Here is a 57,671-nt window from a genome sequence, read left to right on the forward strand (position 1 = left end):
AAATATATTTCATAATCAAGGCGCGAAGCGCACATTTTTCGATGAATATGTCAATGGTTTTTGACAAAAAAGTGGGGGTTTTTAATAAAAAGGAATCTAGAAGCGTTGAATTTACTGGCTTAGAGATTCCGAGAGAATATATAGTTATATAGGAGGTTTTTTAATGAACAGAAAAATTATACTGCCAATATTAATAGTTTCATTAATATTATTTGGGTGTCAAAACAAATATAGTGATAATAATACATCAGAGAACGACTTATTAGAATTCAACTATGATTTCCAAAATGGAACAGATGGATGGATAGGAGGATTAGCAGGAATTGATGATGATTCTTTTACAAACGGATTTGATATCAATTTTGCCCATGCTGATTATTCATTGGATGATAATTCCAATAAAGGCATCTATCTAACAAGCAGCACTAAGAATAATAATATGTTTATGTATACAACTAAAAAATTAACTTCTAGAGATGGGTTATCACCTCTTTCCAACTATGAAGTTGATTTGAGATTTGATATACTGCCTGCAAATAATAATAACGAATCCACACCAATGGATAGATTGTTTATAAAAGCGGCTGTAGTTAATATTCAGCCTTCAATAGAGATGATAGAGAAAGGTAATAATAATTATTTATTCGTAAATCCTAATACAGAAGACGCTAGTAAGAAGATTAACTTAACCACTCTTGGTAATGCAAGTACATTAAGGAGTGATAGTATCAAAACTTTTCAAGAATCCTTTAATACGACAACTAACAGCAATGGTGAGATGTGGGTAATTATTGGAGTGGATTCAGATTATAAAGGTAATGGTTCATTGTTTCTTGATAACATAAAAATCAGTATTAATAAGATATAAAAAAATATATATATTACCCTTTTATCTATAATTGTGACTTCAACTGATTAAAGTAGATATTTATATGTATGATACCTAAAACTGATTATTGTCTTAATAATAATTATTTGTTTTAAATTAATAGTTAAACTTTTAACTATATTAAAACATTCCTCACAGGCATCTTAATACAAGCATATAATATTGTAGAACAGCAATAAACATGGGATGTTACAATATAGATAGAAGGGTGATTGCTTTTGAAGATATGTGTTGTTGGAGCAGGATATGTAGGACTGGTAGCTGCATTATCTTTTGCTAAATATAAAAATAATGTTATATGTGTTGATAAGGATATCAAAAAAGTAAAACAATTGAATAAAGGTATTCCAACGATATACGAAGAAGGTCTTAAACCTCTATTGAATAAATGTTTGAAGAAAAAACATATCCTTTTTACTGATAATATTAATAAAGCTATAGATCTGTCAGATGTAATTATGATTGCAGTTGGAACACCAACAAAACCTGATTGGAGTGTTGATGTTTCACAAGTCGTTGATGCGTCTATTGAGATATCTAAAGAAATTAATCAATATAAGGTTATCATAATCAAGAGTACTGTACCTGTAGGTACTCATGAGGTTGTAGAGAATATACTTCTTAAGAATGGTGTAGATAGAAAAGATTTTGATATAGTATCTAATCCTGAATTCTTAAGAGAGGGCAGAGCACTAAATGATTTTCTTCATGGAGATAGAATGGTAATAGGCTGTAAATCTGAGAAGGCTCAGAAAGTAATGGATAATTTATATAGTCCGTTCAAAACGAAAATAATAAATACTAATCCACCTACAGCAGAATTGATAAAATATGCTTCAAATGCGTTATTGGCTACAAAAATTTCTTTTATTAATGAGATGGCTAATCTATGCAGTAAGGTTGATGCTAACATAGATACCTTGTCTTATGGATTAGGTCTTGATAGTAGAATTTCTTCAGAGTTTTTAAGAGCTGGAATTGGATATGGAGGTTCATGTTTTCCTAAGGATACAAAAGCTCTAGTTAACATAGGTGAAAAATATGGTTGTGAGTTTAATATAGTAAGAAGTACTATAAAAGTTAATGAGAATCAGAGACTCAAGCCAGTAGAGATATTATTGGATCATTATAATAATATTGAGGGGAAAATTATTTCTCTTTTGGGTCTTACTTTTAAGCCTGGTACGGATGATATTAGGGATGCACCATCTTTGTTTATTATTGATGAATTGTTGCAGATGGGTGCTCATATTAGATGTTATGATCCTATGGTTTCTGAGGAGATTAAGAGTTTGTTTCCTAATATAACGTATTGTGATAGTATTGAGGATACTGTGAGAGATTCGTATTGTACTATTATATGTACTGAACTTGATGAATTCTTTATGATGGATTTGGAGAGTATTGCTAAGAAGATGAAGAAGCGGATGCTTATTGATGGTAGGAATATGATTGATATTGAGGAAGCTAGGAAAAGTGGGTTTATCTATTATTATTCTATTGGGAATGGGAGTTTTGGAAATAAGAAATAACTTATTTAGTATAGCAATTGAACTTGTTGGGATGTGTGCAGATATTTAAGGTTAGTATATATAGTAATGTTGAATTAAATCTTAGTGGATAAGAGATTAATTCAACATTTTTGATTTATCTATGATTTTTTAATATTTATTTTACTGTTTTTTTAACGTTTGATGTTGTGGTGTTTTTTTACTTTGTTGAAGAGGGATAGTAGTTGTCCTGCTACTCTTTGGAAGGTATAGTTTTCTTCGGCGTCTTTGCGTGCTTTTTTGCCCATTGCTTTTGCTTGGTCTTCATGGTCTAGGAGGTAGTTTATTTTTTCGGCCATGGCGATTGGATTGTCGTAATCGTCTAGTACTATGCCGTTGACATTTTGTTCGAATAGTTCGGAGTTACCGCCACGATTGGTTGTTATTATTGGTAAGCCTGCTGCCATGCCTTCGTAGTGGATTCTAGCTAGGGGTTCTCTCCATTGGGATGCGCATACGAATATGTCTGCTATGTTGTATAGTTTTGGTACTTCGTCGGGTGTCAGGAATCCTGTGAAGATGACTGGTCCTTTTAATTCGTTTGCTTTTCCGTGTAGCATTGAGGTGAATTCATCTATTTCGTCACTTCCATACCATTTACTTCCAACTAGGACTAATGCTGTTTTTGGATGAGATTCCATTACAATCTTCATGGCTTCCATTACGATCTGTTGACCTTTTTTGGGGCTTAGTCTGCTGACGCATATTACTACTTTGTGGTCTTCTATATTGTGTTTTTTTAATAGTTCTTTTTTGTTTTCTATTGCTTTTTTAGAGCCTACAGGGTGATAGATGTTAATGTCGGCTGCTGAATAGACTGGGAATACTTTTCCTTTTGCGGATGGATACATATTAATAACTTCGTTTCCTATGAATTTACTTACTGTTGTTATGAATTCTACTTTGTCTATGCACTCTTTTGCTTGGGGTGGATTAATTTTTTTAGGTAACATCATTTCGTTATGGAGACTTAAACTAAAATAAGTATCAGGTGCTACTCTGCTTAATTGCCTTACCCAGCGTGGTCTATTAAATACATGTATCAAATCTAATTTCTCATGAATACAACTTATATTATTTTCAACTTCTTTTATATACTCGGACTTTGTTCTTCCTTTTACACGGATAAAAGTGACATTTCCTACTTCTTCATGTTCAGGTAAACCGCCTTTTAATACTGTAAAAACAGTTATATGGTGTTCTTTTGATAATATAGGTAGTATATTGTCTATATATATCTGTATAGCTCCTCCTAATACTGGAGGAACAGGAAGTTTCTCTGTACATATAAATGCAATATTCATTAAATAATCCTCCTTATGGACTAATTATGTTTAGATCTTCCATTGATTCAAAACTGCTATCTTTTCTTTTTCTAATTTTGCTATTTTAGCTATTTTTCCTGGGTTTACCTGTTTATTTTTTGAGAATATATTTTTTATTGTTCCAAAAAACCAGTGGGGAAACATTAAGTCTATTTTTAGAGCTTCTTTTTCTTCTCTAGTTAATTTATTGGTTTTTTCATAATGATTAAGTATTAGATTAATATCGTCTATATCCCATCTGCCTCTTTTTTCAGCTCGTTTGCCGATAATTTTTCGCAAATCTCTACCAGGCAAATCGTATGTTACACCATCAAGGTCAATGACAAATATACCTTTTTCAGATAAGATAGCGTTTCCTGAGCCATAGTCTTGATGACATAATGAGGATTCATGTAAATCAATGGTAGTTATTTTATCATAAGAAGATTGTTCTAATGCAGTAATGGCTTTATCACAAAGGTTAATAATATCATCTATGCATTCTATATATACTTTATATGACCCCTTCGTTCTATCGGTCAAAGCTATATCTTTCCATTTTAACATTCTTTTTTTCATGGAATTGTACTGCTTAGTCCATCTACCTAGTTTGGAGGATATTTTGGCACCTTCAGGAGATATATAGCCTTTTGATATCTTGTGAAAAGCTCCTAATCCTTCTATTCCATCATTGAAGTCATTAGCTCTTGTGAAATTAAGGTCTCTTCCTTCTATCCATTCATATAGTACAAATAGTTGTCCCATGTACTCAGTAATATATTCACCTTGACTGTTTGGATAAACCTTTGGTACTTTTCCACCTTTCTTATATATATGCCTCTGAGCATTAACAGAGAACATAATTTTCTCCTTAGTATGACGAAATCTTTTTAGACACATTTTTTGGTTTCTATTAGTAAATTTCCATAGGGTTTTTAATCCTTCATTTTGAATAATTGATATATTATCAGGTCTAATATTATATTGGTTTAGTACATTAGTAGATATATCCTTAAGTTCAATAGTAGTGTTATTTGTTTTCATTTTTCAACACCTACCCTTTCGCATATTATAGTGAAGCAATTATTTGTTCAAAATTATCTATAATATATTCTTTTGAATTTTCTATGTTGATGATATTCTCTAGCTTACTTACATATTTACTTTCTGACCAAGATGCTTCTCTCTTTTGATAATATTTACTCATTATCCCTGTAAATAGATGAGGATACATTACTGTGGATTTTAGAACCTGCCATTGCCAGGGCTCTAAGGGATTAACTTCTTGGTACCATCTCAAAATATCTATAGTAAGTTTCAAGTCCCAGCTACCACGTTTTTTCATGATTTTATTGAGGAATTTTCTTATATCTTTTGTTGGTACTTCAATAGCTAATGAGTCTGGGTCTAGAACATAGATTTTTCCTTTATCTGTTATCATTAAATTTCCATCAATGAAATCCTGATGAACTAAGCATGTTGTTTTTTGTATTTCAGCTACCCATCTATTATATAGTGACATATTATCTTTATTCAAAGCAATCTCCATTTTCTTATGGAAGTTAGGAAACTCTTTTAGTATCATATTTCCGAATTTGCTATGAGTGTTTTTGTTTTTTTCTTGTTCATAATACTCATTCAATTTATTCATTTTCTTATTAGATTTATTATACCAAGTGCCTAGAAGGATATTGGGTTTACAATCAGAAGGTGGTTGAAATCCTATAGATGCAGCATGGAATTTAGCTAATTCTTTTATTATTTTTTCTAGTCCTTCTATTGTTTTAGAACTAGGTGCTTTGCCTGGGATAGCTTCATTCAATATATAATTAGCTCCATCTTCTTCAATATATTTTTCGCCTTTCCTTGATTCAATAATTTTGGGCATATTGATTCCTCTACTGCATAGATATTCTATAGCAGCAATAATAAAATTCAATCTTTCTTTTGGTATGGAATTCTTTTTAAGTATCTTGTATCCGGTTGGAGTTTGAATCCACCATACACCTTTTTTTACTTTGTAATTTTCATTTTTTATGTTTAGTACCTCAATATTATAGTTATCTAAGACTTTGGCTAAATCTTCAGATGGCATGTTTTCTCTCCTTTTTTAATCATTTTTAAAAACAAAACCCTCAGTTTTGAGGGTTTTAGCTATTTTTTATCTTAGAGATAATAGTCTTTAGTGTTCTTGTTTGGTATGAATTCCTCGTCATCATCATCGTCGTCTTCATCTTCCTCATCTTCTTCGTCTGGAAGATCTGGCTCTTCACCCCAAGAGATTTTGATTCCAACACATCCATACTCATAATCTTCATCATATTCAAATTTCATTTTGAATTCTAATTCTTCTCTACTTGGAATAAAAACATCCTGTCCTTCTAACTGAAGTTCTCCTCTAAAAAGCTTTGGTAGATTAGTGTTAAGAAATTGGATACACTCTTTTTTAGTACCTATATAGGATTCTTTACATTTCAAAAGTATGATTCCTCCTTTTTAGAACAATTAAACATGCATATTAGTGACAAATTATCCTAAATATTTTTTATGAACTATTAATATATTATATGTTACTCAAAAAAATGTGTTCTAATTTAAGCTAAATAGAAAAAAGAATAATAAAAAAGAGCCTGTCTAAATGACAGACCCATAAATAATTTATCTAATTCTTACCGGAAAACCAACTTTCTTTTGAACTTTTCTAAGAGTTTTTGTTGCTAAGTAGTTAGCTGTTTCTCCGTTTTTCTTAATTATACTATCTATATAATCTTTGTTCTTTTGTAGATCTTTGAATCTTTCTTGAATGGGTCTAAGTTCTTCTACAACGACTTCACCAACTATTCTTTTCAAATCTCCATAACCTTTACCTTGGAATTCATTTATACAAGATTCAATGGATTCACCTGTAATACTCGAATATATATCAATAAGATTCTTAACTCCAGGTTTATCTTCTGAATAAGTAACTTCTCTATGGGAATCTGTTACTGCTCTTTTGATTTTGTTTTTGACAACATTCAAATCGTCTAATAGAGAAATATAACCATTTGGATTTTCATCTGACTTGGACATTTTCTTAGTTGGTTCTTGTAAGCTCATTATCTTAGCACCTACTTTACCAATATAAGGTTCTGGAACAGTAAATACATCTCCATAGATGTTATTGAATCTATTTGCAATTTCTCTAGTAATCTCAAGATGTTGTTTTTGGTCATGTCCAACAGGAACTAGATCCGATTGGAATAATAAAATGTCTGCTGCCATTAACACTGGATAAGTAAAAAGACCTGCATTGATGTTATTACCATGTTTTGCTGATTTTTCTTTGAACTGAGTCATTCTGTTTAACTCACCCATATATGTAAAACAGCTAAGAATCCATGAAAGTTCAGCATGTCCAGAAACATGTGATTGATAATACATAATGTTTTTTTCAGGATCAAGTCCTGCTGCGATATATATTGTTAATAAATCTCTTGCTCGCTTTCTTAGTAGAGCGGGATCTTGTCTAACTGTAATTGAATGCATATCAACAACACAAAATAGGCAATTATAATCATCTTGTAATCTCGTCCAATTTTTAATGGCTCCTAAATAATTACCTAATGTTATAACACCAGTAGGTTGAATACCACTAAAAATAACTTTTTTCTTTTCAGCCTGTGCACTCATACATGTCACCCTTCCTTTATCTATAATTTTTTTTATGTTTTAAAAACATTTAATTTATCGTATTACGTGTTAGTTTAGCATATAATAAATTTTTATTCAAGATATCATCAAGTATAATTTATCAAAAATTACACATAATAGATTATATTAGTTCTGCTAATAAATTTATATAATTTTTTAGTATCTGGAGGGATATTATGATAAGTTTTTCTAACACTAGACAAGTATGTAGATATCCAAAATCGTCTATAATACATCTGCCAGTTAGTGAATATATCTTTAACGTTTATAGTCCTTTTGGTTACACAAATGATTTTATTGATATCCAGAATTCAACAAAATCTTATACAAAAAAAAGAGTAGGCAGATAAAATATTGAAAAAAAAACCTATTAATGGTTTATTTATCATTTATAATGAAAGGGGAAATTATTATGGATAGCATGATGAATTTTTGTGAAACTGCTAAGCAATGCAGTTCTTATTGTCCAAGACAAAATGTGCAATCTTTATCAAATTCAACTGTAGAGAGTACATCTTGCCTTAATTGTACTAATTGGGAAAATAGTCATTGTAAATTAGATTTATATGATCAAATAAATCATACGGAGTAAACATATAGCAATACAGTCGTTCCAATAGTATAGGGGCCTCCATATTCCCCTATACTATTTACACTCGGTGTTAATATCATATGTTTTTATGTATGTATTTTATTGAATGGTAGAATTACAGTAAATATAATGGGGCTGTTGAGTTTACCTACAGCCTCATATCTGAAGATACATAATTTTATTTGATGGTAGGAAAGGTAGTTTTTATGAAGTTGAATTTTACAAGAAGCAGTATTGTTTTTATGGTTGTTGCTTTTTTCTTGTTATTTATGTTTGTGGTTTTGGAGAGTCTTGATAGTAAGACAGTTATTATAATTTTTTTATCACTTTTTATGCTTTTTATAAGTACTAAGTGTTTTTATATAGGGTGTTTTGTTAATATTGTATTGCTTATATATTTGCCTTTTATGCTTATAGAGAATAATCATGTTTTGCTTAATAGAAATGAAACCTTTACTCTTATTTTTATTTTATGTGCAATTTTTTTGACATCTATTTTTGATTTTTTGATACTGGCTTATCATATTAATAATAGTGATAAGAATTGTAATTTTTATATTACTTCGTTTTTTAATCGACCTTTTTTGAAGATATTGTGTATTTTCTTTTTGTATTTGTCTTTGCTATTTTCGGTTATTGATTCTTTTGCGCTTTTGTACACTCACCTAAGTAATATATTTAATGAGGGTATAATTGGTGAGGATGAGATATTTAGTCATCTTGATGCTCTTTATTTTAGTACTACTACCTTTTTCACTATTGGTTTTGGTGATATAAGGCCGTCGGAGTATTCGGAGATAACTAAGCGGTTAGTTATTATTCAAGCTATTATAAGTCATATAATCACTACTGTTTTATGGCCTGTTGCAATAATTTTTGTATTTGGTAAAAGTACTAAGAAAATATTTAGTAAAGATATGGATATAAAATAATTGTCTTATATATTTACATCTTAATTTTTGGTATTTGGTATTTTGTATGGATAACAGAGTTAATCAGTATATCCATTTTTATTTCCTTCAAGTTTATACTTATTTTTTCCTTACATTGCATATTATCTGAATAATTATCACTATTACAGCAGCAATAACAGTAATGCTGATAGGACTGTTACTTCCACAATGTCTAACTAGTATACCAATCAGAGCCCAAGCTGTAGTCAATAAATAGACCACGTCATCGTTTTTGATTGAAACATATAATGAAAGAATCAATGCAAAAACTAATACAATTACTGTCCATACAGTTTCTGATAACCCTAAACCATTCCAACCAGTAGCTTTTAGAACAACCGATACGTTAGCTATTGTAGCTATGGATATCCAAGCTAGGTAGATGCTGAAAGGTATTCTGACGAATTTGTTATCACCGTTCTTATTCACACAGTTCTTATTTACTCTATTGTAAATCTTGATTAATGTAAATAGGAGTAATACCATTATAATCAGAGATAACCATAATTTCTCATAATGCCATGCAAATAACCATAACGCATTTAATATGCTTGAGATAAAGAAAGCAATACCTATTGAATCTATACAGGCATTTTGTTTTTGTTTTGGCATTAATCCATAGATGACAAATCCTAGTAATAATATGTAGATTAGCCCCCATATCATGAATGTATAAGGTGCTGGCGTAAATAAGGAGTTGATATTACTGGATATTTCTCCTGTTGTTTTACCGTTAAGTGGTAATGTCACAGCAAGAATATTAACCACCACCATGATTACATATCCAATAGCATTAAGTATTCTATTACTCTTTTCCATATATCCTCGTCCTTCATTTATTATTTATTACTATATATGTCTAATATTTAATTTTAATGCAATAAATCTTGTTTTATTTTTAAAGCAGTTACAATATATATCTTAATAAACCAAGAATCAATAAATGACCTGGATAAAATACATAAAATAAATATTTAATGTTGGGACCTTTTTTACCATTATAGAAATATATAAATATCAAAGCTAATGTTGAAAATACCTGCAAATTGATTCTTTCATATTCAAAATATATAATACCTAAGAATACTAATGTTAATAAAATATAACTTAATACCTGCTTATAAAAATCACCCCTGAAAACGTAGAATACAAATATAACCAATATACCTAACATACCATAATCTGTTTTAAGTAAATGTGCTATTATTCCTATTAATAATACTGGTAATAAGCCAAATTTTTTATAATAGTCATATACAAATACAGCAAGTAATCCAAAGAAAAGTGTAAAAAACACGTTCAGTCCACTTCCAAAATTAATAATTTTACCATCAAATGCTAAATTATAAGGTATTTCAGATATCAGTGCAAATGTAAACAATCTAATCAAGTATTTCTTAACATTATGAGTATGAAGATATCCTTCAGCAATTAAAAAGGCAAAGATAGGAAACGTAATCCTTCCTATTATTCTAAAATAAATATATTGTGGAAAAAATACCGCTCCTAAGTGGTCAATTAACATTGTTAAACAAGCAACTATCTTCAGGTTGGTTGAATTCATTATTTTCTCATCTCCTCATATTATCCAATATTATTTAATAGTATATCTTAAATAATCATTTGCTTATAGCCACTATTATATACTATTATTTTTATATTTTGTTAATTATTTTTTTTAAAATTTTAAGTTATATATATTTTAAAATTTAATATATATTTAATTCAATCCAATCTAATGTAAGCTAAAAACACTTGCTAAAAAGTTAAAAATAACGTAAGATATTATTAGGAAAATTTGATATTGGAAGGAGAACCAACATGAATGTATGTGAAAAATTTCTAAAGTATGTAAAGGTAGAAACTACATCAAATGAAGAATCTGAGACTTGCCCAAGTACTGCTGTTCAACTCGATCTTGCTAAAATACTAGTTGAAGAATTAAACATTCTAGGACTTGAAGATATATCCCTTGATAACAATGGTTACATCATGGCTACGCTAAAAGCAAACACTGATAAAGATATTCCATCTATAGGATTTATTTCCCATATGGATACATCACCAGATATTAGCGGTAAAGATGTTAATCCACGTATTATTGAGAACTATGATGGTAAAGATATAATGCTTAATGAAACTCTTAATGTAGTTTTATCAACAAAAGATTATCCATCACTTCTTAATTATAAAGGAAAAGATTTAATCGTTACAGATGGTACAACTCTTCTAGGTGCAGATGATAAAGCTGGTATTGCAGAAATAATGTCAGCGATGGAATACCTAATCAATCATCCAGAAATTAAACATGGTACAATAAAAGTAGCATTCACTCCTGATGAAGAAATAGGTAGAGGAACTGATAAATTCGACGCAGAAACATTCGGTACTGATTTTGCTTATACTGTTGATGGTGGAGAGATAGGAGAGCTTGAATACGAGAACTTCAACGCTGCTAATGCTTGGTTGACAATCAATGGTAATAATATTCACCCAGGTTCAGCTAAAAACAAAATGCTTAGTGCTATGGAAATAGCCTTTGAATTCGACGGTATGTTACCTCCTGATGAGAGACCACAATTTACTGAGGGTTATGAAGGATTCTATCATCTTGTAAGAATGGCTGGGAATGTTGAACAAGTTAAAATGATGTACATAATAAGAGATCATGACAAAGAATTATATTATAATAAAAAAGATTATTTCACTAATGTAGTCAATTATCTTAACCTAAAATACGGAGACAATACTGTTGAATGCAATTTACGAGATATGTATTTCAACATGAAAGAAAAACTAGAACCAGTAATGCACATAGTTGAAACAGCTACAGAAGCAATGAAAGCTGTTGGTGTTGAACCAATCATCGTACCTATCCGTGGCGGTACTGATGGTTCAAGATTATCATACATGGGAATCCCTTGTCCTAACCTATTTACAGGCGGACATAATTTCCACGGTAAATACGAATACGTTTGTATACAATCAATGCATAAAGCAGTAGAAACTATAGTAAAAATCGTAGACTTATACGCACAAAAATAATAATTAGCCTAGCTTAATACTCATCCTTACAAAAATGTAAGTTACCTCTTTATTTTGTAATCTATGTGAATGGAATAATTAGTCCAAGTAGAATACAATATTAGTATAAGCTAATAAAGAGCTAATTACTAACGGGAGGTAACTAATATGAAAAATTTCTTAAAAAAATTATTAGCGATATTCGGGATATTATTCCTAATGGTATTAACATATAGTCAATTCTATAATCCAAGCAACACGAATTATACTTTGGATCATAGTTTGAAAACTCAGATTTCAAGTAATACATCTAATTATATTGAACTTGATAAATTACCTAAAAATCTAGTCAATGCAACTATTGCAATGGAAGATAAAAGATTCTATCGTCATGGTGGTTTTGATATTCTAGCAATAATGAGAGCGGCAATAATAGATATAAAAGAAGGTAGATTCGTACAAGGTGGTAGTACAATAACACAACAGCTAGCCAAAAACCTTTTTCTTAGTAGGCGGAAATCACTAATCAGGAAGTTTAATGAAATTATTATTGCAGCCAAACTGGAACGGATGTTTACAAAAGAAGATATATTAGAAATGTACCTAAATATCATTTACTATGGCGCAGGCGCTTATGGAGTAAATGATGCATCAAATGTATTTTTCTCTAAAAATGTGAGTACCCTCACCCTAGAGGAATGTGCTATGTTAGCTGGTTTACCCCAAGCCCCTAGTAGATATAACCCTGTTAAACATTTAGATAAAGCAAAGAAAAGACAAAAAATTGTTATGAGTGTTATGTTAAAAAATGGATATATAAGATAAGGTATTAGGGGGCTTACAGCACAGCCCCCTATATGATTACATGTATTTACTTAACATTAACACTTAATCTCCTTGTTCTTGTGAATTTCGTATTACTACTTAAAATAGTTCCTTCTACATCAACTCTAATAGTATGGTTACCTGATATATCTAGTTTAATAGGTTCATGTTCCACACCATCTTTTGAGTATTTAGCATATACTGGACTTTGTCTACGAGCAAATATATTAACATGAGGTAATAGTTTTTTATGTAGAGTGTTAAGTTTTGCATCCACCTCATTAACACCTTTTTTCATAAGTTCCTCATCAGGTTCAGTATTCTTGATTTCGTCTTTATATTTTTCTAGAATAGTTTCTTTTGAATCAACTGGTGACTCTATGGTTGTTTTAATTATTATATTACCAATCTCATTTTTACTGCTTTCCAATATTGTTTTTAAGTCTAGCTGGTCTCCACAATTCATGTCTGTATTAGCCAACTTACAATTAAGTTTAATAGTACTGTTAGGCTCGAAAGCTCCCACAGTGCCTCTGAAGATATTTTGACTCATGTTTCCACACCAGCATCCTGTAGTCCATTGACCTGGTTTTGGATCATGAAGATGAAATGTTACAAAACCATTCCCAATAAAAGTAGGAGGCATTACTATTTTTTGTCCATCAGGATCTCTTAATAATATATTGACTTGATTTACTCCAGGAGAACCTGTTGTATAAATAACTGATTCATCAAGCCAGTTTACAGCAAGACTTACATGATCAGAACCTTCTGGAACATATAATGGCAGTGTTGTAAACCTATATGAATCTATTTGTTGTTTTTGATTTATGGCTGTTGTAGCTACACTTGCATCATCTGCTATCTGGTTATATATCTCAGCAAGTTCAAATGCATCAGGGCTGAAATGATACTGTCCATTGGTTTTTCTAGCTAGTTCCTGTAAAATACTACATTGCCCTCTATCCCCTAGAGCAATTGTATAAATAGGAATATCTGAAGGTAATCCTCTAAGAGGATTTCCACCCGCAGTCCACAAACCATCTGATAGAAGTATCATAGCTCTATTTGCGTTACCTGTAGCGTTAAGCATCTGGTGTCCCTGTGATATGGCCTGTTCTATATTAGTTAAATATATTGGGCTTAGCTTTTTTATTTCATTTATGGCTTCATTAATTGTTTTATGGTCTGAATGTATAGTCTTTAGTGGATATATTACTCTACTTTCTGTGGAAAAAGCAACTACTCCTATTTGGTCTGCTTCTTTCATGATTGTTATAAATGTGGCTGCATCTGTCTTAGCTGGCTCCATATATCCAAAACTTCTCATACTATCAGACTGATCAATAAGTGACGCTATACTTACACTAGACATTATAATTCCTCCTAATTATTTGATTTTTTCTTCCCAATATTTATTTATTTCCTCCACTGCTCTAAGTGGTCCTCCATCTGCCCCACGTGTTACAAAATCCACAGCTAAAAAGTTTGGTAAGTGAAACTCCCATCCTGATTTTTCATCCAAAAAAAATCTTGGATTGAATTTACATGTATTACATCTTGCTATAAGAGTGTTAAAACTATTAATAGATTTATAAGTACGTAGCTTTAATATATTCAAATACCATATTGTAGGGAAATTGTTTACTGTATATAGAGAACGATTTTTGCTTATTGGAATGCTAGCAGATTCATTTCTTTCATCATAATTACCCTTAAGACTATCTTCGCCATATTTTGTTTCTACGGAATAATCCCAGACATATGGAAGTCCATCACCTTTCTTTTCTGCAAAAACTACAAGGCGTTTGTCATTTTGAACCATCCATCCTATACTTGGCCAACCTTTATTAAGTACTGGTTCCCATGAATAACCAGTTGAACCTTTATTGACTCTATCTGCATAGAATATCATATTAGATACTCCGGCATCATCAAAAGCCCTTTGAACTAGCTTAGGGTCCAACACTCTATTTTCAAATTGAATAGTAACAACTTCTGTAGGATTATTCTTTAACCAAATACCTATTTCACGCATTGCATCCTCAAGAAATAGCCAGCTGTAACTAGACCACTTTGTTCCGTGATACATTACAATCTGATTAACACCATTTATCTTTTCTTTGTATATATCAAGCATCAACCCTCTAACTCCATAATCAAGCTGTTCTGTTAATGTAAGTTCCTGATTGCCAAGCCACCAGCCATCTAAAAAATAGGCAAAAGAATTATGGGACATGAGATAACAGTACTGGTCATATCGACGAGAAACACATAGGTGCTTATTTAATGGAGCGTATACTGGACTTGTAAAGTTTGGCGTTGTAACTATGTCCTTCCATATTACACTTCCATCGTCTTTATCTAGACAGTAACAAAATCCGTCACTAGCGGCAAAACAAACACGATTACCTATAATCATAGGTTCTCTTTCTACACCATTAGTAATATTATATTTCCATGAGAACTTAAATGGGTTAGTTCCATCTATTGTTTTAAACTCAATCCCTGTCTGATTGGTTATATCCTCTTCTAACATAGACGAATGCATATCATGTCTAATATTAAACGAAAAAACCTTTGCTTCAATATTATTAAAGGCTACATATAATTGATTACTGGCAATTGTATAACTTCTTACTGGATACCCCTTTATAGAGCACTCACATTGTACTTCCCCGTCTTTTAAGTTTAGTACATAGAGTGAGCCATTATCACACCCAACTATAATATAGTTACCTGATATTAGTGGTGATGAATGGATAGGCATATCAAAAGTTTTTCTCCAGAGACATTGGTTATTAATTATATCCATTGCATAGATTGATCCTGCAACATCCCCATAGTATGCAACATAATTAAGTATTGCTGGAACTCCTTTTACAGGATAATCTAGGTCAAAACTTGAAATAACTATTTTAGTTGCAATATCAAAGGCATAAAACCCTTTATCACTTGTTAGATAGATAATATTGTCTGATAGAACATTAGAATATATTTTCATATCCTTAGCAGATTGCAATCGTAAAATATCATAACATCCAATTTCTTTACCTGTTTCCTTATCTATTGCATATAGAAATCCTTTTGATGTGGATATATATACTTTTGAATCAAATACTACAGGAGTAGCATCTATGCTACCTTTCATTGTGTATTTCCATTTGATTTTTCCTGAATCTGTATAAAGTGCATATAAACAACATGTATTATTTCCATCACCAAAATAAACGACATCATCAACTACTACTGGTTTTGATGTTAAAAATCCATTATCTGTTTTAAATGTCCACTCTTCTTCTCCATTATCTATGTTATGAGCAGTTATTGCTCCATCAGTATCTGAGAATATGGCATATTGCTTGGACTTGTCTATATAAGAATCATTAAAAAAAATACCTAGATTATCAATATATGCACTGTTGGTTGCACGATAGACTGGAGGTAGTTCTAGAAAAACCCTAGCTTTTTTTGCCCCTGTTGGGATAGTAAAACTAACTGATTTTTGATCTAACCATTTATCCCCCTCAGTTAAATCTACTACCTTAATTACTGGTTGTCCATCAAATTCAATACCTATTGCAAAATTTCTACTAGTTGGTATTTCGTTAGGATATAGTCCAAAAAATATTAACAAGCTGTTACTATAGGATTTAGGAATTTCAAACTCAATAGTGCTTAATCTTCCCGACATTCCGTTGCCTGCTGACAATTTACAGCTATACTCTGCTGAAAGAAACTGTTCACTTGACCTTTCAACTCGCCATGATTTTGACATATCAATCCATGGATTATCCTCAAGTAAAGTTTCAAAACGGAAAAAACGCCCAAAAATAACTTGATCCTTCTTATAGATTTCATAATGTTCCTCCATCATATTCCTCCTTTTTATTATTTTAGTGTTCTTTTTAAATAATTATATCATAATTTTATATATTTTATGTTTAATTTATTAATGTTTTAATATTTTTAACATAAAAAATATTATAAAACTAATATTCTATTCCTTTCTCAGCTTTTCTACCTTCATTATAATAATGCTTTCTTTCTTCGCAAACAGTGACTAGGTCTACAGCATCCATGAGTTTTTGTGGTGCATTTCTACCTGTTATCACAACATTAGTTCTGTCAGGTCTATTTTCAAATACATTAATGCATTCTTCTACAGATATAACATCTTCTACCTTGAATCTAGTAATAGCAAATACATTATTTATTTCATCTAAGACAATAAGGTCATATTCTCCACTGTTAATCTTTTCTTTTGCTAATGACCATGCCTCTTCAATACCTTTTTTATGCTCATCAATGTCTCTGATATTAGTGAATCCTTTACCCATTTGGTACATTTCAACCCCAAGTTTTTTAAATACTTCTCTTTCACCAATCAGATTATCTGGCGATTTGATAAATTGAATAATACATACTTTCTTACCATGACCTATTGAACGGATTGCTAACCCGAACGAAGCGGTACTTTTACCTTTTCCATTACCTGTATAACACAGTACAACACCCTTTTGATTAATATTCATTGTTTTTCCTCCCATCCTTCCATAATGATATTGTTATGCCATTAGCTTTTACTTTATTTAGAATACATTCGCCTTTATTTGACGAAAGGTATCCACAAGGTTCACTAACACATGTGACACCAATTGTTTTCTCTACAAACTTTGAGCCTTCAAATAAATGCTGAATTTCCTTTATCTTCTTAATTGTAATAATGTCCATAGGAATTCTCAGAGTTCTAGCTAATTCAATTATACCCATTTCATCTTTTTTAACTTCTACAGTTGATATTCTGGATATACGTCTAATATTAATGTCTTTTTCCTTAAGTAGGGGCATAAGTTCCTTAGTTATTTCTTCTCTTGTTTTACCTCTTCTACATCCTATACCAACTGTAATATCTTTTTTACAAAGGTATGATATAGGAACATCAACATCAATCTTATTGGAATCTATAACTATTAAGCCTTTTATATTATACTTATCAATACTTGGACTGATATTATAATTGTTTATTGTAATAAATTGTTTAGGTAGATCTATATCTATACTCCTATTACTGATTATACCAACATTGTCTCCATTAACAATATGGGATGTTACTATTTTTGCATCTTCAAAATCATCTATGTAACAATTAAGTTTCATAGCTAGAATATCTACAGCCATAGTATTGTTCACATCAGAAGCCGTTGTTATAACAGGATGAGCATGTAAAAACTCAGCAAGTTCTCTTGTATACTCATTAGCACCTCCAAGATGTCCAGATAGAAGGCTGATAACATAATTACCTTGTTCATCTATAACAATAACACCTGGGTCTATAGATTTGTGTTTTATGTACGGTGCTATTAGTCTAACTACTATACCTGCTGCCATAATAAATGCTAACATATCATAGTCATCTATCAACTGCTTGATATTATCTCTTAGTGGTAATTCTATAAATTTTACATATTCATACTTGCATTTTTTATGACTGAAAACATCTATCTTAGGATTATATTCCCTTAACTTCTCTGCAAGTTGTAAACCACCATGAGTTAGTGTTATTAATGCTATCTTCAATATATTACCACCTTTCTTTAATTAAATCACCAGTTACTATATCTATTGTTAGGAATTATTGTAATTACTTTAGTTTATTTATTCTATGGTACCTTTTCCTTTAATATAGTCAATTATGTGATCCATATCAAAAAATACTTTTGGATAATCTATTTTGGGTCTACCTATAATAATAACTTTTACATTACATTCATCTGCCCCTTGGAGTTTTTCTTGTATCATTCCCCTACTACCGCTTTCCTTTGTAACCATTATTTTACAGTTAATGCTATTCATTATTGCTACATTCAGCTCTTTGGAAAAAGGTCCTTTCATAGCAATAATCTGGTCTGGTAATACATGAAGTCTTTCCAGTTTTTCTATATTACCTGATTGTGGTAATACTCTTATATATGCTCTATTTTTATCTTTGATCTCATGTATGATATGTTCTACATCTTTACTACCAGTAGTTATCAGCACATTTCCTTGTAATCTATCAATAGTCTTTCCTGCTTCTTCATAAGAATAACAGTAAATATACTTACCTTCATGTTTTTCTATCAAGGGCCGCTCATAGCGGACATATTCAATATCTATAGCTTTACAAGCTTTTATTGCATTCTCTGATACTTGTTTAGCATATGGGTGAGTTGCATCAATAACTATACTTATTCCTTTATGAATACAATACTCTCCAAGTTCAATATCATTCATTTTACCATATATTATGTTACCATCATAACTTTTGCTCGCCACTTTTTTTCCATATTCAGTAGCACAACTTAAAATTATATCCTTTGTAAAACTTGCAATATTGTTGGTAATTATTATACTATCACTTGTGCCACCTAATATTAGAATCATATATTATACCCTCTTGATGTTACCATGAATTCATTTATCCATTTTGTCTGCTTATTACCTATGATAATAGTACAAAACATATCTACTTCTTTCGTATTAATATGTGCCAAATCAGTTCGAACTATATTCTGTTTATCTCTATAAGCCATCCTTACAATACCAACTGGAGTATTATCATCTCTCTCTTTTCTTATAATATTTAATGCTTCGTCTAGATAATCTAGTCTCTTGGAACTTCTAGGATTATATAATGCTATAACAAAATCTCCCCTAGATGCAAGTTCAACTCTCTTAAGTATTTTTTCATAAGGCGTCATGTAATCACTAAGACTTATTGTACAAAAATCTTCTACAATAGGTGCACCAAGCAAAGCTCCACAGGATATAGCCGCTGTAACACCAGATACCACTTCTACATCTATATCATTTTCCAGTTTCTTAATGTGCACAAGTTCTATTAGTAATCCAGCCATACCATATAATCCACCGTCACCACTACAGACTATCCCTACTGTCTTACCTTGTATAGCTTCCTCTATAGCCATTTCACAACGGTCAATTTCTTTTCCCATGCCTTTACTTATGATCTTTTTATCCTCTAATAAATCTTTTACCTGTTCTACATAAACCTTATATCCTGCAATAACATCACAGGACTTAATAACTTCTACCGCTTTTACTGTCATATTCTCTAATTGCCCCGGTCCAATACCAATAACAAAAATCTGCCCTCTCATCTTATCTCTCCTCACTACTCACTGCTGTTCTATACATATGACTGAAACCTTTATCATATAATTTTGATAGAGAATATTTATCTGACATAAAGTCACCTATTAGAATCTGAGCAAATCTAGTTATAGATGCTTCTTCTACCTTCTTCTCAATATCTTCAAGAGTTCCTCTAACTATCTTTTCATCATCCCAAGTAGCTTTATAAACTACTGCTACAGGTGTTTTTGCATCATAACTCTTTCTTAATTTCTTCATTACTTCACTAATGGATTGAACTGATAAAAATATAGCCATTGAAGCTCTATGCTTAGCCAATTCTTCTAACTGTCCACCTTCACCATGACCAGTTCTACCTGGTAATCTAGTAATAATAATCGTCTGGGAAACATTAGGTAATGTAAATTCCTCTTTTAATCTAGAAGCAGCAGCCACAAAAGAACTTACCCCTGGTATCACATCAAACTCAATCTTATGTTCAATCAATCTATCCATCTGCTCTCTGATTGCTCCATATATGGATGGGTCACCTGTATGCAGTCTAACAACCTTCTTATTGTTCTTTTCCATCTCTACCATTACTTTAATAACCTCATCCAAATCCATCTTGGCACTATTATAGATAATAACGTCTTCCTTACAATAAGTATCAATCAACTTAGGATTCACCAAAGACCCTGCATATATAACACAATCAGCCTCTTGTAAAGCCTTCATCCCCTTAACCGTAATTAACTCAACATCTCCTGGTCCTGCTCCTACGAATAAAATCATAATGCATACTCCTTTATTTTTTTTATTTGATTAGAAAATCTTAGTAATATTTATTGTAACGAACTTAGTTTTTCTTCAAATATTTAATGTGAGCTGTTTTGTATATATATACTCAGCTACGGCAATTTTGCAGAAATAACATAAATCGGATTATTAGCTTTCATCATCCATCCACCTAACTGATGCCCCTTAGCCACCTGAACCAATGCAACATCAATATCCATGAATCTACCCTCTAAGGCACTAAGAATCTTATATGTACTATCCAACAATATAGTATTAGCAACAAACACTCCACCTGACTTAAGATGTTTCAGAACGAAATCAATAATATCATTAATCTTCCTGCTCCCACCTCCTAGAAAAATACTATCATAATATTTTCTAGGTATATCCTCTGGTGCTGATCCTTCAACTATCTGGGCATTTTCAATTCCAAACTTTTGAACATTTTTTTCAGTCAACTTGACAGCTTCTATTTTCTGATCAATAGCAGTAACTTCACCTTCACTACATATCAACCCACACTCAACAGTTATACTGCCTGTACCACAACCAATATCTAAAACATGAGAATTAGAATTAAGTCTAAGCTTAGATATAGTTATGGCTCTTACCTCTGATTTTGTCATCGGTACTTTATCTCTAATAAATTCATCATCTTCAATACCAAACATGTACTTTTTATTATTCTTCATTTTCAATCACCACCACACACAGCACAGAAAAATCCTGCTTCATAATATTCTCTGGGACATCTATAGTAATCTTTTCATCCTCATATGAAAGATTTTCTCCAACAATCATTGTAACCTTTGAAAGTCTTTTATCTATTAACTCTTTAGCAATGCAACTTGGAGAATTCTTCTTGTCAGTTAATAAAAAGATACCTTTTCTACCTTTTAGAATATCTATCCAATTTATTTCTCTTCCATGTAAACTATATAATCCATAGTCCTTATAACTCTTACCAATTCTACTGAACAAATATTGGTAAGAACTTATTCCCGGTATTACATCAATGCATTCCTTACCTATCTTACTCTGAAGATAATCTAATAAACTGTAGAACCCTGTATCTCCTGAAACAATGACTGCTATCTTTTTTTCATTTTTATTATCATTTATATAATCACACATACCTTGAAGATTAGAATCATATGTAAATACTTCCTTCTTATAGGAAGCAAAAATCTCTAAATTCCTCTTTCCTCCAACAAGTACATCACATTCCTCTATAATTCTATAGGCTATTGGAAGAATATAATCTCTATTACCTGGACCAATACCAACCACATTTACTTTATTCATCCATAATCTCTCCTATAATAGATTGAACTTTATCACTTATGGCTAATAACTCTGTCATGCTGAAGTATAGTACACCTATATCTAAATTACCATAAATATAACTTTCACAATTAGCAGCTGCCTTGTTAGCCAGTACTGTAAATACTTCTTCCATACCTGTTCTTTTAATAATCTTAGTCGCTTCATCAGTGGTAGTACAATCCATGATACTTATAAGGTCTTCTTGTTTCATACCCATTACACCTAAGTAGGCAGTCAAGATTTCCATTCTTGTGGAACTGACTCTGCTATGAGTATAATATATACCCCCTGCTGGTTTGATTAATTTTCCTATATGTCCAGCAATAATTATTTTCCCAAATCCTAACCTACTACACTCTTCTAATGCAAACCCTATATAATTACTCATCTTAACCATACAGATATTATCTATACTACAGTACTCCATAAATAATTTTTCCCCAATATTACCAGGAACTAATATCACATATTTTTTATTCTTCTTATGAGCCATTTTAAGTTCAATTGCTATAGTCTCTTTTAACGCATCTTCTGACATAGGCTCTACTATTCCTGTAGTTCCAAGTACAGATAAACCACCTATGATCCCTAACTTGGGATTAAATGTTTTCTTAGCTAATTCTTCTCCCTTAGGAAGACTAATAATAACATCTACACCAGTACCTTTTTCAAAGATAGCTTCTACTGATTCTCTTATCATTCTTAGTGGAGTGGGATTAATGGCATAATGATTAACAGGTATCTGTAGACCTTCTTTTGTAACTTTACCGACTCCCTTACCTCCAGTAATATTGATTTTATCATCCTCTCTCAATACTACTTCTGCAAATACTTCAACACCATTAGTGATATCTGGATCATCACCAGAATCTTTTATTATACAACATGATGCTTTTCTTTCATTATATTGGCATTTATGTACATCAAGATTTAACTCCCATCCTTTTGGTGTATTAATCTTGACTGATTCTACAATCATTTGGTTTTTCAACATATATGCTGAGGCTTTTGTTGCGGCAGCGGCACAAGACCCAGTTGTATAACCTGTCCTTAGTTTTTTGCACCCTTTGTAAACATACCTACTGTTTTCCAACTTTTTTCACCGCTTCTCTTAATACAGCGTTAATTATTGCAACTGCAATAGTACTTCCACCTTTTCTTCCCTTTGTTATTATTGATGGAATATCTTCATCCCATAGGGCATCCTTAGATTCACAAGCTCCAACAAATCCTACTGGAACCCCGATAACTGCTTCTACTGTATCTAATTCATTCTTGTTTTTCTCATCTATAAGACGAAATAGTGCAGTTGGGGCGTTCCCTACAGCAAATACTTTATCCCCTGGCATCTTAAGTGCTAGATCAACAGCTGCCATAGAACGTGTAATACCTTGTTCTTTGGAATTTCTATAGGCTTCGTCAGAACCTACTAAACATTCAATATTTATACCTAATTGTTCTGTTAGTTTTTTGCTAATACCTGCTTTTATCATCTGTGTATCGGTAATGATTGTACACCCTTTTTCAAAAGCTTCTAATATGATATTTTCAACTTGTTCTTTAAATAATAATATATCTTCATAAATGAAATCTGTAGTTGTATGAATAACCCTTTGCATTATACTAAGTCTTAATGGTGAAAGGTCTGTATTCTTCATACTATCATATATAATCCTAAAACTCTCTTCTTCTATTTTTCTTGGGTTAGATATAAAATCATGCATTATTTATCTCCTTTTTCTTTTTACGGTTAATGCAGTATCTAAAAACTTCTCTGGTATAGTAGGTTCAGTAGGAAAATAGATATGTGGATACATACCATATACATTCTTATATAGTTTACCACAATGCCATCTCTTATCCTTCTTAGAACCTGTAATATATGTAAGTTCAGCTGTTCTATCAACTACTGACCTATGAAATTCATGTGCTCTGAATACTGTTTCTTTATTGAATATAGGAGTATCATTATCAGCTTTTACAGAAACATAGCCAAAGTTTTGGAGTCTTTTCTTCATATATGCTCCACCTTGAAATATTCCTACCATCTTGTACGTTTCATTTTCTAGGTTGGTTATAGTCTCATGAAGATACATATAGCCTCCGCATTCTGCATATATAGGTACATTTTCATCAGCTTTCTTTTTAATATCTTCCATTAGACTAATATTACTTGACAGCTCTTTCGCAAATACTTCTGGATAACCACCTACTAAATATATTCCATCACATTCATTAGGTAATTTATCATCTTTTAGGGGGCTGAAATAGTGAATTATCGCTCCTGATTCTTTTAACATCTCTATATTCTCATTGTAATGAAATGAAAATGCTTTGTCTTTCGCTACTGCAATATGTACATGGTATTGCTTACTTGTTGTACCTCTATTAATATCTTCTAATGATTCTACACTTCCTGCTATTTCAATTAACTTATCAATATCAATAGTATCAGCAATGGTATTTCCAAGTCTATCAATCTTAGATTTTATATTACTTATTTCACTACTTTGAATTAGTCCTAGATGTCTACTTTTTAGCTTAACTTCATCTAGTTTTGGCAGATATCCTATTACTGGAACATCAGTATTTATTTCAATAGTTTCTTTCAATATTTCATAATGTCTTTCTGACATTGGAAGATTAATTATAACCCCTTTTATAGGAATATCTCTAAAAGTCTTCATACCGTGAACTAGTGCTGCTGCACTTGTTGACATTCCTTTTACATTCATGACTAATATTACTGGTGATTTCAATATATGGGATATATGAGCTGTACTTCCAAGCATAGGCTCACTGCCATACCCATCATACAATCCCATTACACCCTCAATTATACTTATATCTGCATCATTATTATATTTATCAAATAGATATCTGTTAACATTATCTTTCAAGAGCCACCCATCTAGGTTAATGCTGGGTCTTCCAGTTACAGATTTATGAAATCCTGGGTCTATGTAGTCAGGTCCTACTTTATATGGTTGTACTTTTAACCCCCTTTTACATAATGCAGCCATTAATGCTATTGTAAGAGTGGTTTTACCTGTCCCACTATGTGGTGCTGATATAATTAATCTAGGGTTTGCCTTAGCACTCATTGGTTATTCACTGATTCCTTCAAGTGGTTAAGATAGATTTTTCTAATAGCTTCATTACCGCCTAATCCTTTAGTTATTGCCTTAACCTCTATACCGTTAGCAAATAATATGTTCTTCCATGAATCTTCTTCATCACCTGCCATATCATTGTGTGCATGATCTCCTGCAACTACCAAGAACGGAATTAGAACAGCTTTACTATATTTACCCTTTTTCAACCTTTTGATAACTGGTTCTATACCATCTTCTATAGTTCCTATAAATACTGGTAATTCCTCATTTTCAAGAAGATATTGCAAATAGTAATAACTAGTATTCGCATAGTGCTCAGTACCATGACCCAGTAATACAACTGCTTCATTAGGTTCTACCTTAGGAATATAAGTTTTTAACGCTTCTATAACCTCTCTATAATCACTTTTATTATATAGTAATGGTTGTGAAAGTGAAATATGTACATTCTTGTTATGATTCATCCTACTTACTATGGTTCTTATCTTGTCATATTCAAAACCTGGTATTATGTGGGTTGGTTGAACAATTATGTGTTCAAACTCTTCTATTAATTTTTTTAAGGCTTCCTCTGGTGTATCAATATTAATACCTTCTTTTTTCAACTTTTTAATGATTATATTAGATGTAAATGCACGTACTACCTTATAATCAGTAAAAGTATCTTCTATCAATTTTTCTATAGGTTCTATCTGTTCTTTTCTTGCATTTTCATAACTACTTCCAAAACTTACAACCAATATCGCTTTTTTCTTCTCCACAACAACTGCCTCCTTTTAATTCCACTTAATTATATTGACCTTAAACATCTATACACCCATTGCAATAAGTTCAAATTAGTTACTTTAATTTAACTTAAATATAATAAAAACTCTTACCTACAACGAGATAAGAGCATGATATACAACATTTTTAATAATATAATAAATAGTTACACCCTCTGTCCCTCGCAAAGTTTTTACGTAAAATAACGTAAGTGTATATGATTAAATAGGTACTCTGACTTCAATAACTTCCATAGTATAACAGAAATCATTTACACAGTGGCGTGACCGTTCAGGATTCCAACCTGATTCCCTTCGAAGATTTTAAAAATATCCTCAAACATACATTGCTACCTAATCATTATTCAATTTAATCTTATAATAAATCATCTGTAGCTCTATGTCAATAAAACATTATTTAAATTATTTAGCCAAGTTAGAAAAGCATACTGTATGGCTTTATCATAATCTTATATATAATCATAAAATGGTAATTCTAACTCTAAATCACATTGACATTACTATAAAACTATGATACTATTTTTTTAAAATTTGATAGTTATTTAAGGGTGCTTTATAATGTTAATTAAGAAAATTTCAACATTATAAGATAATAGGGAATGAGGTGCAAATCCTCTACAGCCCCCGCTACTGTAAGTAGGGATGAAATCTTAGATATATCACTGGGAAACTAGGAAGATTAAGATAGTAAATTGAGCTACGAGTCAGGAAACCTGCCTTTAAAATCCATGTAACTAACTTCGGTGGGAAGATACGATTACATTAATTAATTAATAATTTTACCTATGATAAACTTATTTAATTTGTTAATATAACTTACAACTGTTAGTTGTGAGTTTTTTTATTAATACTATCTATACAAACCGTTAGCTATTTTATTTTCATGGAAAATCAACCTTTAAAAGCTATTGAATTATATAAAGATACTATATGAAAAGAATTTAGGAGGACTTAATAATGAAAAATATGAAACGTGTTGCTATTTTATTGATTTTTATATTCACTGTTACTTCATTTAGTGGATGTTCAATATCTCGGGATTCATTAAAAACTGCTACTACTACATACAACACTGAGAAAACTACTAATGAAAATAAAGATTCAGAAAAAGACTCTCCCAACAAAATATCAGAAGAATTGCCTGAATTTATTATTGAAGATACTGATAAAACTATTACATATTTAAACCCAATGGGTAATGAACAAATAATTACTAAGAATCCAAAAAAAGTTGTTGTACTTATGAACTCTATTCTAGATATCTGGTATCTAGCAGGTGGTGAAGCCATTGCTAGAGTAAGCGGTAAAACTAATGTTCCTGAAGGTGCTAAGGATATAGAACAGGTTGGAAAAGTTAATGCACCTAGCGTTGAAAAAATATTATCTCTAGAGCCTGACCTAGTTATACTAAGCTCAACTAGAAGTCAACACGTAGAAATGGAAGATATTTTAAAAAGCAATAATATAGAATGCGCATATGTTGATGTTAGTAATAATCCTTACAATAGATTTAATGATACACTAAGATTATTTACCAAGATTACTGGTAGAGATGATATTTACGATTCAGAAGTAAAAACTATTAAGGAAAATGTAAATAAAATCTGTGAAAAAGCAAAAAAAGAAGCGCAACCTAATGTATTTATTTTATTTGGTTCTTCAAAATATGTAAAAGCAGAACTTTCAATAGGTCTAGTAGGAAACATGTTAGAAATGCTTGGAGCTAACAATATAATTACTGATTCACCAGTTGAAAATAGTTCAAAAGTAGATTTTAGTTTGGAAAAAATAATTGAAAAGGACCCTGATATAATATTAGTCGTTCCTATGGGTGATCTTGAAAAAGTTAAAACTCGTATAAAAGATGACCTAGAATCAAATGAAGCATGGGCGACACTCACAGCAGTTAAAGAAGGTAATGTACATTATCTTCCACCAGAATTATTCCATTACAAACCTAACGCAAGATATCCTGAAGCATTTGAATATTTAGCTAAAATATTATATCCTCAGGTATTTAAATAATGAACGAATTTAAAAACAGACATTCTTATAAGATTACCATACTAATCATCTTGTTAATTGTTACTTTCATATCATTTCTTTTTAGTATTAGTTTAGGTGCTTTTAAGATATCAGTTCCAGAAATATTAAAAGCTATATTTATTGATGAAACAGGCGTCAATAGAAATATCATATGTAAAGTAAGAGTTCCCAGGTCACTTGTAGCTGGAACTGTTGGTATATGTTTGTCTTTGGCTGGAGGCATCTTACAGGGGGTAATGAGAAACCCCCTAGCCTCACCTAATACTATTGGTGTATCCTCTGGGGCAGGACTAGGTGCAGTTTTTATTCTTGTCGTCTTTCCTGATTATGATTTCCTTGTTACACCAATTGCTTTTGCTTTTGCATTATTTACTACTATGTTAATATACATACTTTCTTGGAAGAATGGTATTAAGCCACTTAGAATGATATTAGCAGGTATAGCTGTATCCTCATTCTTGGGGGCTTTTATTAATACTATACTTATCTTCTATCCAGATAGAGTACAAAATGCATTAGGATTCATGGTAGGTAGTTTAGCTGCTAAGACTTGGAAAGACTTCTATGCTCTATGGCCTTATGCACTATTTGGATTAATAATAGCTTTTATATTATCTAAGAAGTTGAATATATTGATGCTTGGTGATGAGATAGCCACCGGACTAGGATTGAAAATTGAGAACGCAAGAAAAGTCTTTATTGCTTTAGCTTCACTACTAGCAGCCAGCTCAGCAAGTAATGTTGGATTGTTAGGTTTTGTAGGATTGATTGTACCTCATATAACCAGACTTATAATCGGTTCTGACTATAGATATCTATTTCCTGCAAGTGCTTTACTGGGAGCATCTTTGATGATGTTCTGTGATACAATTGCAAGAATAGTTATGGACCCTGTAGAAATACCTGTAGGTATTGTTATGTCAATGCTTGGCGCACCATTTTTTATATTCCTATTGAGAGGCGGGTTGAAAAATCGTGTTAAGAACTAATTCAGTAACTATTAATTATGGCAAAAACAATATAATCGATAACCTTTCTTTGAACATAAAAAAAGGTTCCATAAACACGTTGATTGGTACAAATGGTTGCGGTAAATCAACTTTATTAAAGGCATTATCAAGAAATCTAAAGCCTAAATATGGTGATGTATACCTTAATGGTAATTCAATCTTTCAGATGGATACCAAGTTATTGGCGAAAGAAATGTCCATATTACCTCAATCTCCTAATGCACCTGATGATTTCACAGTCTTTGACCTTGTTAGTTATGGGAGATATCCACATCTTGATTGGACTGCCAAACTTCATAAAGAAGACATTGATATAATTAACTGGGCTATAGAACTGACTAAGATGGAACACCTAAAAGATAGACAAGTTACCACTCTATCTGGTGGAGAACGTCAAAGAGCATGGATTGCAATGGCTCTATGTCAAAAACCTAATATACTACTATTGGATGAGCCTACTACATATCTGGATATCAATCATCAATTTGAAGTATTAGAATTGGTTAGAAATCTTAATCATAAAATGAAATTAACTATTGTCATGGTTTTACATGACCTTAATCAAGCTGCTAGATATTCTGATAAAATTATTGTCATCAAAGATGGAGACATATATAAGCAAGGTAATCCTAAGAGTATAATTACTAAGGAAATTCTCCATGATGTTTTTAACCTTGATGTTAGGATATTAATGGACGATTATAATGATTGCCCTTTCTTCATTCCATTAATGCATTCTAATAGATATAAAAATCCTTGGAAAAATATATCTGTCTAAAGGAAAAGATTATATCATTTCAGATATTATCTTCAACGTCACTCAGGTTATAGGTCTTTCCAATGATGATGAAGTCTCCACACAATTTCGCTCATTTAAGCAGATGGTAGAACGTCTCAATCGAACCTTCAAAGCTACTTATCTTTGTACCTGTGGTTATGTTAGCTATGATGGTGCCAATTATGCTGTTTCATTGTGGGTTGCCTCTGTTCTTAGATTTGAGCCAGAGGTCTAAACATACAGTCGTCGAAATGTTAATTTCGATTCACCTTTGATAGCACATGATAAGCAATGCTACAATGCATTGAAAACGACGGGATAATTCTATCTGTTCTTGAGTTTTCGCGGTCGGTAGAATCGGATGATACCTCCTGAAATACATACTGCAAATTTTATATTTATTATTAAATGGATTTATTTTATAAAAAAATCCCCAACCCCTTATTTATAAGGAATTGAGGATATTTAAAAATGTATAATTTGATTTATTTTATAAAGTAAAATCTATTGACATGAACAGATTATCCAGTGTTTAAAGTGAGACATAGATAAGATAACAGCATACTCTAGTGTATAGTACCGTTTCAAAATTATCCTAAATAAAATATTCTACTCCAGACTTAAATATCATTTGATCTTTTTTACCAATTATATTCTTTGCAACATTGGTTCCAATACGTTCTGAATGTCCCATCTTTCCAAGCACTCTACCATCTGGACTAGTTATACCTTCAATAGCGTATAATGAACCATTTGGATTAAATCTAATATCCATTGTTGGATTACCATCAAAATCTACGTATTGTGTAGCTACTTGACCATTATCAAATAGTTTTTTAGCTATAGCTTCATTCACTATAAATCTACCTTCACCATGTGATACAGGTATAGCATGTATGTCACCAACATTTACATTAGCTAACCAAGGTGATTTATTTGATATTATTTTGGTATTGACCATACAAGATATATGTCTACCTATTGTGTTATAAGTAAGAGTTGGGTCATCATTAGTTAATTCCCTGATGTCTCCATATGGTACAAGTCCAAGCTTGATAAGTGATTGGAAGCCGTTACATATACCAAGCATAAGTCCATCTCTGTTCTGTAATAATTCAAGTACAGCATTCTTGATGTATTCATTTCTAAATACAGTTGCAATAAATTTACCTGACCCTTCTGGTTCATCTCCTGCACTAAAACCACCAGGAATCATAACCATTTGACTATTATTAATCTTGTCAGTCATTACTTTTATAGATTCTTTTATGTCTTTTGATGTTAGATTCTTGAACACAAACATATCTACGTCTGCTCCTGCTTGTTCAAAAGCTTTTGCTGAATCATATTCACAATTAGTCCCAGGGAATACAGGGATGAATACTTTTGGTCTAGCTATTTTATTTTTACAAGTATATACTTTGTTTTCTTTGTACAATTGGTCTTTTACATCATTAGTCTCTTTTGTTTTAGTTGGATATACGTCTTCCAATGTATTTGTCCATGTATCAATAATCTCATCAATATTTATTACTTCATTTTTATATCTAATAGCTGTTTCTGATGTTGTATTACCTATTTGAATATAATTAAGTCCATCTAGTATCTCATTATATTTTATGTTACCATCAATTTCTATCAGTATACTACCATAATCTCTTGAATATAGATTCTCTGCAGTAATTGAGTCGTTAATACTTACTCCTATTTTATTACCCATAGCCATCTTGGATATAGCTTCTACTAATCCACCATAACCAACTGTATGAGCTGATAGTATTTTACCATCTGTAATAAGTTCATGTATTTTAGAATAATTTTTCTTAAGCTCTTCAAAATCAGGCAAATCATAGGAATCTCTTGATAATGGTATATATATAAGGTTACTATCTGCCTTTTTAAGTTCTGGTGATATTACTTTATTAACATTTACTACATCTACTGCAAATGATACTAATGTAGGAGGAACATCTATGTCATTAAAAGTCCCTGACATACTGTCTTTACCACCTATTGAAGGAAGGTTTAATATCTCTTGAACATGATAAGCTCCGAGTAAAGCACTAAAAGGCTCTCCCCACCTACTACTATCTTTACCAAGACGTTTGAAATATTCTTGGAAAGTGAATCTGATCTTCTTGTAATCTCCACCTGTAGCAACAATCTTAGCTATTGATTCTACAATAGAATATACGGAACCATGATAAGGACTCCATGACATAAGGTATGGATTATAACCATAACTCATGACAGTTCCTGTAGATGTATCCCCTTCTAGTAATGGTATCTTGGCAACCATTGTTTCAGTAGGAGTTAGCTGATATTTACCCCCATAAGGCATAAATACACTACAAGCTCCGATGGAACTATCAAATTTTTCTACTAATCCCTTTTGGGATGCAACATTGATATCTCCCATTATATCAAGCCATTTATCTTTAACTGTATCTTCTTTTTCTTCTTTTTGAACAAAATAATTATTTTCTTGTATTGGTGATAGAACATGTACATCTGTTGTTGCTTTTGCTCCATTGGTATCTAAGAAATCTCTACTGATATCTACAATACTGTTTCCGTTCCAATTCATCACTAATCTTTTTTCTTTTGTTACATTGGCAACAACAACAGCTTCCAAGTTTTCTTTATTAGCACAAGCAATGAACTCATTAACGGAATTTTTATCAACAACTACAGCCATTCTTTCTTGTGACTCTGATATAGCAAGTTCTGTTCCATCAAGACCTGCATATTTTTTAGGAACTTTGTCCAGGTCGATAATAAGACCATCTGCTAATTCACCTATAGCAACTGATACTCCACCTGCTCCAAAATCATTACATTTTTTTATCATATTGCTTACTTTTTTGTCTCTAAACAAACGTTGAATCTTTCTTTCTGTTGGTGGATTTCCTTTTTGTACTTCAGCACCACAAGTATGGATGGAATCTTCAGTATGCTCTTTTGATGAACCTGTTGCTCCACCACAACCATCTCTACCAGTTCTTCCACCTAATAGTATTATTATATCTCCTTCATCAGAAGTCTCTCTTATAACATTTTCTCTTGGAGCTGCTGCAATGACAGCACCTATTTCCATGTGTTTTGCAACATAATTAGGATGATATATTTCATGAACCTTACCAGTTGCAAGTCCTATCTGATTACCGTAAGAGCTATAACCATGAGAACTTTCTGATGCTATTTTTTTCTGCGATAATTTCCCGGGTAATGTTTTGTCAAGTGAAGTCCTTGGATCTCCTGAACCTGTAACCCTCATTGCTTGATAAACATATGAACGTCCTGACAATGGGTCTCTGATTGCTCCTCCAAGACAAGTTGCGGCTCCACCAAATGGTTCAATCTCTGTTGGATGGTTATGAGTTTCATTTTTGAACATAATCAGCCATTCTTCATCTTTACCATCAACATCTACATCTACCACAATACTACAAGCATTGATTTCCTCAGATACTTCTAAATCATCTAAGAGTCCATCTCCTCTTAGCTTTTTCATTGCAAGTAATGCTATGTCCATAAGGCAAACATCTTTTTTATCTGCTTTATCTCCTAACACTGCTTTTCTATCTTCTAAATATTTTTTATATGTTGTTTCTACAGGCTTATTATATTTACCATCTTCAAAAGTAACATTCTCAATAGCTGTCAAGAATGTTGTATGTCTACAATGATCTGACCAATAAGTATCTAGAACTCTGATCTCTGTTATTGTTGGATTTCTTTTTTCTACCTCAGCAAAATATTCCCTAGTAAATAATAAGTCATCGATACTCATAGCTAGTCCTAATTGTTTCCATAATTCCCCTATCTGCTCTTTATTCATTGTTATGAATCCATCTATATAAGGAACAGTCTTTGGGATATCAAATTCCAAGTCTAGAGTTTCTGGTTTATCAAGTTGTGCTTCTCTTGAGTCAACTGGATTGATGCAATATTTTTTTACTCTTGATAAATCTTTATCACTAATATTTCCTTGTAGAACAATTACTTTTGCTACTCTAACTACAGGACTTTCGTCTGCATTTAGTATTTTGATACAACTGGCAGCTTGGTCTGCTCTCTGGTCATATTGTCCAGGGAGATATTCTACTGCAAAAGCTGTCTCTTCGTTATTAAGGTTCATTACCTCTTGGGATAATATATCTACTTGTGGCTCTGAAAATATGGTATTCAAGGCACTTTTATAAGCTTCATCTGTTACATGGGCTACATCATAGCGATTTACTATTCTTACATTATCTAAACTATCTAAAGACAAATTGTTTCTAAGATCATTAAGTAAATGTTTTGCTTCTGTATTACATCCGATTTTTTTCTCAACGAAAACTCTTCTAATTGTATTCATAATAACCTCCTACGGTTTCTATTTACATTATAATAATACCATGCTATGATTATTAAGTAAAATTAATAATACTAATATCACTTATAAGGAGAATTAATAAATGAATATTAATCTGGAGCTTTACAAAGTTTTTTATTATGTTGCTACTACTTTAAGCTTTTCTGAAGCATCTACTAAGCTCTTTATTTCTCAATCGGCAGTTAGTCAATCCATTAAAACTCTTGAAAAGAATCTTAATACAACTTTGTTTAATCGCAATACCAAGAGGGTGACTCTTACTCATGAAGGGAGTCTTTTGTTACAGCATATTGAGCCGGCTATCAATTTAATTCATAATGGTGAAAATAACATTATGGAGACAAGGAGTCTTAATCAAGGGAAGATTCATATAGGTGCTAGTGATACTATTTGTAAATATATCCTTTTACCTTATTTTAAGAAATTCCATTCGGTTTATCCTAATATTCATTTGCAGGTTACTAATAGGACATCAATTAAATGTGTTGATTTGTTAAAACAAGGTAATGTGGATTTTATTGTTACTAATCTTCCTAATAGGAGTATTGGCGGTTCTTTGGAGGTTAAGGAGTTTTATAAGTTTAATGATATTTTTATTGGAGGGAATGATTTTATAGAACTTAAGGATAAAAGGGTGTCTTTGAAAGAATTGATCAAGTATCCTTTGTTGATGTTGGAGAAGAATACTACAACTAGCCAGTATATTAATGAGGTTTTTGAGTCTAAGGGGCTTGTTTTGTCTCCTGAGATAGAGCTTACTAGTATTGATTTACTAGTGGAGTTGGCTAAGATTAATCTTGGGATTTCTTTGGTGCCGGATTATTGTATGGATGAGGAGTTATTGAAGGATGTTTTTGAGATAAAGACTAGGGAAGTGTTGAGTGACAGGAGTCTTGGGATAGTTAGTAAGAAGAATATTCCTTTGTCGATTGCGGGGAGGAAGTTTGTTGATTTTATTTTAGAGTAGCTGGGGGTGGTAATAGATGGTACAAATGGGTCAGGGTATAAGGGATTAGAATAACTTGCCTTACTCTGGGAAGCGATCGGTCTGCGTTATTCTAATTCCTTATACCTTTCGGACGACCTGTTGTTTAATGGGTTTGTGTGTTCATTTTTTCATAGATAATCTCAGAAGCAGTATTGACTATCTTTTTGTCCATTTCTACAAATTGGTTACTAATAATTAATTTTAGTTTATCCATTACCAAGTAATAGATAGCCCCCTCATCCAAGTCTTCAAAGTTCAATTCATATTTGTCTGCAAAATCATCTAAATTGTATTTTTCTCCAAACCATTCTATTATTTTGTTGATGTCATTATCTCTATTAGTTATTTTATTTGACTCGTTGCCAATTCTTTTTGCGCTGTTTATTGCTACTATGACAAATGCTATACCTATTGCTAGTAGTAAGCCAGAGAATAAATATTTGTTGCTAAAGTTGATTACTATAACTTCCAATAAAGATAGGATACTTACTACTACGAGGGCCGCACCGATTACTCCAAATGTATAGACACTTGATTTTAGGTCTTTTAAGGCTGTATCGTCATTATAGTTTTCTGTTTCATACTCATTGGTTATTTCTTCTTCTTCATCATCTTCTTCGTTTTCTTGTTCCTTTTTTTCTTCTGCTTTTGTAAGCATGTAACCTTTTAGAAATTTTATTGATTCTTCTAGTTCTTTTTCGGTGACAAAGATAGCATAGTAGTATTGATCTTCTTCCTCTCCATCTTCGTCTTGGATTTTTTCGTATTTTACATTTTTTATGCCGCTGTATTCTAGATATTCTTTTACTTGAATAATTTGTTCTTCCTCAGTTGTCTTTATTAATGGCTTCCACTCAATAATATCTTCTAAGCTGTCCACTAGCTCAATTTTACAATCAGCACATAGTTTGACACCTTCTTCATATTCACATTTACATTTTGGACACCATGGCATATATTGTTCCTCCTACTCTTTTAATTATTGTTCTAATGTTATTATACTAGAGGCTTGTTTACCTATCAATAAAAAAAAATTAGTTTGTAAAAATAATTCAATTATTTTCCAATTTGTTATAGAAAAAAAAATATTTTGTGTTAGAATTAGATTGTTAGGAGGGTATAACTGTTATAATATTAAAACATAATGGTTATAATGAAATTTATATCTAGGAGGGAACAAATATGAATATGAGATGGAATCTCGACAAACTTTACACTTCTTTTGAGTGTGAGGAATTAAAAAATGACTTTCAGCTTGTAGATAAACTAATAAAAGACACTACAGATTTTGTAAATACTAATTTTACAAATACTGATAATGCTAAAGATAAGCTTGAAAAAATTCTGGAAAACAAAAATAATATAGAGCATTGTATAAGCAGATTATATGATTATGGTTATTTAACTTATAGTGTTGATACTAAAAATGTAACAGCTCTAAAACAAATGGAAAGAGTAGAGAGTTATCTTCCTAAACTAACTATTATTGATGTTAAGTTTCAAAAATGGATTAGTGATTTAGATAATCTTGATGAAATAATTGCTTCATCGGATATGTTAAAAGAACATGAATTCATTATCAAAAGCAGCAAAAAATTATCAAAGTATTTATTGAGTGATGCAGAAGAGCATTTAATAGCCCAGATGCAGAATACAGGTTCTAATGCTTGGGCTAAGTTACAAGATACTGTTACATCTTCATTATTGGTTGATTATGAAGATGAGAAATTACCATTGACAGTTATTAGAAATTATGCTTATGACCCATCAGCTGAAAAAAGGAAAAAAGCTTATGAAGCTGAGTTAAAGGCATATGAAAAGATTGACCAGTCTTCAGCAGCTTGTCTTAATGCGATTAAGGGAGAAGTTATCACTATAGCTAAAAAAAGAGGTTATGAGTCTCCTCTTGATATGACACTTGTTGGTGCAAGAATGGATAAAGAAACTCTAGATGCTATGATGACAGCTATAAAAGAATATTTACCTCATTTCCATAAATATCTTAAGAAAAAAGCTAAGATGCTTGGACATGAAGGTTCTCTTCCATTCTATGACTTATTCGCTCCAGTAGGTGAAGTTGATATGTCATATACATTTGAAGAAGCAAGAGATTTTATTGTTAAAAACTTCAGCTCTTTCAGTAATAAGCTTGGTAACTTTGCTGATAATGCATTTGAAAACAGATGGATTGATGCAGAACCTAGAGAAGGTAAGATAGGTGGAGCTTATTGCAGTAATCTTCATTGTATAAAAGAAAGTAGAATCATGGCTAATTTCTCTGGAAGTCTTAACGATGTTACTACATTAGCTCATGAACTTGGACATGGATATCATGGTGATTGCTTGAAAGATGAATCAAGCCTTAATAGTGATTACCCAATGCCAATAGCTGAGACTGCTTCTATTTTTTGTGAGACTATAGTTATGAATGCAGCTCTTAAGAATGCTACAAATGAAGAGGCTCTTGTGATCTTAGAAACTGATATCATGGGTTCTAATCAAACAATCGTTGATATATATAGTCGTTATTTATTTGAAACTGCATTATTTGAAAAGAGAAAAGATGCTTCATTATCAGTGGATGAATTAAAGAATATCATGTTAGAGGCTCAAAAAGAGGCTTATGGTGAAGGACTTGACCATGATGTATTGCATCCATATATGTGGAATTGTAAGCCACACTATTATTATTTTGATGCTAATTTCTATAACTTCCCTTATGCTTTTGGTTTGTTATTTGCAAAAGGTTTATATGCTAAGTATCTTGAGTTGGGTAATGATTTCTTACCTAAGTATGATAAACTTCTTGAAGCAACAGGAAAGAAGGATGTTAAAGACGTATTAGCTATTATGGATATTGATTCTCATGATGTCGATTTCTGGAGAAGTTCTCTTGAGATAGTTAAAAAAGATATTGATAAGTTCTTGGCATTGTAGAAAGAGTATTTGATACACAAGATAATACTTGATTGTATTATATAAGTCTAATTAGATAAAACTTTCTATTATAATAGAATTCTATTCAGAAACCGATATTTTGTCATTTTTAGACATTTATGGTGTAAGGATAGAATTCTCTTTTAATTTTCTCAAAATTTTATAAATAAGCTCTTTTATATATTGTAAATATATGGTAATATATTATTATAATGTTAAACGGGGTGATCTTGTGTCTAATCTAAATCATACAATAACAGAGAAATTTCAGTGTACAGTTAAAGAAAACGATTATTTTAATAAAAACATACTTGACCAATTAGCAAAATTACAAGAAGTGGCTGCTAAGCTTAATAAAAATATTATCAGAGCTTGTACCTATTGTGGGTGCATTGAGATTAATGCTAATAATAAGCTCTATTCTTATAATGATGATATTAATTTGGATATGATCAAAATTCTTGATCCTCACCATATCACAGGTACTTTGTGTGAAGGATGTAGGAATAGAATAGAAAATGATATTGGGAGTTGTCTTTATCATTTGGCTTGTATAAGTAATTCTTTTGACCTTAATCTTAATGATATATTGTTGCAGGAAATGAATAAAGTTAATTTGCTTGGGAAGTTTAATATTGAATAGGGTTGGTTGATTGATTATTGAATGTGGAAGTGAGTCAGAAAAAATGTTTTGTTCTGACTTGGCTTTTGCAAAATAGTATATGTATATGCCTCACTACTCCACATATACATATACTATTTTGCTTTTTAGGTTATTGGTAGTTGTTACAAAACATTTTTTCTTCTGATTAGACTGACTTTTGGGTATTACAGATTATAATAAAATTGGATTTAAAGTTCACTTTTACTTTAATCTAATATAAATTTCTGATTATATATAATTTCTATATTACATTAATATTAGAATATGTAGTTTAGTGCTTGGGATACATTTTCGACTCCTAGGATTTCTATGCCGTCTATATTAAGGTTTTTGATATTTGCTTTTGAGATTATGCATTTTTTGAATCCTAGTTTTTTGGATTCTATTATTCTTTTTTCTGCCATTGTTATCCCTCTTACTTCTCCGGTAAGTCCAACTTCTCCCATGATGACTGTTTTAGAGTCTACTGGGATATTTTTGAAGCTTGATGCTATGGCGCATACGATTCCTAGGTCAAGGCTGGGTTCTGTTATTTTTAATCCACCTGCTATGTTGACGTAGCTGTCGTAACTTGCTAACTGCATACCTATCTTTTTTTCTAGAACTGCCATAAGGAGTACTACTCTGTTATAGTCTGTTCCAGTTGCGGTTCTTCTTGGCATACCAAAATTAGTAGGACTCATTAATGCTTGTACTTCAACTAACATGGGTCTGGTTCCTTCCATACAGCAGGTTACTATGGAACCGGGGCTGTTAAGTGGTCTGCCTGTTAGCATATATTCTGATGGATTGGGGACTTCTTCTAATCCTTTATCTCTCATTTCAAATACACCTATTTCATTAGTTGAGCCGAATCTGTTTTTGACAGCTCGAAGCACTCTGTAAGATGCACTTCTAACCCCTTCAAAGTATAATACTGTATCCACCATATGTTCCAGTACACGAGGTCCAGCTATTGCACCTTCTTTAGTTACATGTCCAACAATGAATGTTGAAACTCCAAGTCCTTTGGCAACTTTCATTAATGAGGATGTAACTTCTCTGACTTGACTTACGCTTCCAGCGGCTGATGTTATGTCATCACAGAAGATGGTCTGGATGGAATCAACTATGACTACCCTTGGTTGTAATTCCTTGATAGCTTTGATACATAATGAGAGATTGGTTTCAGTGTATAGAGTCAGTCTTTCTCCATTAACTTCTAATCTTTCTGCCCTCATTTTTATTTGTTGCAGGGATTCTTCTCCTGATATGTATAAGACGTCTATATCTTGTCCGCAGAGATATTGACACATTTGTAATAACAATGTTGATTTTCCTATTCCTGGGTCACCGCCAACCAAAGTCAATGAACCTTTTACTATTCCTCCGCCCAGTACACGGTCTAATTCACTAATCTTGGTTGATACCCTTTCTTCTTCGTTCATTTCTATACATGAAAGCTTTTTAGGCTTATTCTTTATATCTATATCATTATTGGTATGCACATTCTTTGTTTTTATCTTGACTTCTTCAACAAATGTGTTCCACTGTTTACATGCTGGACATTGTCCCATCCACTTTGCTGACTCATTACCACATTCTTGACATACAAATACACTTTTCTGCTTTGCCATAACGTCCTCCCTATTAAACTTTCAACAATAATAGAATTATTGATATCAATCCCATGCAAAAATTAACTAAACATAGAAATGTAACTAATTGTTTTTGATTCAATCCAGCTGATAAAAGTCTGTGCTTATTATATCTCAAATATCCATGTGACAGTTAATATAAACTGTAGTATCACAGGCAGTAAAACATATTCATGGGTTATTGGATTTGTAAAACCATAAAAATATCAACAAAATCTATTTTTATTGCGAATTTCTTTAGCTGTGGAATTAATAGATACACGATTAAAAAAGCTGTCAAAAAAGCTATAAAGTAATTCATATAATCCTCCTCATTTGCACAAAAAAATAATATCATAAAACAATTATTTTTACAAGGATATGCCAATTTCACATTTTATTTTTTTCCATAACAAAGGACAGCCCTTAAGCTGTCCTAGATTTTTATGCTTTTTTTATTGTTACGCTTTGCATTTCACAACTAGAAAAATCAACACTAAAACTTACTTTTCCAGCTAAGTTGGATTTCATCTTGCCAACTTGTACTTGGTTAATATAAATTCTATATTCTTGGTCTGCTTCTAATTCCAAAGTAATCTGTGCATCTTCTGTTCCTTCAACTTTAAAATCTATTATTTTATCACTAACAGAAAAATTATGAACTGTTGTTCCTGGCACTGATTCGAAAAGAAGTCTTCCATTTTTTTCTAATCTTGTTATTTCATCATAAGTTTTCACTTTATATATATGTCCATCAACTTCGAAATTAATTACCTTTTTCTTTTCATCCATTAGATGATTTCCAAAACTAAGTGTATTATCATCTTCTACCCTGATTATTTCTTGAATACCAGCCATCTTTACCCTCCTATATTGTCGTAAAAAGTTGAATACCTACATTATATAATATTTTATCCTTAAATACTAGAGAAAATTTTATTTTTCCCTATTTATCCCTAGATTAACATATATTACTAATAATATTCAGCTATTTTGCATTTATATATTATAACATAGCACTAACAAAATTAACATGGTAATTATTTTAAACTTTGAATACTAATTCATCGTCTTTTATATCTACAGTGACTTTATCCCCATATTTAACTTTGTTGTCTAATAGTTCTTCTGCTAATTTGTCTTCCACTTTTGACTGAATAGCCCTTCTTAGAGGTCTTGCACCATAAGCTTCATCAAATCCTTCTTTTGCTAAATAATCTTTTGCACTATCTGTTACTTCTAGTTCAATACCAACATTTTTGGTAAGTCTTACGGCAACTTGATTAATCATGATACCTACTATTTCACGGATATTCTCTTTTGTCAAGGAATGGAAAACTATTAGTTCATCTATTCTATTAAGGAATTCTGGTCTAAATAGTCTTTTAACTTCATCCATAACGTTTTTACGCATGTTCTCATAATTTTTCTTTTCATCTACTTCTGAAATGAACCCTAATTTTATAGGTGCAACTATATTTCTTGCGCCAACGTTGGAGGTCATTATGATAACGGTATTCTTGAAATCAATTTTTCTTCCCTGTGAATCTGTTATATGTCCATCATCTAAGACTTGTAATAATATATTAAATACTTCTGGATGAGCCTTTTCTACTTCATCAAATAATATTACTGAATATGGTTTTCTTCTTATTTTCTCGCTTACTTGACCACCTTCATCATAACCTACATATCCTGGAGGCGATCCAATCAATTTGGAAACACTGTGTTTTTCCATGTATTCAGACATGTCAACCCTTATTAGAGCACTTTCATCTCCAAATAATGCTTCTGCTAAAGCTTTTGTAAGCTCAGTTTTACCTACACCTGTTGGACCTAAGAACAAGAATGATCCTATAGGTCTTTTTGGATCTTTTAGCCCTACTCTTCCACGTCTAATGGCTTTTGATATAGCTGTAACTGCTTCATCTTGTCCCACAACTCTTTTATGAAGGTATTCCTCAAGATTCTTAAGTCTTTCTCCTTCTTCTTCTGTGAGCTTCTTGACTGGTATACCTGTCCAACTTGAAACTATATCAGCAATTTCTTCTTCATCTACTATTTGATTAGCCATAGAATTCTTGGATTCCCATTCTAGTTTGGAAGCATTCAGTTTTTCTTTTATTTCATTTTGCTTTCTTTTGATGACTCCTGCTTTTTCGTATTCTTCTGTCTTAATCGCTATTTCCTTATCTTTTTCAAGTTCTTCTAATTCTCTTTCCAAATCTTTTATATTAGGCGGTGCTGTAAAAGTACTTAGTCTTACTTTTGAAGCAGCTTCATCTATCAAGTCTATAGCTTTATCCGGTAAGTAACGGTCTGTAATATAACGATTAGATAATTTGACCGCAGCGATTACAGCTTCATCTTTTATATGAACTTTATGATGTGCTTCATACATATCTTTTAATCCTCTAAGTATATCGATAGATTCATCTTCTGAAGGTTCTTCAATTCTAACAGGTTGGAATCTTCTCTCTAAGGCAGAGTCTTTTTCTATATATTTTCTATATTCATCAAGAGTAGTAGCTCCTATAAGCTGTATTTCTCCTCTGGCTAGAGAAGGCTTTAATATATTTGATGCATCAATAGCTCCTTCAGCTGCTCCTGCACCAACTATTGTATGAATCTCATCAATGAATAGTAAAACATTTCCTGCTTCTTTTATCTCTTTTAAGGCCTTTTTGATTCTATCTTCAAATTCTCCTCTATATTTTGAACCAGCTACCATTGATGATAAATCAAGAGCAACGACTCTCTTATCTTTCAATGTCTCTGGTATATTACCGTTAGAAATTTTCTGTGCCAGTCCTTCTGCTATAGCAGTTTTACCAACACCAGGCTCCCCTATTAGACAAGGGTTGTTTTTGGTTCTTCTACTTAATATCTGTATAACTCTCTCAATTTCTCTATCTCGTCCTATTATTGGATCAAATTCACCTTCTTTGGACATATTAGTCAAGTCTCTGCTAAATTGGTCTAATACTGGTGTAGTAGACTTTTTATTAGACTGTGAGGCATTAGCGTCTTTACCTGCTGGTGATTCTCCAAGATTTTTTAAAATTAGTTGATATAATTTTTGTACTGTCACACCTGAACTACTGATTAGTTTTACTGCAATACAATCTGTTTCTTTTAATAATGCTAATAAAATATGTTCGGTCCCTATCATAGTGGTCTTCATATTAACAGCTTCACGAAGACTTGATTCAAGAACCCTTTTGGCTCTAGGTGTAAAGTCCTCTACATCAGCAGTTGAAACATTACCTATAATCCCAATTTTTCTTATTTTTTCTAATATAACGTCTTCTGTTATACCTTGACTGTTTAGTATCTTGCCGGCAACTCCCTTACCTTCTTTTATTAGACCCAAGAGGATGTGCTCTGTTCCAACATAACCATGACCTAATTCTTTAGCTATTTGTCTAGATAAACTTATAGCTTCTTGAGCACGTCCAGTAAATCTACCCATCATAAGTTAACTCAAATCCTTTCTTATAAATAATTTATATTATCTTTGGCAAATTATTTCTTATATAAGTTGCTCTTTCAATGTCTCTTTCATCTATTCTTAACTCTTTGTTTATCTTTTTTTGAAGATTGGCTGGTTGGATACAAGTCATTAGTCCATAAATATTTATAGGATTTTTAATATCAGACTTCAATATTCCCAGTTCATATCCAAGTTTTATATCAGATAATAAGGTCATAGCTTCCTTGGATGTAATTATTCTTGCATGTGCTAGAATACCATATGAACGAAATACAGCATCTTCAAATTGTAATCTTCTTTCGCTTAATAATTTATTTCTAAGGGCTCGTTCTTGTTCTACAATCTGTTTTGTCAGGCTAGTTAGGTTATCAATGATTTCTTGTTCAGAGTGACCTAATGTAATCTGGTTGGATATCTGAAATACACTTCCTCTTGCTTTGGAACCCTCACCATATATACCTCTTACAGTTATACCAAATTTCCCTATGGCATCCAAAATAAATTGCAGCTTACCAGTAGTTTCAAGGGCTGGTACATGTATCATATATGATGCTCTTAGTCCTGTTCCAACATTTGTAGGACAAGATGTCAGATAGCCAATATTTTCATCGTATGCATAATTTATCTTTTCTTCTAATAAGTCATCTATTCTATATGCATTCTGTAATGCTTCTTTTAAGTTAAGCCCATTGGTTATGGATTGAATACGAAGGTGGTCTTCTTCATTAATCATGATGCTTATACTTTCATCTTCTGACAATATAAGACCCGTAGGTACCAATGCCTGTACAAAATTAGGACTGATTACATGACGTTCAACCATAGCTACCTTTTCTAGTGATGATATCTTATTCATATCTATAGAATGGAAATAGCTATTATCTTCATGGGCATTTAATACGGCTTTTTTTACATCATCAATAATTCTTCCTGCATCTTCTTTTGATAGTCTACTAGGAAAATTATACTCTTCTATATTCCTGGCTAACCTTACTCTACTGGATATTACTACATCATCACTACCAGAGCTTTTTTCAAACCATTTTAGCATATGCCACCCTCCTTCTTCAATGCTCTTATGGCATCTCGAAACTTAGCGGCATCTTCATATTCTTCTTTTACAACAGCTTCTCTCAACTTATTTTCCAAAGATTGTATTTGTTTCCTTAATTTTATCTTTCCACCTGTTCTTTTTGGTATTTTACCTACATGTATATTACTTCCATGAACTCTTTTTATAACAGGGCTAAGCAAACTGGAAAATGATTTATAGCAATGACTACATCCAAATTTTCCTTTTTTCTTGAATTCGTTATATGTCATACCACATTTTTCACATCTGATGACGTCTTCTTTGTTATAGCTTTTGACATTAATGTTTTTATTGATATCCAAAAGACTACTAAGAAAGCTTTCAAAAGATATATCATTCTGAGGATATAGTTCTTTTACCTCCATTGCACATTTACTGCACAAATGTATTTCTTGTTTTTTTCCGTTGATTATTTTATTCAAGTATACAGTTGCAGGCTCTTTATGACATCTTTCACATAACATTTTAATTCCCTCTTTATCAAAATAAAATTCGATTATAAGCATATCCACTGATAAAATACATAATTTACCAGTACCAAATACATATAATATTATATCATAATGATTGAAAAATAGGACATATTTTTTATATCAATTTCTATTTATATCTATCTATACATACTTATCAATTTTTCCATATCTTGTTCATCCATGGCATTTACGTAACCAATTACAACTCCTTCTTTACTAATCACATAGGTAGTTGGATAACCATTGATATAATAATTATCGGTAGCAGTCCCGTCTTCATCAAATACTACAGGAAATGTTATACCTAAATCTTCAGCCCACTCAATTACTTCATCAATCGGCTTTTCACTTGCATCATGTTGTACATCAACTGCTATTATGGCAACATCATCATCTTTGTATTTTTCATGTATCTTTTGAAAATCAGGCATTTCATCTTTACAGTAGCCACACCAAGTAGTAAAGAAGTTAACAAACACTAATTTTCCTTTATAGTCTGATAGTGTATAGCTATTACCTTTTCCATCACTTAATGTAAAGTCAGGTGCTGCAATTGTTTCCTTATCTTCATTATCATCTCCAGTTTCTTTATCACCCTCTGGTACCTGCTCCTCAACCATGTCTTTATCATCTTCACCTGTTTCTTTATCTCCAACTGCCATTTCTCCATCTTTATCATCATCGTCTACTACATTATTATCTGAGTCATTTTCTTTATCCAGTTCAGATTCAATATTATTAGCGTCATTGTCATCAATATTATCTTTTTCTGACTTACATCCAGTTATTAGAATAAGTATCATCACTAAGATAAGTATAGTATTAAACTTCTTATTGAATTTCATTGTAATCACCTCATTTTATTATAATTTTCTACTTTTTATTTCATTATAATTCTTTACTTTATTACATCAGTTATACATTTTATTTCACAACTAATAGTGATAAGGTATTAGTGTATAACATTATTCCCATTATAATCATCAATACTCCGGCAACCAATTTTATCTTATCAAAATACTTATAGATCTTTTTGTAGTTATTGATGAACTTACCCAATAATAGAGCTGATATCAAAAATGGTATGGCGAATCCAATGGAATATACCAGCATCATTCCTCCTGCCTTTAGATAATTTTTTTCAAAACTGGCTAAAAAAAGGATTGTTCCAATTATAAGTCCATTACATGGTGTCCAGCCAAAACTGAATGTGATTCCAAGTAATAGTGACTTAATAAAACTAGGACTGTAATTCTTATACTGATATTTCTTCTCTTTGTTAAACAGCTTTATTTTGAACACTCCTATGAAATAAAGTCCAAATATGATTATTAATATTCCTCCTGCTTTTCTGATATAATCTTGATATGTTATAAGAGTATTATTAATAACTTTGGCTCCAAATCCAAGAGTTATATTAAGTATTGAAAGACCTAACACGAATGCTATAGAATTTATTATCATTATTCTTCTAATATTCTTATTTTTCTCTAGGTCTGTAATTGTTGTTCCAGCAAGGTAACTAAAATACAATGGTAATAATGGTAATACACAAGGAGTAAAAAAAGATAGAAATCCATTAAATATCGCTACCCAAAAAGTTACTTCATTTCCCATATGCCTTCCTCCAAACTTCAAAAATGCTTATTATACTTCTTTTGATATATATTATCATTAATATCATTATATTACTATATTAAAATTAATAAATTCATACATTGTTAACATATCAGTAAATAAATTATAGGGGCTGTTTTATAACAACCCCTGCTTATTAAGGTAATGTTGGACCATCTTCTGTGTCTTGTTGGATATTAGAAATCATTCTCTTGAACATTTCGTTGTCTAGCGCTCCCGATTTAGCCATCATACCAATCTCGTGAGAGGTTAAGTTACCCATATAAGGATGGCCAAAATTTTCGCTTATACTACCTGATTCATTTGTTCTGTTTTCATTATCCTTAGAATTTATCTGTTTCATAATTAGTTCCTTTCTTATTATTGTTGTATTGAATCTCTATTTGATATTTTAGAAGTTGAGAAACTTCTTATAAGAAACAATAAAAAATAGAGATAGTTCCCTATCTCTACTTAGTGTATGTCATTATGATATTATTATCCTAAACTTGTTCTATGAAATTGCAGATCTTTTTAATTGCTTTATTGCGTCATCTACTGGTGGTAAGAATAATAGTATTACTGTTAAGAACACTTCAACAGCAATATAAGAAATATTGTAAGCCATTGAATATAATGTTGGGTCCATATTAACTTTTGCTGCATAACTAGTAAAGAATATTACTCCTGTCAAGAAGTGGCAGATAAACCTACCGAATGCACCGATGAATAAGCCTTTCATCAAACCGTTTTGTGATCTCCTGAATAATCCTGATAAGCCAAGTGCTCCAAAAGCTATTGGATAATCCAATAATAATTGAGCAGGATGAACTACCCACGGGTCAATTATCAGCTGTAATAATCCATATGTAATACCACAGATTACACCCTGAGTTGTACCAAACCAATATCCGATCAGTACTATGAACAACATACTGAATGGAGTTATTGAACCGCCTTGTGGTAGTCTAAATATTTTTATCTGCGATAATACGATAGCAATAGCTATTGCAATAGCTGAATAGACTAGTTCTTTTGTTTTCATGGTTTTTGATTTACTACCCACTGATACGACGATTGTCAATAGAAGTAATGCAACTACTACAATTATAATTTGTCCTAAAGTTGAAGTAATAATATTTTGCAGTTCTCCACTTGAGATTGCATTTTGAAATTCTTGAAACATAATAAAATCCTCCTCATAGTTAGGAAGATCATTGACTGAAAGCAATGCTTCCCTTCGACGGCATTATCCGTATCAGGTTATAAGGGTCAGTAATTTCTATTTGTACTTTCTCAGCCAACTGGCTCCCCTAGCTAATATTTATTTCACACATAATGTACTCTAGTTTTGTAATTTTGTCAAGGTGCTATTTATAACTATTCTACAAAATATTTTTTAGAATTATATATTTTTATATCTATAACGTTAGTAATTTGTAGATTCCTGTAACTCTATGTCAAATATTTCTATATGACTAAGTCCTTATTTCAACATTTTTTTTACCTCTATTATTGTATACTATATTCTGCATTTAATAAACAAAGGAGGATTATTATGAAAATAAGAAAGATTTTTACTAGTTGTTTAGCATTGGTATTATTACTTATGCTTTTCCCAAAAAATGTGTTTGCTTATCAACCTGCTTCACATTACATTCTAATGAAAGAGACTACAAAAAACTTACCTGAAAACAGTATAATCAGAAGTGCTTTGGAAGAATATCCACTAATAGCAACTTGGGGTGCAAATGGTCCTGACCTCCCATTAATACAACCAAGACAAACTCTTGGATATTCACCTTGGTCAGACCGTTTTCATTATTTTAAAGTTGGAAGTTTTGCTATGAAACAACTAAAAGATGCTATAGAATCTAATGATAAGAAAAGAATAGCATATGTAGCAGGATGGATTACTCATGTAACTGGAGATTATGCATGTCATGGAATATTTGTAGATCCTGAAGCTGGAATCTATTTTAATAATCCAGCTGGGCGTGAATTACATATTAGTCTAGAGTCAGCAGCTGAATCATACTTGTGGGTTAACAAAGGTGGCTTTGATATATCTGATTATTCTGATGGTATATCTGATTGTTTTAGTGCTGTATCAGACATTCCTTTTGATGCTTTCAATGAAACTGCACAAAATATTTATGGCTCATCTCCTTCAAGCACTGAAGAAAAGACTTGGTGTTATACACTTCTTACAGGTCTTAAAACAGGTATAGGTTATACTTATAAAGAATATGATGAAGCTATGGATTTTCTTTCAGAGAATAATAGAAAGGAAAGATTGGATAATTCTTTCTCAAGTGCCCTAAACCATGCAGTAGATTTATTAACTAAAGCAGAACAAGGTGATTATAGCGGATTTAGCGATCGTTGGAATCTTGATGTAGGTGTTGACAATAACCCTATCAGCTCACTAACTGTTACAGTTCATACAGGCACAGAAAAAAGAGGCTTTCTTCATAACGAATGGGCAGGTACTGATGATGATGTATACTTTGGTATACAAACTCAAGATGGAAGAACAAAGGAATGGTTATTAGCCAAAGATGGTTACAATGATTTTGAAGCTGATGATAAAGACGAATATTATCTTTATAATGGTACTGATATTCATCCTAAAGATGTAGCCAATATTTATCTTAGAAAAGTTGAAAGATATGGTGGTATAGGTGGTGACTGGTATGTTGAGAGTTTAGATATCAACATCAATGGTCATACAGCTTATAATAATAATATCAATACTTGGATTGATGAAGATAATTCTACTTGGAAAACAAGCATTGATTGGAGTAATATGGAATTAGATACTGAACCTAAATAGGTAGAATCATTCATATATTTAATATGATTTCATAATATAAGGGGCTTTATATAAATAAGCCCCTTAATTAATACTCTATATTACATAACTTGACTCTTAAGCAGTTTAGTAATTTTTATTTGCTCATTTGGAGTTATTTTAACCCCATTATTCTTATAAGCTTTAATATATTTAAGTAAGTCATCCTTATTCTTAGATAATACTACTATATTGTTTGACTTGAATTGTATTTTAGATTCCTCGTTGGAGAAATAAACTAATCCATGAACATCATATTGCATATTGTTTCTTTTAAGAAGTTTGGTTAGACCTATTACATGTCCTTTTACCTGCAAAGTAGGATTGTATAATTCTCTCCTGTATTCTTTACCACCTTTTCCAATTTTAACCTGAGTAAGATATTTGGAATTCCCATTACCAATTATTGTCCCTTTAATATTCTTAGCCTCTACAATAAATACTCCATTAGAACCTACAATTACATAATCAAGTTGACTTGATGTGTTCTTACCTTGTATTAATATATCTGAAATCACTTTATATCTTTTTGGTAAATCAGATAATAAGTTTAATACTTCTTTTTCTCCCTTGAGTCCAGATTTTATTATATCAATATTAGTTTTCATCTTTTTAACATAAATACATAATATAAGTGTTCCTATCAATGAAAATCCATATGTATAAAAAGCTAATACTACACAAAATATTACAGCTATACTACAAATAATCATTTTGAGATATTCTAATAATATTTCTTTTCTCAGGTGATTTGATTTGTTTACAATCTGCGCCACTGTTTTCAATCCTTTCTTGAAATAAAAGAGACTAGTTATACTTCATATGCTACATAACCAATTAATCCTGGTCCTGTGTGAACCCCTAACGCTGGACTAATCTGTGAGATATGACCTTCAATTATATTACCAATATTTTTAATACTATTATATAATTGCTTGGCTTCTTCTTCTGCACCACCATGAATAATGGCTATATTATATTTTTTATCCTTGAATTCTTCCATTATCATAGATTTTATCTTACTAATTGATTTTCTTCTACCTCGTACTTTTGCAATAGTAAAATAAACGCCTTCATCATTAATCCCAATAATAGGTTTTATATTGAAAAACTCTCCGACTGTACCTTCAACTTTACCAATTCTACCGCCTTTTCTTAAATAAGTCAGTGTTTTCAACACATAGCAACCTTTCAATTTATCTCGAATCTCTTTTGCTCTATCAATGACATCTTCCATATTTTTTTGAGTATGTGCAATCACAGCTGCCTCTTTCACTATAAATCCTAAAAATATACCTAATGTTTTGGAATCATATACTTTTATATTGAGTCGTTCATAATCCTTAGCAAGCAGCTTAATTAGATTAAATGTTCCACTAAGATTAGAAGAGATTGTTATGACGACAGCATCCGTATACCCTTCATCCGCCAAGCTATCAAAAGCAGATAGAATATCTTCTGGTACAGGTAACGATGTTTTCGGTACCTCTTTCTCAATATTGTCATATACTTCCTTAGGTTTGATCTCAACACGATCCCTATATTCACGGTCATGATAAATAATTCTTAATGGAAGCAATTTAATATTGTATTTCTCAATGATACTATCAGGTAAATCACAAGCAGAATCAGTTAATATTGCTATTTTTTTCATAAGCGATTCCCTCCAAATGTCTATGTGGTTTTCAATGCCATATAATATGTTAATTAAAATTATATCATATGTAATAAATTAACACAACCAATTACATTTTTTAGTATTGGAATATATGAAAATAATAACCTATAATATTTTAATCTTAGAAGAAACAATGTTTTGTGATTATATTGATGGTTCCTAGACAGCAAAATAGTATATGTGGAGTAGTGAGGCAGAACGCCGAACCCAGCTTTAATCTGACAGCCCTACTGGACTGTCAGAAATAATAATGGACTCGATGTCCATTGTTATTTGTTGAGTCTCAGAACGAGCAAGTAGCGCAACATATAAATTAACTATTTTATCCCTATATCTTTTCTAAAATGTTTATTAGTAAAATCAACTTCTTCAACTGTCTTATAAGCAATATCTCTAGCTTCATCTATATCTCTACCAATAGCTGTCAATCCAAGTACTCTACCACCATTAGTAATTATTTTATCATCAACTTTTTTAGTTCCTGAATGAAAAACAATTACATCATCTTTATCTTTCTGCGCTTGTAGACCTTTTATCTCATATCCTTTTTCATATTTTACAGGATAACCTCCAGAAGCCAAAATTACACAAACAGCCGCTCTATCATCCCATTTTACATCTATCTCATTCAATTTTCCTTCAATAGCGTATTCAAATATATCCAACAAATCTGTTTGAAGTCTAGGTAATACAACTTGTGCTTCAGGATCACCGAATCTAGCATTATATTCTAATAACTTAGGTCCTTTCTCTGTAAGCATCAACCCAAAAAACATTATCCCTGTAAAAGGTCTTCCTTCATTTTTCATAGCCTTCAATGAAGGTTTATATATTGTTTCCACACATTCTTTATGTATTTCATCTGTATAATATTTACTTGGTGAAAAAGTTCCCATTCCACCAGTATTCAAGCCTTCATCTCCATCAAAAGCTCTCTTATGGTCCTGAGCACTAACCATTGGAATAATATTCTCTCCATCACAGAAAGATAAAACAGATACTTCTGGTCCAGTCAAGAATTCTTCTATGACAATCTTATCTCCAGCATCCCCAAATTTCTTATCCACCATGATTGTATCCACTGCTTCTTGTGCCTCTTTATATGTAGAACATATCAATACGCCTTTTCCAAGAGCAAGTCCATCTGCTTTTATGACTATTGGATAATCACATTTTTTGATGTAATCATTTGCAGAATCCACATTATCTATAACAACATATCCTGCTGTAGGAATATTATATTTTTTCATAAGGTCTTTTGAAAATATTTTACTTCCTTCTATAATAGCGGCATTTTGTTTTGGACCAAATATCTTAAGTCCTTTGTTTTCAAATGCATCTACAACTCCTAACATAAGAGGGTCATCCATACCAACTACTGTTAAATCTACTGGATTGCTCAGTGCAAAATCTAATAGCCCTTTGATGTCTGTTGCTGGAATATCTACACATTCCGCCAATTCTGAAATTCCTGCATTACCAGGTGCACAATAGATTTTATCCACTCTTTTACTCTGAGATAATTTCCATATAATAGCATGTTCTCTTCCGCCGCTACCAATTACAAGTATATTCATCTATTCCATCCCTTCTTATATATTATTCACCTATAATTACCTTATTGCCTTGTACATTAATCTCACCTTGCGCATATAATTTTATAGCTTCTGGATAAATTACCCATTCAGCTTCTTCCATTACTCTTCGCTGTAGAATTTCTGGTGTATCATCCGATCTAACATCAACAGCTTTTTGTAATATGATAGGACCTGTATCAGTACCTTCATCAACAAAATGGACTGTAGCACCTGTTACCTTAATCCCACGATCAATTACACCCTGATGCACTTTAAGTCCATAGTACCCATCACCACAGAATGATGGTATTAATGAAGGATGAATATTCATAATTTTATTCGGAAATGCTTTTACAAATTCCTCTGACAAGACTACTAGATAACCTGCAAGAACTATCAAATCAATATCTAGAGATAAAAAATAATCTCTAAGGGCAATACAAAATTCTTGTCTTGACCCATAGTCTCTTGGTTTAATACATTTACCTTGAATATTATATTTTTTTATTCTTTCCAAAGCATATGCATTTTCTTTGTTACTTACTACAGAAACTATTTCCGTATCAGGTATACTACCATCCCTAATTCTATCAATTATAGCCTGTAAATTAGTTCCCCCGCCAGAAACAAGAACTCCTATTCTTAGCATATAATTACCCCTTCGTCACCTTTTTCAACTGAACCGATCACATAACCCTTTTCACCTATAGCTTCCAAAATATCTATTGCTTTTCCTGCTTCATCTTTATTAAGTATAAGAACCATACCAATACCCATATTAAAAGTATTATAGATGCTTCTTTCTTCCATTTCACCTAACTTCTCCATCAAGTTAAATATGTTATGAACAGGCCAAGTACCTTTATTTATCTTAGCACTGAACCCATCTTTTAAAGCTCTAGGAATATTTTCAATAAAACCTCCACCAGTAATATGACTGATTGATTTTATTATTACTCTATCTTTTAATTCCCTTATTTGTTTTACATATATCTTAGTAGGCTTAATCAGCTCTTCTCCTAGAGTACAGCCTAATTCTTCTACATATTCTTCCAACTTCTCCTTAGTAGGTTCAAAAAGTTTTCTGACAAGAGAATAACCGTTACTATGTATCCCTGATGATGGTAGACCAAGAAGTACATCTCCCTCTTCGATCTTAGAACCATCAATAACCTTACTCTTATCAACGATACCTACAGCAAACCCAGCCATATCATATTCATTTTCAGGATAAAACCCTGGCATCTCAGCAGTTTCTCCACCAATAAGAGCCGCTCCAGATTGTCTACAGCCCTCAGCCACACCACTTACGATATCAGCTATCTTTTCTGGTATATTCTTGCCACAAGCTATATAATCCAAGAAGAAAAGTGGTTCAGCACCAGAGCATATGATGTCGTTAACACACATAGCTACTAAGTCTATTCCTACAGTGTTATGCTTATCAGTTAAAAATGCAACTTTCAATTTAGTTCCTACACCATCTGTACCTGATACTAGTACTGGTTCTTCCATTTTATGTTTAGCTAATGAAAATAACCCTCCGAATCCCCCAAGATCTGTTACAACGCCTTCTGTAAAAGTGGTTTTAACATGTTTTTTCATTAATTCTACTGCTTTATATCCTGCTTCAACGTCTACTCCAGAAGCTTTATAATCCACTGCCATTATTTTTCCTCCTCATCATCAACATCCATAGGGTATTTACCATTAAAGCATGCCATACAATAATCTCTTTTTCCATCTTTACATGTACTAAGCAAACCTTCATTACTTATATATCCTAAACTATCTGCTCCGATCAAATCTTTTATTCCATCTATTGACATATTACCAGCAATTAGATTCTTCCTCTCAGGAGTATCAATCCCAAAATAACAAGAATGCTTAACTGGAGGTGAACTAATACGAACGTGAACTTCCTTTGCTCCTGCCGCTTTTAATAGATTAACAATCTTTTTACTTGTTGTTCCTCTAACAAGAGAATCATCTATCATTACAACTCTTTTGCCTTCAATCTGACTTCTTATAGGATTTAATTTCATGTGTACCCCTAATTCTCTCATCTCTTGGCTTGGCTGAATGAATGTTCTTCCTACATATCTATTTTTCATGAATCCACCAACATATTTAATTCCTAAAGCATGAGCAAAACCATGAGCAGCAGCAAGTCCAGAGTCAGGTACACCAACTACTACATCTGCTTCTACAGGATGTTCCTTCGCTAATACAATACCCGCTTGGTATCTGGCACTATACACTTCAATTCCATCCATAATACTATCTGGTCTTGCAAAATATATATATTCAAATATACAAGAAGCCGATTTCTTAGGAACTTCTGTTTGAATTGATTTTATTCCTTCATTATTAACTACAATCATCTCTCCTGGTTCTACATCCCTAATGAATTTTATACCAAGAGAATCAAAAGCACAGGATTCAGATGAAAACACATATGAATCTTCTTTCTTTCCAATAACAAGTGGTCTCATTCCTAATGGGTCTCTTGCAGCAATAAGTTTATTAGGAGTCATTATTAGTAATGAATAAGCTCCCTTAATAATAGTCATGACTTCCCTCAATGCATCTTCAATCGTACTATATTTGATCCTAATACGTGATAATAACGCCGCTATCACTTCTGTATCTGACGTTGTTTGAAATATAGTACCTTGTTCTTCCAACTCTTTTTTTATCTTACCAGCATTCGTTATATTCCCATTATGGGCAATAGCCATATGCCCCTTTGTGTACTTTATAACTAAAGGCTGTGCATTCTCTGCATAACTCTCACCAGTTGTTGAATATCTCACATGACCTATAGCCGAATGCCCTTTTAGATAGTCAAGAACTACATCATCAAATATCTCTGATACCATTCCCATTTCTTTTCTATACAAGATAGTCCCCTTATTATTAACCGCTATTCCCGCACTTTCCTGACCTCTATGTTGAAGTGCAAAAAGTCCATAATAAGTTAATCTCGAAGTATCGAATTCATTATTATTATAAACTCCAAACACACCGCATTCTTCCTTTAATTTATCATCAAACATGATATCTCCCTTCCACTATTTATGAATAACTTCACTAGCCTAGTAGATAATATATATATAAATAAACCGATTTTTAAATATTAATTAGAACGAACTTAGTTTTTCTTAAATATTTAATTATTTATTTTATTGTAATAAAATAAATTCATTATTATTGTAAGTTAAATGTTCTAAATAAATTACATGCTACTAGTAATTTATTTTTTCAACTTACATTTGGAGGTGTTTTGTATATATATTATCTACGGTATATCACTAATAATTTATGAATTCCCTAAAGTTCTTTTTAATATTTCTTGATACGCACCCTCAACATTACCAAGGTCTCTTCTAAAACGGTCTTTATCAAGTTTTTCTCCTGTATTCTTGTCCCAGTAACGACATGTATCTGGTGAAATCTCATCTGCTAAAATAACTGTTCCATCAGGAGTTCTACCAAATTCTAGTTTAAAATCAATAAGTTCTATATTAATCGAATCAAAATATTCTGAAAGTATCTCATTAATTCTAAATGACATCTCCGAAATCTTATCAAGTTCTTCTTTAGTAGCTAATGAAAGAGCATAGATATGAAAATCATTAACCATAGGATCACCAAGTTCATCCTTCTTATAACAATATTCAAGAACTGTTTTATCAAGCTTAGTACCTTCTTCAAGTCCTAATCTCTTGCTTAAGCTTCCAGCTGCTATATTTCTAACAATAACCTCTAGAGGTACAATCTCTACTTTTTTAACTACTGTTTCACGATCATTTATCTCTTCTACAATATGAGTTGGTATACCTTTTTTCTCGAGTAATCCCATTAAGTAATTAGAAACTCTGTTGTTAATGCTTCCCTTATCCTGTATTGAACCTTTTTTAACACCATTAAATGCAGTAGCATCATCTTTGTAAGATACTATTAACATGTTATCATCATCAGTTTTAAATACCTTTTTCGCTTTACCTTCATATAATAATTCTGTTTTTTTCATCTAATCATCCTCCTATTATAATTAATTCATACTTTCTAAATATTTGCCATACTTAATTTTTTCTAATTTATTAGCTTTTTCTTTTACAGTCTCTCTTAGATTATTTTTATATTCTCCAACTTTCTGACTTATATTCTCATCGAATATTCCTATTATTGATGAAGCTAATATTCCTGCATTTTTAGCTCCATTAATAGCTACTGTAGCTACAGGTATTCCCGGTGGCATCTGAACAATAGAATATAACGAATCAATACCATTCAATGTTCTTGTCTTAATAGGTACTCCAATAACTGGAAGTGTAGTAAGTGATGCAACCATACCTGGTAAATGTGCCGCTCCTCCAGCTCCTGCAATAATTACTTTTAGTCCTTTTTCTTTGGCATTTTTTGCATAATCAAATAATCTTTCTGGAGTTCTATGAGCTGATACAAC

Annotated in this window: 54 protein-coding genes, 1 pseudogene and 3 riboswitches (1 of these 58 running past the window's edge); of the genes and pseudogenes, 15 read left to right on the plus strand and 40 right to left on the minus strand. The window is 31.8% G+C overall.

What is annotated here, in order from left to right; genetic code table 11:
• The first annotated feature begins 163 nt into the window (after nt 1–163).
• A complete protein-coding gene (locus N4A55_RS10605) occupies nt 164–868 on the plus strand; it encodes a hypothetical protein (protein WP_293756037.1) in 705 nt (234 codons plus the stop codon).
• A gap of 239 nt (nt 869–1,107) precedes the next feature.
• The gene (locus tag N4A55_RS10610; RefSeq protein WP_293756039.1) at nt 1,108–2,421 is read left to right on the plus strand and encodes a UDP-glucose dehydrogenase family protein; all 1,314 of its coding nucleotides are present in this window, start codon (nt 1,108–1,110) and stop codon (nt 2,419–2,421) included.
• A gap of 152 nt (nt 2,422–2,573) precedes the next feature.
• On the opposite strand, the gene N4A55_RS10615 is transcribed toward N4A55_RS10610, so the two are convergent.
• The 5 genes from N4A55_RS10615 to trpS all read right to left on the minus strand — a co-directional run bounded on the left by N4A55_RS10615 (nt 2,574) and on the right by trpS (nt 7,415).
• Nucleotides 2,574–3,743 (minus strand): glycosyltransferase family 4 protein, encoded by a 1,170-nt coding sequence (locus N4A55_RS10615; protein ID WP_293756041.1) that lies wholly within the window; start codon nt 3,741–3,743, stop codon nt 2,574–2,576.
• A 30-nt stretch (nt 3,744–3,773) separates the two neighbouring features.
• Nucleotides 3,774–4,787, minus strand: a complete 1,014-nt coding sequence (locus N4A55_RS10620) for a CotS family spore coat protein (protein WP_293756043.1) — start codon at nt 4,785–4,787, stop codon at nt 3,774–3,776.
• Between the two features lie 25 nt (nt 4,788–4,812).
• Nucleotides 4,813–5,838, minus strand: a complete 1,026-nt coding sequence (locus N4A55_RS10625) for a CotS family spore coat protein (protein WP_293756045.1) — start codon at nt 5,836–5,838, stop codon at nt 4,813–4,815.
• A 71-nt stretch (nt 5,839–5,909) separates the two neighbouring features.
• On the minus strand, nt 5,910–6,221 hold the full coding sequence (locus N4A55_RS10630; protein ID WP_293756047.1) for a hypothetical protein: 312 nt from the start codon (nt 6,219–6,221) through the stop codon (nt 5,910–5,912).
• A 180-nt stretch (nt 6,222–6,401) separates the two neighbouring features.
• A complete protein-coding gene (gene trpS / locus N4A55_RS10635; RefSeq protein WP_293756049.1) occupies nt 6,402–7,415 on the minus strand; it encodes a tryptophan--tRNA ligase in 1,014 nt (337 codons plus the stop codon).
• A 197-nt stretch (nt 7,416–7,612) separates the two neighbouring features.
• Here trpS and N4A55_RS10640 point away from each other — a divergent pair, with 197 nt between their 5' ends.
• The 3 genes from N4A55_RS10640 (at nt 7,613) to N4A55_RS10650 (ending at nt 8,960) form a co-directional block, all read left to right on the plus strand.
• Complete coding sequence (locus tag N4A55_RS10640; protein WP_293756051.1) at nt 7,613–7,786, plus strand: hypothetical protein; 174 nt, start codon at nt 7,613–7,615, stop codon at nt 7,784–7,786.
• A 62-nt stretch (nt 7,787–7,848) separates the two neighbouring features.
• Nucleotides 7,849–8,028, plus strand: coding sequence for a hypothetical protein (locus N4A55_RS10645; protein WP_113674347.1), 180 nt, complete (start codon nt 7,849–7,851; stop codon nt 8,026–8,028).
• A gap of 206 nt (nt 8,029–8,234) precedes the next feature.
• A complete protein-coding gene (locus tag N4A55_RS10650; protein ID WP_293756054.1) occupies nt 8,235–8,960 on the plus strand; it encodes an ion channel in 726 nt (241 codons plus the stop codon).
• 99 nt (nt 8,961–9,059) lie between these two features.
• On the opposite strand, the gene N4A55_RS10655 is transcribed toward N4A55_RS10650, so the two are convergent.
• Both N4A55_RS10655 and N4A55_RS10660 read right to left on the minus strand, forming a co-directional pair.
• Nucleotides 9,060–9,800 (minus strand): TspO/MBR family protein, encoded by a 741-nt coding sequence (locus N4A55_RS10655; protein WP_293756056.1) that lies wholly within the window; start codon nt 9,798–9,800, stop codon nt 9,060–9,062.
• An 88-nt stretch (nt 9,801–9,888) separates the two neighbouring features.
• Nucleotides 9,889–10,545, minus strand: a complete 657-nt coding sequence (locus N4A55_RS10660; protein ID WP_293756058.1) for a TraX family protein — start codon at nt 10,543–10,545, stop codon at nt 9,889–9,891.
• 257 nt (nt 10,546–10,802) lie between these two features.
• Between N4A55_RS10660 and pepT the strand changes: the two genes are divergently transcribed.
• Together pepT and N4A55_RS10670 are read left to right on the plus strand one after the other, a co-directional pair.
• The gene (gene pepT / locus N4A55_RS10665; protein WP_293756060.1) at nt 10,803–12,026 is read left to right on the plus strand and encodes a peptidase T; all 1,224 of its coding nucleotides are present in this window, start codon (nt 10,803–10,805) and stop codon (nt 12,024–12,026) included.
• Between the two features lie 147 nt (nt 12,027–12,173).
• Complete coding sequence (locus tag N4A55_RS10670; protein WP_293756062.1) at nt 12,174–12,830, plus strand: transglycosylase domain-containing protein; 657 nt, start codon at nt 12,174–12,176, stop codon at nt 12,828–12,830.
• A gap of 46 nt (nt 12,831–12,876) precedes the next feature.
• Here N4A55_RS10670 and N4A55_RS10675 read toward each other — a convergent pair whose 3' ends face one another.
• From N4A55_RS10675 to N4A55_RS10735, 13 genes are all read right to left on the minus strand, one after another.
• Nucleotides 12,877–14,205: a vWA domain-containing protein gene (locus N4A55_RS10675; protein ID WP_293756064.1), complete on the minus strand. Its 1,329-nt coding sequence runs from the start codon at nt 14,203–14,205 to the stop codon at nt 12,877–12,879.
• 15 nt (nt 14,206–14,220) lie between these two features.
• On the minus strand, nt 14,221–16,704 hold the full coding sequence (locus tag N4A55_RS10680; protein ID WP_293756066.1) for an outer membrane protein assembly factor BamB family protein: 2,484 nt from the start codon (nt 16,702–16,704) through the stop codon (nt 14,221–14,223).
• A 118-nt stretch (nt 16,705–16,822) separates the two neighbouring features.
• Entirely contained in the window at nt 16,823–17,365 is a 543-nt protein-coding gene (locus tag N4A55_RS10685; protein ID WP_293756068.1) for a cob(I)yrinic acid a,c-diamide adenosyltransferase, read from the minus strand.
• Nucleotides 17,355–18,410, minus strand: coding sequence for a cobalt-precorrin 5A hydrolase (gene cbiG, locus N4A55_RS10690; RefSeq protein WP_293756070.1), 1,056 nt, complete (start codon nt 18,408–18,410; stop codon nt 17,355–17,357). The genes N4A55_RS10685 and cbiG overlap by 11 nt, the downstream gene beginning before the upstream one ends.
• 78 nt (nt 18,411–18,488) lie before the next feature.
• Nucleotides 18,489–19,256: a precorrin-6A reductase gene (cobK, locus tag N4A55_RS10695; protein ID WP_293756072.1), complete on the minus strand. Its 768-nt coding sequence runs from the start codon at nt 19,254–19,256 to the stop codon at nt 18,489–18,491.
• Entirely contained in the window at nt 19,253–19,993 is a 741-nt protein-coding gene (cobJ, locus tag N4A55_RS10700) for a precorrin-3B C(17)-methyltransferase (RefSeq protein WP_293756074.1), read from the minus strand. The genes cobK and cobJ overlap by 4 nt, the downstream gene beginning before the upstream one ends.
• Nucleotide 19,994: 1 nt before the next feature.
• Nucleotides 19,995–20,762, minus strand: coding sequence for a precorrin-4 C(11)-methyltransferase (gene cobM, locus N4A55_RS10705; protein ID WP_293756076.1), 768 nt, complete (start codon nt 20,760–20,762; stop codon nt 19,995–19,997).
• A gap of 116 nt (nt 20,763–20,878) precedes the next feature.
• Nucleotides 20,879–21,460 carry a precorrin-6Y C5,15-methyltransferase (decarboxylating) subunit CbiT gene (cbiT, locus tag N4A55_RS10710; RefSeq protein WP_293756078.1) on the minus strand — a complete coding sequence of 194 codons (582 nt, stop codon included), beginning with the start codon at nt 21,458–21,460 and terminating at the stop codon, nt 20,879–20,881.
• Nucleotides 21,450–22,073 carry a precorrin-6y C5,15-methyltransferase (decarboxylating) subunit CbiE gene (cbiE, locus tag N4A55_RS10715; protein WP_293756080.1) on the minus strand — a complete coding sequence of 208 codons (624 nt, stop codon included), beginning with the start codon at nt 22,071–22,073 and terminating at the stop codon, nt 21,450–21,452. The genes cbiT and cbiE overlap by 11 nt, the downstream gene beginning before the upstream one ends.
• The gene (gene cbiD, locus N4A55_RS10720; RefSeq protein WP_293756082.1) at nt 22,066–23,187 is read right to left on the minus strand and encodes a cobalt-precorrin-5B (C(1))-methyltransferase CbiD; all 1,122 of its coding nucleotides are present in this window, start codon (nt 23,185–23,187) and stop codon (nt 22,066–22,068) included. The genes cbiE and cbiD overlap by 8 nt, the downstream gene beginning before the upstream one ends.
• Complete coding sequence (locus N4A55_RS10725; RefSeq protein ID WP_293756084.1) at nt 23,174–23,818, minus strand: precorrin-8X methylmutase; 645 nt, start codon at nt 23,816–23,818, stop codon at nt 23,174–23,176. The genes cbiD and N4A55_RS10725 overlap by 14 nt, the downstream gene beginning before the upstream one ends.
• A 3-nt stretch (nt 23,819–23,821) precedes the next feature.
• Nucleotides 23,822–25,198 (minus strand): cobyrinate a,c-diamide synthase, encoded by a 1,377-nt coding sequence (locus N4A55_RS10730; RefSeq protein WP_293756086.1) that lies wholly within the window; start codon nt 25,196–25,198, stop codon nt 23,822–23,824.
• Nucleotides 25,195–25,971 (minus strand): sirohydrochlorin cobaltochelatase, encoded by a 777-nt coding sequence (locus N4A55_RS10735; RefSeq protein ID WP_293756088.1) that lies wholly within the window; start codon nt 25,969–25,971, stop codon nt 25,195–25,197. Before N4A55_RS10735 ends, N4A55_RS10730 begins: the two co-directional genes overlap by 4 nt.
• 211 nt (nt 25,972–26,182) lie before the next feature.
• Nucleotides 26,183–26,329: riboswitch (cobalamin riboswitch) on the minus strand.
• 195 nt (nt 26,330–26,524) lie between these two features.
• A riboswitch (cobalamin riboswitch) is annotated at nt 26,525–26,730 on the plus strand.
• Nucleotides 26,731–26,952: 222 nt separating this feature from the next.
• Between N4A55_RS10735 and N4A55_RS10740 the strand changes: the two genes are divergently transcribed.
• From N4A55_RS10740 to N4A55_RS17060, 4 genes and pseudogenes are all read left to right on the plus strand, one after another.
• Nucleotides 26,953–28,020 (plus strand): ABC transporter substrate-binding protein, encoded by a 1,068-nt coding sequence (locus N4A55_RS10740; RefSeq protein ID WP_293756090.1) that lies wholly within the window; start codon nt 26,953–26,955, stop codon nt 28,018–28,020.
• Nucleotides 28,020–29,030 (plus strand): FecCD family ABC transporter permease, encoded by a 1,011-nt coding sequence (locus N4A55_RS10745; RefSeq protein WP_293756091.1) that lies wholly within the window; start codon nt 28,020–28,022, stop codon nt 29,028–29,030. Before N4A55_RS10740 ends, N4A55_RS10745 begins: the two co-directional genes overlap by 1 nt.
• Nucleotides 29,017–29,829: an ABC transporter ATP-binding protein gene (locus N4A55_RS10750; RefSeq protein WP_293756093.1), complete on the plus strand. Its 813-nt coding sequence runs from the start codon at nt 29,017–29,019 to the stop codon at nt 29,827–29,829. The genes N4A55_RS10745 and N4A55_RS10750 overlap by 14 nt, the downstream gene beginning before the upstream one ends.
• A gap of 31 nt (nt 29,830–29,860) precedes the next feature.
• A pseudogene (locus tag N4A55_RS17060) lies at nt 29,861–30,034 on the plus strand (transposase); the annotation flags it as partial.
• 390 nt (nt 30,035–30,424) lie between these two features.
• Here N4A55_RS17060 and N4A55_RS10755 read toward each other — a convergent pair.
• Nucleotides 30,425–34,192, minus strand: a complete 3,768-nt coding sequence (locus N4A55_RS10755) for a phosphoribosylformylglycinamidine synthase (RefSeq protein ID WP_293756095.1) — start codon at nt 34,190–34,192, stop codon at nt 30,425–30,427.
• 100 nt (nt 34,193–34,292) lie between these two features.
• Between N4A55_RS10755 and N4A55_RS10760 the strand changes: the two genes are divergently transcribed.
• Nucleotides 34,293–35,177: a LysR family transcriptional regulator gene (locus tag N4A55_RS10760; protein WP_293756097.1), complete on the plus strand. Its 885-nt coding sequence runs from the start codon at nt 34,293–34,295 to the stop codon at nt 35,175–35,177.
• Between the two features lie 124 nt (nt 35,178–35,301).
• Here the strand turns inward: N4A55_RS10760 and N4A55_RS10765 are convergent, their stop codons facing one another.
• Nucleotides 35,302–36,153: a hypothetical protein gene (locus N4A55_RS10765; protein WP_293756099.1), complete on the minus strand. Its 852-nt coding sequence runs from the start codon at nt 36,151–36,153 to the stop codon at nt 35,302–35,304.
• A 227-nt stretch (nt 36,154–36,380) separates the two neighbouring features.
• On the opposite strand from N4A55_RS10765, the gene N4A55_RS10770 reads away from it, so the two are divergent.
• Together N4A55_RS10770 and N4A55_RS10775 are read left to right on the plus strand one after the other, a co-directional pair.
• Complete coding sequence (locus tag N4A55_RS10770; RefSeq protein WP_293756101.1) at nt 36,381–38,135, plus strand: M3 family oligoendopeptidase; 1,755 nt, start codon at nt 36,381–36,383, stop codon at nt 38,133–38,135.
• A 232-nt stretch (nt 38,136–38,367) separates the two neighbouring features.
• Nucleotides 38,368–38,778, plus strand: a complete 411-nt coding sequence (locus tag N4A55_RS10775; protein ID WP_293756103.1) for a DUF1573 domain-containing protein — start codon at nt 38,368–38,370, stop codon at nt 38,776–38,778.
• 278 nt (nt 38,779–39,056) lie between these two features.
• Here the strand turns inward: N4A55_RS10775 and radA are convergent, their stop codons facing one another.
• The 10 genes from radA to thiT all read right to left on the minus strand — a co-directional run bounded on the left by radA (nt 39,057) and on the right by thiT (nt 48,277).
• The gene (gene radA / locus N4A55_RS10780) at nt 39,057–40,415 is read right to left on the minus strand and encodes a DNA repair protein RadA (protein ID WP_293756105.1); all 1,359 of its coding nucleotides are present in this window, start codon (nt 40,413–40,415) and stop codon (nt 39,057–39,059) included.
• A gap of 199 nt (nt 40,416–40,614) precedes the next feature.
• Nucleotides 40,615–40,737 (minus strand): hypothetical protein, encoded by a 123-nt coding sequence (locus N4A55_RS10785; protein ID WP_293756107.1) that lies wholly within the window; start codon nt 40,735–40,737, stop codon nt 40,615–40,617.
• Between the two features lie 122 nt (nt 40,738–40,859).
• The gene (locus tag N4A55_RS10790; protein ID WP_113674266.1) at nt 40,860–41,273 is read right to left on the minus strand and encodes an endosialidase; all 414 of its coding nucleotides are present in this window, start codon (nt 41,271–41,273) and stop codon (nt 40,860–40,862) included.
• Between the two features lie 187 nt (nt 41,274–41,460).
• A complete protein-coding gene (locus N4A55_RS10795; protein WP_293756110.1) occupies nt 41,461–43,890 on the minus strand; it encodes an ATP-dependent Clp protease ATP-binding subunit in 2,430 nt (809 codons plus the stop codon).
• 31 nt (nt 43,891–43,921) lie between these two features.
• Nucleotides 43,922–44,959: a protein arginine kinase gene (locus tag N4A55_RS10800; protein WP_293756112.1), complete on the minus strand. Its 1,038-nt coding sequence runs from the start codon at nt 44,957–44,959 to the stop codon at nt 43,922–43,924.
• Nucleotides 44,953–45,465 (minus strand): UvrB/UvrC motif-containing protein, encoded by a 513-nt coding sequence (locus tag N4A55_RS10805; protein WP_113674263.1) that lies wholly within the window; start codon nt 45,463–45,465, stop codon nt 44,953–44,955. The genes N4A55_RS10800 and N4A55_RS10805 overlap by 7 nt, the downstream gene beginning before the upstream one ends.
• Nucleotides 45,466–45,611: 146 nt before the next feature.
• A complete protein-coding gene (locus N4A55_RS10810) occupies nt 45,612–46,319 on the minus strand; it encodes a TlpA disulfide reductase family protein (protein ID WP_293756115.1) in 708 nt (235 codons plus the stop codon).
• A gap of 79 nt (nt 46,320–46,398) precedes the next feature.
• Complete coding sequence (locus tag N4A55_RS10815) at nt 46,399–47,091, minus strand: cytochrome c biogenesis CcdA family protein (RefSeq protein WP_293756117.1); 693 nt, start codon at nt 47,089–47,091, stop codon at nt 46,399–46,401.
• 157 nt (nt 47,092–47,248) lie between these two features.
• Nucleotides 47,249–47,455 (minus strand): hypothetical protein, encoded by a 207-nt coding sequence (locus N4A55_RS10820; RefSeq protein ID WP_293756119.1) that lies wholly within the window; start codon nt 47,453–47,455, stop codon nt 47,249–47,251.
• A gap of 150 nt (nt 47,456–47,605) precedes the next feature.
• Nucleotides 47,606–48,277 (minus strand): energy-coupled thiamine transporter ThiT, encoded by a 672-nt coding sequence (gene thiT / locus N4A55_RS10825; RefSeq protein WP_293756121.1) that lies wholly within the window; start codon nt 48,275–48,277, stop codon nt 47,606–47,608.
• 32 nt (nt 48,278–48,309) lie between these two features.
• Nucleotides 48,310–48,416, minus strand: a riboswitch (TPP riboswitch).
• A 233-nt stretch (nt 48,417–48,649) separates the two neighbouring features.
• Between thiT and N4A55_RS10830 the strand changes: the two genes are divergently transcribed.
• Nucleotides 48,650–49,927, plus strand: coding sequence for a zinc dependent phospholipase C family protein (locus N4A55_RS10830; protein WP_293756123.1), 1,278 nt, complete (start codon nt 48,650–48,652; stop codon nt 49,925–49,927).
• An 80-nt stretch (nt 49,928–50,007) separates the two neighbouring features.
• Here N4A55_RS10830 and N4A55_RS10835 read toward each other — a convergent pair whose 3' ends face one another.
• From N4A55_RS10835 to purE, 8 genes are all read right to left on the minus strand, one after another.
• Nucleotides 50,008–50,721, minus strand: a complete 714-nt coding sequence (locus N4A55_RS10835) for a nuclease-related domain-containing protein (RefSeq protein WP_293756125.1) — start codon at nt 50,719–50,721, stop codon at nt 50,008–50,010.
• A 35-nt stretch (nt 50,722–50,756) separates the two neighbouring features.
• Nucleotides 50,757–51,599, minus strand: a complete 843-nt coding sequence (locus N4A55_RS10840; protein ID WP_293756127.1) for a DegV family protein — start codon at nt 51,597–51,599, stop codon at nt 50,757–50,759.
• 341 nt (nt 51,600–51,940) lie between these two features.
• Complete coding sequence (gene purD, locus N4A55_RS10845) at nt 51,941–53,200, minus strand: phosphoribosylamine--glycine ligase (protein WP_293756129.1); 1,260 nt, start codon at nt 53,198–53,200, stop codon at nt 51,941–51,943.
• Nucleotides 53,201–53,222: 22 nt separating this feature from the next.
• A complete protein-coding gene (purN, locus tag N4A55_RS10850) occupies nt 53,223–53,849 on the minus strand; it encodes a phosphoribosylglycinamide formyltransferase (protein ID WP_293756131.1) in 627 nt (208 codons plus the stop codon).
• The gene (gene purM, locus N4A55_RS10855) at nt 53,843–54,862 is read right to left on the minus strand and encodes a phosphoribosylformylglycinamidine cyclo-ligase (RefSeq protein ID WP_334303782.1); all 1,020 of its coding nucleotides are present in this window, start codon (nt 54,860–54,862) and stop codon (nt 53,843–53,845) included. Before purM ends, purN begins: the two co-directional genes overlap by 7 nt.
• A 5-nt stretch (nt 54,863–54,867) precedes the next feature.
• On the minus strand, nt 54,868–56,259 hold the full coding sequence (gene purF, locus N4A55_RS10860; protein ID WP_293756135.1) for an amidophosphoribosyltransferase: 1,392 nt from the start codon (nt 56,257–56,259) through the stop codon (nt 54,868–54,870).
• Between the two features lie 263 nt (nt 56,260–56,522).
• Complete coding sequence (gene purC, locus N4A55_RS10865) at nt 56,523–57,236, minus strand: phosphoribosylaminoimidazolesuccinocarboxamide synthase (RefSeq protein WP_293756137.1); 714 nt, start codon at nt 57,234–57,236, stop codon at nt 56,523–56,525.
• 21 nt (nt 57,237–57,257) lie between these two features.
• On the minus strand, nt 57,258–57,671 hold the 3' portion of the coding sequence (gene purE, locus N4A55_RS10870; protein WP_293756139.1) for a 5-(carboxyamino)imidazole ribonucleotide mutase. 105 nt of this gene lie beyond the right edge of the window; only the last 414 of its 519 coding nucleotides appear in the window; the start codon falls outside the window, past its right edge; its stop codon occupies nt 57,258–57,260.

This window comes from Vallitalea sp. (assembly GCF_025211055.1).
Lineage (GTDB): Bacteria > Bacillota > Clostridia > Lachnospirales > Vallitaleaceae > Vallitalea.

What these genes read in the sequence shown, in the direction of transcription:
- N4A55_RS10605 (WP_293756037.1), top strand. Translation starts at nt 164, where the DNA reads ATGAACAGAAAAATTATACTGCCAATATTAATAGTTTCATTAATATTA.
- N4A55_RS10615 (WP_293756041.1), bottom strand. Translation starts at nt 3,743, where the DNA reads ATGAATATTGCATTTATATGTACAGAGAAACTTCCTGTTCCTCCAGTA.
- N4A55_RS10620 (WP_293756043.1), bottom strand. Translation starts at nt 4,787, where the DNA reads ATGAAAACAAATAACACTACTATTGAACTTAAGGATATATCTACTAAT.
- N4A55_RS10625 (WP_293756045.1), bottom strand. Translation starts at nt 5,838, where the DNA reads ATGCCATCTGAAGATTTAGCCAAAGTCTTAGATAACTATAATATTGAG.
- trpS (WP_293756049.1), bottom strand. Translation starts at nt 7,415, where the DNA reads ATGAGTGCACAGGCTGAAAAGAAAAAAGTTATTTTTAGTGGTATTCAA.
- N4A55_RS10640 (WP_293756051.1), top strand. Translation starts at nt 7,613, where the DNA reads ATGATAAGTTTTTCTAACACTAGACAAGTATGTAGATATCCAAAATCG.
- N4A55_RS10645 (WP_113674347.1), top strand. Translation starts at nt 7,849, where the DNA reads ATGGATAGCATGATGAATTTTTGTGAAACTGCTAAGCAATGCAGTTCT.
- N4A55_RS10650 (WP_293756054.1), top strand. Translation starts at nt 8,235, where the DNA reads ATGAAGTTGAATTTTACAAGAAGCAGTATTGTTTTTATGGTTGTTGCT.
- N4A55_RS10655 (WP_293756056.1), bottom strand. Translation starts at nt 9,800, where the DNA reads ATGGAAAAGAGTAATAGAATACTTAATGCTATTGGATATGTAATCATG.
- N4A55_RS10660 (WP_293756058.1), bottom strand. Translation starts at nt 10,545, where the DNA reads ATGAATTCAACCAACCTGAAGATAGTTGCTTGTTTAACAATGTTAATT.
- pepT (WP_293756060.1), top strand. Translation starts at nt 10,803, where the DNA reads ATGAATGTATGTGAAAAATTTCTAAAGTATGTAAAGGTAGAAACTACA.
- N4A55_RS10670 (WP_293756062.1), top strand. Translation starts at nt 12,174, where the DNA reads ATGAAAAATTTCTTAAAAAAATTATTAGCGATATTCGGGATATTATTC.
- N4A55_RS10675 (WP_293756064.1), bottom strand. Translation starts at nt 14,205, where the DNA reads ATGTCTAGTGTAAGTATAGCGTCACTTATTGATCAGTCTGATAGTATG.
- N4A55_RS10680 (WP_293756066.1), bottom strand. Translation starts at nt 16,704, where the DNA reads ATGGAGGAACATTATGAAATCTATAAGAAGGATCAAGTTATTTTTGGG.
- N4A55_RS10685 (WP_293756068.1), bottom strand. Translation starts at nt 17,365, where the DNA reads ATGAATATTAATCAAAAGGGTGTTGTACTGTGTTATACAGGTAATGGA.
- cobK (WP_293756072.1), bottom strand. Translation starts at nt 19,256, where the DNA reads ATGATTCTAATATTAGGTGGCACAAGTGATAGTATAATAATTACCAAC.
- cobJ (WP_293756074.1), bottom strand. Translation starts at nt 19,993, where the DNA reads ATGAGAGGGCAGATTTTTGTTATTGGTATTGGACCGGGGCAATTAGAG.
- cobM (WP_293756076.1), bottom strand. Translation starts at nt 20,762, where the DNA reads ATGATTTTATTCGTAGGAGCAGGACCAGGAGATGTTGAGTTAATTACG.
- cbiT (WP_293756078.1), bottom strand. Translation starts at nt 21,460, where the DNA reads ATGAAGAATAATAAAAAGTACATGTTTGGTATTGAAGATGATGAATTT.
- cbiE (WP_293756080.1), bottom strand. Translation starts at nt 22,073, where the DNA reads ATGAATAAAGTAAATGTGGTTGGTATTGGTCCAGGTAATAGAGATTAT.
- N4A55_RS10725 (WP_293756084.1), bottom strand. Translation starts at nt 23,818, where the DNA reads ATGCATGATTTTATATCTAACCCAAGAAAAATAGAAGAAGAGAGTTTT.
- N4A55_RS10730 (WP_293756086.1), bottom strand. Translation starts at nt 25,198, where the DNA reads ATGAGTGCTAAGGCAAACCCTAGATTAATTATATCAGCACCACATAGT.
- N4A55_RS10740 (WP_293756090.1), top strand. Translation starts at nt 26,953, where the DNA reads ATGAAAAATATGAAACGTGTTGCTATTTTATTGATTTTTATATTCACT.
- N4A55_RS10745 (WP_293756091.1), top strand. Translation starts at nt 28,020, where the DNA reads ATGAACGAATTTAAAAACAGACATTCTTATAAGATTACCATACTAATC.
- N4A55_RS10755 (WP_293756095.1), bottom strand. Translation starts at nt 34,192, where the DNA reads ATGAATACAATTAGAAGAGTTTTCGTTGAGAAAAAAATCGGATGTAAT.
- N4A55_RS10760 (WP_293756097.1), top strand. Translation starts at nt 34,293, where the DNA reads ATGAATATTAATCTGGAGCTTTACAAAGTTTTTTATTATGTTGCTACT.
- N4A55_RS10765 (WP_293756099.1), bottom strand. Translation starts at nt 36,153, where the DNA reads ATGCCATGGTGTCCAAAATGTAAATGTGAATATGAAGAAGGTGTCAAA.
- N4A55_RS10770 (WP_293756101.1), top strand. Translation starts at nt 36,381, where the DNA reads ATGAATATGAGATGGAATCTCGACAAACTTTACACTTCTTTTGAGTGT.
- radA (WP_293756105.1), bottom strand. Translation starts at nt 40,415, where the DNA reads ATGGCAAAGCAGAAAAGTGTATTTGTATGTCAAGAATGTGGTAATGAG.
- N4A55_RS10785 (WP_293756107.1), bottom strand. Translation starts at nt 40,737, where the DNA reads ATGAATTACTTTATAGCTTTTTTGACAGCTTTTTTAATCGTGTATCTA.
- N4A55_RS10790 (WP_113674266.1), bottom strand. Translation starts at nt 41,273, where the DNA reads ATGGCTGGTATTCAAGAAATAATCAGGGTAGAAGATGATAATACACTT.
- N4A55_RS10795 (WP_293756110.1), bottom strand. Translation starts at nt 43,890, where the DNA reads ATGATGGGTAGATTTACTGGACGTGCTCAAGAAGCTATAAGTTTATCT.
- N4A55_RS10800 (WP_293756112.1), bottom strand. Translation starts at nt 44,959, where the DNA reads ATGCTAAAATGGTTTGAAAAAAGCTCTGGTAGTGATGATGTAGTAATA.
- N4A55_RS10805 (WP_113674263.1), bottom strand. Translation starts at nt 45,465, where the DNA reads ATGTTATGTGAAAGATGTCATAAAGAGCCTGCAACTGTATACTTGAAT.
- N4A55_RS10810 (WP_293756115.1), bottom strand. Translation starts at nt 46,319, where the DNA reads ATGAAATTCAATAAGAAGTTTAATACTATACTTATCTTAGTGATGATA.
- N4A55_RS10815 (WP_293756117.1), bottom strand. Translation starts at nt 47,091, where the DNA reads ATGGGAAATGAAGTAACTTTTTGGGTAGCGATATTTAATGGATTTCTA.
- N4A55_RS10820 (WP_293756119.1), bottom strand. Translation starts at nt 47,455, where the DNA reads ATGAAACAGATAAATTCTAAGGATAATGAAAACAGAACAAATGAATCA.
- thiT (WP_293756121.1), bottom strand. Translation starts at nt 48,277, where the DNA reads ATGTTTCAAGAATTTCAAAATGCAATCTCAAGTGGAGAACTGCAAAAT.
- N4A55_RS10830 (WP_293756123.1), top strand. Translation starts at nt 48,650, where the DNA reads ATGAAAATAAGAAAGATTTTTACTAGTTGTTTAGCATTGGTATTATTA.
- N4A55_RS10840 (WP_293756127.1), bottom strand. Translation starts at nt 51,599, where the DNA reads ATGAAAAAAATAGCAATATTAACTGATTCTGCTTGTGATTTACCTGAT.
- purD (WP_293756129.1), bottom strand. Translation starts at nt 53,200, where the DNA reads ATGAATATACTTGTAATTGGTAGCGGCGGAAGAGAACATGCTATTATA.
- purN (WP_293756131.1), bottom strand. Translation starts at nt 53,849, where the DNA reads ATGCTAAGAATAGGAGTTCTTGTTTCTGGCGGGGGAACTAATTTACAG.
- purF (WP_293756135.1), bottom strand. Translation starts at nt 56,259, where the DNA reads ATGTTTGATGATAAATTAAAGGAAGAATGCGGTGTGTTTGGAGTTTAT.
- purC (WP_293756137.1), bottom strand. Translation starts at nt 57,236, where the DNA reads ATGAAAAAAACAGAATTATTATATGAAGGTAAAGCGAAAAAGGTATTT.